The sequence below is a fragment of the Yoonia sp. genome (assembly GCF_030731595.1).
GTDB lineage: Bacteria > Pseudomonadota > Alphaproteobacteria > Rhodobacterales > Rhodobacteraceae > Yoonia.
Genome location: NZ_JANQTS010000128.1, coordinates 57,672 through 113,845, shown reverse-complemented (window position 1 = coordinate 113,845; position 56,174 = coordinate 57,672). Strand labels below are relative to the sequence as shown.

General features: G+C 56.5%; 55 protein-coding genes (2 of these 55 cut by a window edge). 20 read left to right on the top strand and 35 right to left on the bottom strand.

What is annotated here, in order from left to right; genetic code table 11:
• Positions 1 to 461, bottom strand: the 5' portion of a protein-coding gene (locus NWQ23_RS15110; RefSeq protein WP_306167217.1) for a ComF family protein. It extends 262 nt beyond the left edge of the window; 461 of the gene's 723 nt are visible here — the first part of the coding sequence; it begins with the start codon at positions 459 to 461; its stop codon lies beyond the left edge, outside the window.
• Positions 462 to 483: 22 nt separating this feature from the next.
• On the opposite strand from NWQ23_RS15110, the gene NWQ23_RS15105 reads away from it, so the two are divergent.
• From NWQ23_RS15105 to NWQ23_RS15090, 4 genes are all read left to right on the top strand, one after another.
• Positions 484 to 1,308 carry a methyltransferase domain-containing protein gene (locus NWQ23_RS15105; RefSeq protein WP_306167216.1) on the top strand — a complete coding sequence of 275 codons (825 nt, stop codon included), beginning with the start codon at positions 484 to 486 and terminating at the stop codon, positions 1,306 to 1,308.
• A 52-nt stretch (positions 1,309 to 1,360) separates the two neighbouring features.
• Entirely contained in the window at positions 1,361 to 2,446 is a 1,086-nt protein-coding gene (gene hemH, locus NWQ23_RS15100; protein WP_306167215.1) for a ferrochelatase, read from the top strand.
• 71 nt (positions 2,447 to 2,517) lie between these two features.
• Positions 2,518 to 2,793, top strand: a complete 276-nt coding sequence (locus NWQ23_RS15095) for a DUF6522 family protein (protein WP_306167214.1) — start codon at positions 2,518 to 2,520, stop codon at positions 2,791 to 2,793.
• A gap of 215 nt (positions 2,794 to 3,008) precedes the next feature.
• Entirely contained in the window at positions 3,009 to 4,256 is a 1,248-nt protein-coding gene (locus NWQ23_RS15090) for a serine/threonine-protein kinase (protein WP_306167213.1), read from the top strand.
• A gap of 88 nt (positions 4,257 to 4,344) precedes the next feature.
• Here the strand turns inward: NWQ23_RS15090 and NWQ23_RS15085 are convergent, their stop codons facing one another.
• The gene (locus tag NWQ23_RS15085; protein WP_306167212.1) at positions 4,345 to 4,926 is read right to left on the bottom strand and encodes a L,D-transpeptidase; all 582 of its coding nucleotides are present in this window, start codon (positions 4,924 to 4,926) and stop codon (positions 4,345 to 4,347) included.
• 169 nt (positions 4,927 to 5,095) lie between these two features.
• On the opposite strand from NWQ23_RS15085, the gene NWQ23_RS15080 reads away from it, so the two are divergent.
• Positions 5,096 to 5,647 (top strand): CAP domain-containing protein, encoded by a 552-nt coding sequence (locus NWQ23_RS15080; protein WP_306167240.1) that lies wholly within the window; start codon positions 5,096 to 5,098, stop codon positions 5,645 to 5,647.
• Here the strand turns inward: NWQ23_RS15080 and NWQ23_RS15075 are convergent.
• From NWQ23_RS15075 to NWQ23_RS15040, 8 genes are all read right to left on the bottom strand, one after another.
• Positions 5,644 to 6,108, bottom strand: a complete 465-nt coding sequence (locus NWQ23_RS15075) for a murein L,D-transpeptidase family protein (protein WP_306167239.1) — start codon at positions 6,106 to 6,108, stop codon at positions 5,644 to 5,646. The genes NWQ23_RS15080 and NWQ23_RS15075 overlap by 4 nt on opposite strands.
• A 108-nt stretch (positions 6,109 to 6,216) precedes the next feature.
• Entirely contained in the window at positions 6,217 to 7,419 is a 1,203-nt protein-coding gene (locus NWQ23_RS15070; protein ID WP_306167211.1) for a class I SAM-dependent RNA methyltransferase, read from the bottom strand.
• Entirely contained in the window at positions 7,420 to 9,252 is a 1,833-nt protein-coding gene (locus NWQ23_RS15065) for an ABC transporter ATP-binding protein (protein WP_306167210.1), read from the bottom strand.
• The gene (locus tag NWQ23_RS15060) at positions 9,249 to 11,096 is read right to left on the bottom strand and encodes an ABC transporter ATP-binding protein (protein ID WP_306167209.1); all 1,848 of its coding nucleotides are present in this window, start codon (positions 11,094 to 11,096) and stop codon (positions 9,249 to 9,251) included. The genes NWQ23_RS15065 and NWQ23_RS15060 overlap by 4 nt, the downstream gene beginning before the upstream one ends.
• 44 nt (positions 11,097 to 11,140) lie before the next feature.
• Positions 11,141 to 11,722: a LysE family translocator gene (locus NWQ23_RS15055; protein ID WP_306167208.1), complete on the bottom strand. Its 582-nt coding sequence runs from the start codon at positions 11,720 to 11,722 to the stop codon at positions 11,141 to 11,143.
• Positions 11,715 to 12,851 (bottom strand): CCA tRNA nucleotidyltransferase, encoded by a 1,137-nt coding sequence (locus NWQ23_RS15050; protein ID WP_306167207.1) that lies wholly within the window; start codon positions 12,849 to 12,851, stop codon positions 11,715 to 11,717. The genes NWQ23_RS15055 and NWQ23_RS15050 overlap by 8 nt, the downstream gene beginning before the upstream one ends.
• On the bottom strand, positions 12,848 to 13,438 hold the full coding sequence (locus NWQ23_RS15045; protein ID WP_306167206.1) for a CoA pyrophosphatase: 591 nt from the start codon (positions 13,436 to 13,438) through the stop codon (positions 12,848 to 12,850). The genes NWQ23_RS15050 and NWQ23_RS15045 overlap by 4 nt, the downstream gene beginning before the upstream one ends.
• Entirely contained in the window at positions 13,425 to 14,417 is a 993-nt protein-coding gene (locus NWQ23_RS15040; RefSeq protein WP_306167205.1) for an Hsp33 family molecular chaperone HslO, read from the bottom strand. Before NWQ23_RS15040 ends, NWQ23_RS15045 begins: the two co-directional genes overlap by 14 nt.
• A 77-nt stretch (positions 14,418 to 14,494) precedes the next feature.
• Between NWQ23_RS15040 and NWQ23_RS15035 the strand changes: the two genes are divergently transcribed.
• Positions 14,495 to 14,932, top strand: a complete 438-nt coding sequence (locus NWQ23_RS15035) for an NUDIX hydrolase (RefSeq protein WP_306167204.1) — start codon at positions 14,495 to 14,497, stop codon at positions 14,930 to 14,932.
• Between the two features lie 88 nt (positions 14,933 to 15,020).
• Entirely contained in the window at positions 15,021 to 16,235 is a 1,215-nt protein-coding gene (locus tag NWQ23_RS15030) for an argininosuccinate synthase (RefSeq protein ID WP_306167203.1), read from the top strand.
• Here NWQ23_RS15030 and NWQ23_RS15025 read toward each other — a convergent pair.
• Positions 16,232 to 16,930, bottom strand: coding sequence for an HAD family hydrolase (locus NWQ23_RS15025; RefSeq protein ID WP_306167202.1), 699 nt, complete (start codon positions 16,928 to 16,930; stop codon positions 16,232 to 16,234). The two genes, NWQ23_RS15030 and NWQ23_RS15025, sit on opposite strands and share 4 nt — an antisense overlap.
• Complete coding sequence (locus NWQ23_RS15020; RefSeq protein WP_306167201.1) at positions 16,927 to 17,826, bottom strand: D-amino acid aminotransferase; 900 nt, start codon at positions 17,824 to 17,826, stop codon at positions 16,927 to 16,929. Before NWQ23_RS15020 ends, NWQ23_RS15025 begins: the two co-directional genes overlap by 4 nt.
• Before the next feature lie 135 nt (positions 17,827 to 17,961).
• On the opposite strand from NWQ23_RS15020, the gene msrA reads away from it, so the two are divergent.
• On the top strand, positions 17,962 to 18,594 hold the full coding sequence (msrA, locus tag NWQ23_RS15015) for a peptide-methionine (S)-S-oxide reductase MsrA (protein WP_306167200.1): 633 nt from the start codon (positions 17,962 to 17,964) through the stop codon (positions 18,592 to 18,594).
• On the opposite strand, the gene NWQ23_RS15010 is transcribed toward msrA, so the two are convergent.
• Both NWQ23_RS15010 and NWQ23_RS15005 read right to left on the bottom strand, forming a co-directional pair.
• Positions 18,585 to 19,451, bottom strand: coding sequence for a ribokinase (locus NWQ23_RS15010; protein WP_306167199.1), 867 nt, complete (start codon positions 19,449 to 19,451; stop codon positions 18,585 to 18,587). The two genes, msrA and NWQ23_RS15010, sit on opposite strands and share 10 nt — an antisense overlap.
• Entirely contained in the window at positions 19,451 to 21,706 is a 2,256-nt protein-coding gene (locus tag NWQ23_RS15005; protein ID WP_306167198.1) for an NADP-dependent malic enzyme, read from the bottom strand. The genes NWQ23_RS15010 and NWQ23_RS15005 overlap by 1 nt, the downstream gene beginning before the upstream one ends.
• Before the next feature lie 122 nt (positions 21,707 to 21,828).
• Between NWQ23_RS15005 and mutS the strand changes: the two genes are divergently transcribed.
• Positions 21,829 to 24,444 (top strand): DNA mismatch repair protein MutS, encoded by a 2,616-nt coding sequence (gene mutS / locus NWQ23_RS15000; protein ID WP_306167197.1) that lies wholly within the window; start codon positions 21,829 to 21,831, stop codon positions 24,442 to 24,444.
• Positions 24,445 to 24,468: 24 nt separating this feature from the next.
• Here the strand turns inward: mutS and NWQ23_RS14995 are convergent, their stop codons facing one another.
• Both NWQ23_RS14995 and hrcA read right to left on the bottom strand, forming a co-directional pair.
• The gene (locus tag NWQ23_RS14995) at positions 24,469 to 25,026 is read right to left on the bottom strand and encodes a nucleotide exchange factor GrpE (protein WP_306167196.1); all 558 of its coding nucleotides are present in this window, start codon (positions 25,024 to 25,026) and stop codon (positions 24,469 to 24,471) included.
• An 11-nt stretch (positions 25,027 to 25,037) separates the two neighbouring features.
• Positions 25,038 to 26,102 carry a heat-inducible transcriptional repressor HrcA gene (gene hrcA / locus NWQ23_RS14990; protein WP_306167195.1) on the bottom strand — a complete coding sequence of 355 codons (1,065 nt, stop codon included), beginning with the start codon at positions 26,100 to 26,102 and terminating at the stop codon, positions 25,038 to 25,040.
• 115 nt (positions 26,103 to 26,217) lie between these two features.
• Between hrcA and rph the strand changes: the two genes are divergently transcribed.
• The 3 genes from rph to hemW are packed head-to-tail and all read left to right on the top strand — an operon-like array spanning position 26,218 to position 28,689.
• Complete coding sequence (gene rph, locus NWQ23_RS14985; protein WP_306167194.1) at positions 26,218 to 26,925, top strand: ribonuclease PH; 708 nt, start codon at positions 26,218 to 26,220, stop codon at positions 26,923 to 26,925.
• On the top strand, positions 26,925 to 27,533 hold the full coding sequence (gene rdgB / locus NWQ23_RS14980) for an RdgB/HAM1 family non-canonical purine NTP pyrophosphatase (protein ID WP_306167193.1): 609 nt from the start codon (positions 26,925 to 26,927) through the stop codon (positions 27,531 to 27,533). Before rph ends, rdgB begins: the two co-directional genes overlap by 1 nt.
• Position 27,534: 1 nt before the next feature.
• Positions 27,535 to 28,689: a radical SAM family heme chaperone HemW gene (gene hemW / locus NWQ23_RS14975; protein ID WP_306167192.1), complete on the top strand. Its 1,155-nt coding sequence runs from the start codon at positions 27,535 to 27,537 to the stop codon at positions 28,687 to 28,689.
• Here hemW and NWQ23_RS14970 read toward each other — a convergent pair.
• The 7 genes from NWQ23_RS14970 to hemJ all read right to left on the bottom strand — a co-directional run bounded on the left by NWQ23_RS14970 (position 28,686) and on the right by hemJ (position 36,036).
• On the bottom strand, positions 28,686 to 29,573 hold the full coding sequence (locus NWQ23_RS14970) for a ParB/RepB/Spo0J family partition protein (protein ID WP_306167191.1): 888 nt from the start codon (positions 29,571 to 29,573) through the stop codon (positions 28,686 to 28,688). The genes hemW and NWQ23_RS14970 overlap by 4 nt on opposite strands.
• A 1-nt stretch (position 29,574) precedes the next feature.
• A complete protein-coding gene (locus tag NWQ23_RS14965) occupies positions 29,575 to 30,387 on the bottom strand; it encodes a ParA family protein (protein WP_306167190.1) in 813 nt (270 codons plus the stop codon).
• A complete protein-coding gene (gene rsmG / locus NWQ23_RS14960) occupies positions 30,380 to 30,997 on the bottom strand; it encodes a 16S rRNA (guanine(527)-N(7))-methyltransferase RsmG (RefSeq protein WP_306167189.1) in 618 nt (205 codons plus the stop codon). Before rsmG ends, NWQ23_RS14965 begins: the two co-directional genes overlap by 8 nt.
• Before the next feature lie 3 nt (positions 30,998 to 31,000).
• The gene (gene mnmG, locus NWQ23_RS14955) at positions 31,001 to 32,872 is read right to left on the bottom strand and encodes a tRNA uridine-5-carboxymethylaminomethyl(34) synthesis enzyme MnmG (protein ID WP_306167188.1); all 1,872 of its coding nucleotides are present in this window, start codon (positions 32,870 to 32,872) and stop codon (positions 31,001 to 31,003) included.
• 12 nt (positions 32,873 to 32,884) lie between these two features.
• Positions 32,885 to 34,165: a tRNA uridine-5-carboxymethylaminomethyl(34) synthesis GTPase MnmE gene (gene mnmE, locus NWQ23_RS14950; protein ID WP_306167187.1), complete on the bottom strand. Its 1,281-nt coding sequence runs from the start codon at positions 34,163 to 34,165 to the stop codon at positions 32,885 to 32,887.
• A 29-nt stretch (positions 34,166 to 34,194) separates the two neighbouring features.
• Entirely contained in the window at positions 34,195 to 35,466 is a 1,272-nt protein-coding gene (gene rho, locus NWQ23_RS14945; protein WP_306167186.1) for a transcription termination factor Rho, read from the bottom strand.
• A 120-nt stretch (positions 35,467 to 35,586) separates the two neighbouring features.
• Complete coding sequence (gene hemJ, locus NWQ23_RS14940) at positions 35,587 to 36,036, bottom strand: protoporphyrinogen oxidase HemJ (RefSeq protein WP_306167185.1); 450 nt, start codon at positions 36,034 to 36,036, stop codon at positions 35,587 to 35,589.
• Positions 36,037 to 36,440: 404 nt separating this feature from the next.
• Here hemJ and NWQ23_RS14935 point away from each other — a divergent pair, with 404 nt between their 5' ends.
• Genes NWQ23_RS14935 through dnaQ form a run of 4 tightly spaced genes read left to right on the top strand, consistent with a single transcriptional unit; the run spans position 36,441 to position 39,175 of the window.
• The gene (locus tag NWQ23_RS14935; protein ID WP_306167184.1) at positions 36,441 to 37,040 is read left to right on the top strand and encodes a nucleoside triphosphate pyrophosphatase; all 600 of its coding nucleotides are present in this window, start codon (positions 36,441 to 36,443) and stop codon (positions 37,038 to 37,040) included.
• On the top strand, positions 37,037 to 37,864 hold the full coding sequence (locus tag NWQ23_RS14930; RefSeq protein WP_306167183.1) for a shikimate dehydrogenase: 828 nt from the start codon (positions 37,037 to 37,039) through the stop codon (positions 37,862 to 37,864). The genes NWQ23_RS14935 and NWQ23_RS14930 overlap by 4 nt, the downstream gene beginning before the upstream one ends.
• Positions 37,861 to 38,451, top strand: coding sequence for a dephospho-CoA kinase (gene coaE / locus NWQ23_RS14925; RefSeq protein WP_306167182.1), 591 nt, complete (start codon positions 37,861 to 37,863; stop codon positions 38,449 to 38,451). Before NWQ23_RS14930 ends, coaE begins: the two co-directional genes overlap by 4 nt.
• Positions 38,444 to 39,175, top strand: a complete 732-nt coding sequence (gene dnaQ / locus NWQ23_RS14920; RefSeq protein WP_306167181.1) for a DNA polymerase III subunit epsilon — start codon at positions 38,444 to 38,446, stop codon at positions 39,173 to 39,175. The genes coaE and dnaQ overlap by 8 nt, the downstream gene beginning before the upstream one ends.
• On the opposite strand, the gene secB is transcribed toward dnaQ, so the two are convergent.
• Positions 39,172 to 39,675 carry a protein-export chaperone SecB gene (gene secB / locus NWQ23_RS14915; RefSeq protein ID WP_306167180.1) on the bottom strand — a complete coding sequence of 168 codons (504 nt, stop codon included), beginning with the start codon at positions 39,673 to 39,675 and terminating at the stop codon, positions 39,172 to 39,174. The two genes, dnaQ and secB, sit on opposite strands and share 4 nt — an antisense overlap.
• 58 nt (positions 39,676 to 39,733) lie before the next feature.
• Positions 39,734 to 40,216, bottom strand: coding sequence for an FxsA family protein (locus NWQ23_RS14910; protein WP_306167179.1), 483 nt, complete (start codon positions 40,214 to 40,216; stop codon positions 39,734 to 39,736).
• Between the two features lie 112 nt (positions 40,217 to 40,328).
• Here NWQ23_RS14910 and NWQ23_RS14905 point away from each other — a divergent pair, with 112 nt between their 5' ends.
• The 3 genes from NWQ23_RS14905 to NWQ23_RS14895 are packed head-to-tail and all read left to right on the top strand — an operon-like array spanning position 40,329 to position 42,583.
• Complete coding sequence (locus NWQ23_RS14905; RefSeq protein WP_306167178.1) at positions 40,329 to 40,991, top strand: Tim44/TimA family putative adaptor protein; 663 nt, start codon at positions 40,329 to 40,331, stop codon at positions 40,989 to 40,991.
• A 51-nt stretch (positions 40,992 to 41,042) separates the two neighbouring features.
• Positions 41,043 to 41,993, top strand: a complete 951-nt coding sequence (locus NWQ23_RS14900; RefSeq protein ID WP_306167177.1) for a murein transglycosylase A — start codon at positions 41,043 to 41,045, stop codon at positions 41,991 to 41,993.
• A complete protein-coding gene (locus tag NWQ23_RS14895) occupies positions 41,993 to 42,583 on the top strand; it encodes a Smr/MutS family protein (RefSeq protein WP_306167176.1) in 591 nt (196 codons plus the stop codon). Before NWQ23_RS14900 ends, NWQ23_RS14895 begins: the two co-directional genes overlap by 1 nt.
• Here NWQ23_RS14895 and NWQ23_RS14890 read toward each other — a convergent pair.
• The 4 genes from NWQ23_RS14890 to hslV all read right to left on the bottom strand — a co-directional run bounded on the left by NWQ23_RS14890 (position 42,566) and on the right by hslV (position 46,832).
• Positions 42,566 to 43,801: an MFS transporter gene (locus tag NWQ23_RS14890; RefSeq protein WP_306167175.1), complete on the bottom strand. Its 1,236-nt coding sequence runs from the start codon at positions 43,799 to 43,801 to the stop codon at positions 42,566 to 42,568. The genes NWQ23_RS14895 and NWQ23_RS14890 overlap by 18 nt on opposite strands.
• A gap of 72 nt (positions 43,802 to 43,873) precedes the next feature.
• A complete protein-coding gene (gene hslU, locus NWQ23_RS14885; RefSeq protein WP_306167174.1) occupies positions 43,874 to 45,181 on the bottom strand; it encodes an ATP-dependent protease ATPase subunit HslU in 1,308 nt (435 codons plus the stop codon).
• 19 nt (positions 45,182 to 45,200) lie between these two features.
• Positions 45,201 to 46,268: a hypothetical protein gene (locus tag NWQ23_RS14880; RefSeq protein ID WP_306167173.1), complete on the bottom strand. Its 1,068-nt coding sequence runs from the start codon at positions 46,266 to 46,268 to the stop codon at positions 45,201 to 45,203.
• Positions 46,269 to 46,271: 3 nt separating this feature from the next.
• Positions 46,272 to 46,832 (bottom strand): ATP-dependent protease subunit HslV, encoded by a 561-nt coding sequence (hslV, locus tag NWQ23_RS14875; RefSeq protein ID WP_306167172.1) that lies wholly within the window; start codon positions 46,830 to 46,832, stop codon positions 46,272 to 46,274.
• A 101-nt stretch (positions 46,833 to 46,933) separates the two neighbouring features.
• Between hslV and NWQ23_RS14870 the strand changes: the two genes are divergently transcribed.
• The gene (locus NWQ23_RS14870; protein WP_306167171.1) at positions 46,934 to 47,851 is read left to right on the top strand and encodes a hypothetical protein; all 918 of its coding nucleotides are present in this window, start codon (positions 46,934 to 46,936) and stop codon (positions 47,849 to 47,851) included.
• Between the two features lie 48 nt (positions 47,852 to 47,899).
• Here the strand turns inward: NWQ23_RS14870 and trxA are convergent, their stop codons facing one another.
• The 6 genes in view from trxA to tsaE are tightly spaced (at most 60 nt apart) and all read right to left on the bottom strand, a layout consistent with a single transcriptional unit that may run on beyond the window.
• Positions 47,900 to 48,220 carry a thioredoxin gene (gene trxA / locus NWQ23_RS14865; RefSeq protein WP_306167170.1) on the bottom strand — a complete coding sequence of 107 codons (321 nt, stop codon included), beginning with the start codon at positions 48,218 to 48,220 and terminating at the stop codon, positions 47,900 to 47,902.
• 60 nt (positions 48,221 to 48,280) lie between these two features.
• Positions 48,281 to 51,622: a double-strand break repair helicase AddA gene (addA, locus tag NWQ23_RS14860; RefSeq protein ID WP_306167169.1), complete on the bottom strand. Its 3,342-nt coding sequence runs from the start codon at positions 51,620 to 51,622 to the stop codon at positions 48,281 to 48,283.
• Complete coding sequence (gene addB / locus NWQ23_RS14855) at positions 51,619 to 54,546, bottom strand: double-strand break repair protein AddB (protein ID WP_306167168.1); 2,928 nt, start codon at positions 54,544 to 54,546, stop codon at positions 51,619 to 51,621. Before addB ends, addA begins: the two co-directional genes overlap by 4 nt.
• Entirely contained in the window at positions 54,539 to 55,210 is a 672-nt protein-coding gene (locus NWQ23_RS14850) for a nucleotidyltransferase family protein (protein ID WP_306167167.1), read from the bottom strand. The genes addB and NWQ23_RS14850 overlap by 8 nt, the downstream gene beginning before the upstream one ends.
• Complete coding sequence (locus NWQ23_RS14845; RefSeq protein WP_306167166.1) at positions 55,207 to 56,172, bottom strand: aminoglycoside phosphotransferase family protein; 966 nt, start codon at positions 56,170 to 56,172, stop codon at positions 55,207 to 55,209. The genes NWQ23_RS14850 and NWQ23_RS14845 overlap by 4 nt, the downstream gene beginning before the upstream one ends.
• Positions 56,165 to 56,174, bottom strand: partial view of a tRNA (adenosine(37)-N6)-threonylcarbamoyltransferase complex ATPase subunit type 1 TsaE gene (gene tsaE, locus NWQ23_RS14840; RefSeq protein WP_306167165.1) — the 3' portion only. Its footprint extends 455 nt past the window's final position; only the last 10 of its 465 coding nucleotides appear in the window; its start codon lies beyond the right edge, outside the window; the stop codon is at positions 56,165 to 56,167. The genes NWQ23_RS14845 and tsaE overlap by 8 nt, the downstream gene beginning before the upstream one ends.

Genomic DNA, 56,174 nt, shown 5'->3' with positions numbered 1-56,174 from the left:
GGGCGATCCATGACGTTGGCCAGCGCCAAAGCGAGCAGCGCCGATTGATTATAGCGCCGCCTTGCCAAACGGACCCAATGCAGCGGGACCGGAACCAAGACAGTGTCTAACAAAGGCCATTTTGCAATTCTTTGAGCCATCCAGCGGGCCGCAGGTAGGGCCAGATCGGTCCTGTCACCATGCTTGAGGCCAAGTATCAGCTTGCGGCCAACCCCGCTGTAAACAAGCACGGACCGTCCCTTATCCCAAGGACGCGCAATGGTCATGCAATCATCGCATTGCAGATTCTCCTCGTCACCTTCACCGGGCAAAGGGGTGCCACAGGTGTCACAAATCAGTCCGCCGATAAACCGTGCTTCGCGCCAACAAGCGCTGCACAGGCCAAAGTCGTCATCGGTCAAAGCGTCGCAGGCCACACACTGCGCGGGATAAATAGCCCGAATGATACTTTGCAACCGCATGAATGCACCCTAAATGTCCGCAATGACCTTGCCACAAATCACCGACCGCACAGCGCTTTTGCGCAATCGCGCCCGCGCAAAGCCCGAAGCGCTTTTCTTGCAGGACGTCGCTGCCGATGAAGTCCATGAAAGACTGACCGAGGTTAACAGAACCTTTACGTCTGTTGCGATCGTGACAGGTTTTCCGGATTTTTGGGCCGCACATTACCCTGACGCGACGATTGTGTCTGATCAGGAGACCCTCGCTCTTGCCCCCGACACTTATGACCTTGTCGTGCATGCGATGTGTCTGCATTGGGCGAATGACCCTGTCGGGCAGCTTGTTCAGGCGCGGCATGCGCTGAAGCCGGATGGGCTTTTGCTGTGCACGTTTCTGGGCGGACAAACCTTGCATGAACTGCGCACGTCACTGGCCGAAGCAGAAGCGATTGTGACCGGCGGCCTTTCGCCCCGTGTCGCGCCGATGGGGGAAATACGGGATCTAGGCGGGCTTTTGCAAAGGGCGGGCTTTGCGATGCCAGTGGCCGACAGTACCCCCCTGACAGCGAGCTATGCCAATGCCTTTCACCTCATGCATGATCTGCGCAAAATGGGCGAAAACAATGCGTTGGCGCACCGGATCAAACATATCACGCGGCGGAATGTCCTGACCGAAGCGGCAACAATTTATGCAGCAAACTTTCGGAATTCCGACAATCGCGTGGATGCTACTTTTGAGATCATAACGCTCACTGGCTGGGCGCCGGACAACACACAACCGCAACCTCTGCGCCCAGGAAGCGCAAAAGCGAGGCTTGCAGACGCGCTTGGGGCAAAAGAAGTGCCTTTAGATAGGTCCAATGATTGACGCCGAACGTATCCCATTTAACTACATCAGAAATCACGCTACCTAAGGGCTCATGAAAATGTTCGATGCACATAGCCAGACGACAGAACGCCCCGCGACATGCCCGATGCATGCCGCCCCGGATCACCCGCCAGTTAAACCGGCGCGGGTCGGGATTCTGGTGGCGAATCTTGGGACGCCAGACGGCACCGATTATTGGTCAATGCGCCGGTATCTCAACGAGTTTCTATCCGACAAGCGTGTCGTCGATTACTCCGCCTGGATCTGGCAGCCACTCTTGCAGCTCATCATTCTGACAAAGCGGCCATTCTCCTCGGGTGCGGCTTACAAGTCGATCTGGAACGAGGAAGACAACGAAAGCCCTCTGCTGACGATCACGAAAAAGCAGACCGCGGCGATCAAGGCGCAGATGATCGAGCGCTATGGCGACGACGTGCGCGTTGATTTCTGCATGCGCTACGGCAACCCGTCCACGAAATCCAAGGTACGAGAAATGGTCGAGGCAGGCTGTACCAAGATTCTGTTTTTCCCGCTTTACCCACACTATGCAGGGGCGACGTCTGCTACCGCGAACGACCAGTTCTTTCGTGCCTTGATGCAGGAAAAATGGCAGCCCGTCGCCCGTGTCGTCGAACCCTACTTCGAAGAACCCGCCTATATCGAAGCTTTGGCCCAATCCATCGAAAGGGCTTATGCTGCGGCAGAAACCAAGCCGGAAAAGCTGGTTTGCAGCTATCATGGTGTGCCAGAGCGTTACTTGCGCGAAGGCGACCCGTACCACTGCCAATGCCAGAAGACGACACGCTTGCTGAAAGAGCGGCTTGGCTGGGATGATACGCAGATTGTCACGACATTTCAGTCGCGTTTTGGTCCTGAAGAATGGCTAAAGCCTTATACAGTCGAAGAAGTTGCGCGGCTGGCGAAAGAAGATGGCGTAAAGAACATTGCCGTCTGCGCGCCTGCCTTCTCGGCCGATTGCATCGAAACGCTTGAAGAGATCAACGAAGAGATCAAAGAAAGCTTTGAACACGCTGGCGGCGAACACTTTACCTACATCCCCTGCCTGAATGATGATGCTGCACATATCGAAGCACTGTCCGGTGTGATTGAGAAGAATCTTAAGGGATGGCTGTCGTAACTCTCTAAAGATAATGACAACTTTCGCGGTACTGGTTATTGTCCTGACAACCTCTGCTGGTTTTTGAGATTATGAAACTTACATTGAACTCCGAGGGTGCGATTATTGACGCCCATGACCTTGGTCGATTTTTTGGGATTAAACCTTCTGAGGTACCAGAAAAGATGCGATCTGGTGACATCACAAGTCGGTCAGAGCAGGGAGTCGATGATGATGCTGGACGTTTGAGATTGACGTTTTGGTACCGCGACCAGCGGGTTCGGATCATCTGTGACGAAAGTGGCAACGTCTTAAAGTCAACGCGCATAAGGGCGGAGCGGACAAAGAGAACACAATTTATAGAGTAATGCACTAAGAGCGTGCGCGTTGCGTTTTCAACATTGAACTAGACCTGAAAACATTCGAGGCAACGTTCCTCAAAACTGTCTTGAGATTGCGACAAACGCCATAACTTTTCTTCAACCTTGCCTCAAAGCAAACATATTTTGCAGCGATTATCGGGAAGTTATTTGTAGTGAAGTTATGGGTTGTGCTGCGATTTTCTTGCGGCGATTGGTGAAATATGACTAAAGCGAACCGCTCTCATGTTGACGAACAGCGCAGTGACGCGCTTCCTGACGGCACGGCCCTTTTGGGCACGCAGTTCACGATCGATCGACCGCTGAGTAATGGCGGATTCGGAATCACCTATCTGGCAAAGGACAATTTGCTGGACAGAAATGTCGTGATCAAAGAGTGCTACCCTGAAGTTTTTTGTGCAAGAGACGGAATCAACGTCGTTGTTCGCTCTGCGCAGCACAAGGAAAAATATCGAACAATCGTAGAGATGTTCATGCGCGAGGCGCGCAGCATCGCCATGATGCGTCATCCAAATATCGTTGGCGTGCATCGGATCTTCGAATACAATCAAACGGCCTATATGGTTCTGGATTTGATCCAGGGTCGTGATCTCCTCAACATCATCAAGGACGATCGTGAATCGCTGTCGGCAGACCAAGTCAAAGAAATACTGATAAAATTGCTCGACGCTGTTGATCTCGTGCACCGCAATGATCTTTTGCACCGCGATATTTCGCCTGACAATATCTTGCTTGATAAGTGGGGTAACCCGGTCCTGATCGACTTTGGTGCAGCCCGCGAGGAGGCCAGCCGCGAAACGCGGGCGCTTTCAACTGTGCTGATCGTCAAAGACGGGTACTCACCCCAGGAATTCTACTTTGCCGGCGGCAAACAGGGCCCGAGCAGCGATCTCTATGCGTTGGGCGCTACCTTCTATCATTTGATTAGCGGTAAAGCGCCACCCAACAGCCAAACACGGATGGCTGAGGTCGCAGGTAATAATCCCGACCCTTGCGAGCCATTGGCTGGCCGTTTTTCCGAATATGACCGCGACTTCCTTGAGGCGATCGACAAGGCGATGAAGGTTCTGCCAAAGGACCGGATTCAAACAGCGGCCGAATGGCTTGAAATCATCAACAAAGAGGGCGCGCGGGTCAAACCGATTCGCATGCGTTCGAACGATGATCTCGGCAAGACGCTGACACGACTGGTGTCCGAGACAAATGAATACGTCTTTAATTCGCAGCCGCGCGATCCGAAAAACGCACAGAAGACGCCCGACCAGACCAAACCAACACCTTTAAGGCCACCAGGTTGGGTCGAAGAATTCAACCGCGAGACATCAGAAGCGCTAGAAGATCAGCTTGCGAAGCGGTTGGCAGCCGCAGAGGCTGCGATCGAGGCGCAGGAAAAAGCTGAAGTACCGGAAACCCAATGGAGATGGCCGTTCCGGATTTTTCAGCGATCCTGACGGAAAGTTCGCTGCAACAAAGTTCAGAAAGCAAAAAGGGCGCACTGTTGAGTGCGCCCTTTATCTATCAAGCCAAGTCTAGAACCGATCAAATCAAGAGAACCTGAGTCCCAACCTTGGTCAGATCAAATAGCTCTGCGATCTGTTCATTATACAGACCGATACAACCGTTCGATGACCGCCGGCCTATCTTGCGCGTGTCATGTGTGCCGTGAATTCGGTAATATTGCCAAGTCAGATGAAGCGCATGCGTGCCCAATGGATTATCTGGACCGGGTCCAATAAAGTCCGGCCATTCGGGATTCCGAAGCTTCATGGCAGGTGTTGGCGCCCAACTTGGGCCTTCAACCTTACGTGTGATCGAGGTGCGACCAGTGCGGGTCAAGTCCTCTGTCAAAGGAACACTTGTCGGGAAAAGCTTGTAAGTCGTCTGGTCCTCGGACCAGAAATGCAAGGCGCGTGATTGAAGATCAACAAGAATGGCGCCATTGCTCAGATTGTTAAAGTAAGGCTGCCAATCCAATGAGCGGAAGCTTGCGATATTCCGCTGCACCCCAGAGGAAATATCACTTTCGATTTCCGTGGTATTGGATGTTTGTGCGACAACGCCCGTCCCAATCATCGCTGCCGAAGCGGTCAAGAACCCGCGCCGCGATAGTTTCGATGTCATTGCAGTCTCCTTCGGGGAACCGATGTTTTCTTCCCTGTCACTTAATATGTCTGGCGTCGCGCCGCAATTCAAAGAAATGTCATTCGCATGTCTTGCACATCGATGTGGGTTTGAAGTGTCACGTCAATGCGGCTAAGGAATGAAGACACAAAATGGGACGGCTATGAGTATGTTTCGACGCGAAGTGATGATTGGACTGGCGACAGTTGGTTTGGCCGCATGTGACCCCAGCTTGAACCGGCCACTGGGACCCGATGGTTTACCATTGCCATCGGCCTACGTAATCCGACCAGGTGACGCAGCTGCGATCCAGTTTCGTATGCTGGATAGTGTCAATGCATTGCGTCAGACTGCTGGCGTACCACCAGTAGAGCTTGACGCGCGGTTGAATGCCGCTGCGGCAACCCATTCGCGTGATATGGCTGTTCAAAATCGCCCGTGGCTTTTCGGCTCTGATGGATCCAGCCCCGTTGCGCGTGCGCAGCGTGCCGGTTTCCCCGGGCGGCTCTTGGGTGAGAACATCTCTGAGTCTTTCGAGTCGGAATTGCAGACACTTGCTGCATGGATGGCTGCCGAGGGTACACGCGCGGTGATTCTCGACCCTAATGCGCGCTTTATGGGCTTCGCCTGGTTTCAGGAAGAATCGGCAAAGCTTTGGTGGACATTGAACATGGGAAGTGACCCAACAATCAGCCAACCAATCGTGAACCTTGCATTCTAGGCATAGATGTAGATGAGCGTGCCGGTTTCAACCATAGCGTAAATCTCGTCCATCTCTTCGTTCTTCACTGCGATGCAGCCCCATGTCCAATCTGGCTTGCCGATCCATTTTTCTGGCGTGCCGTGGATAAAGATATCGCCGCCCGGATCGACACCGCGTGCGCGTGCAGCTGCGACATCTGAGGCATCGGGATATGAAATGCCCAGCGAGAGATGAAAGCGGCTGTTAGGGTTGCGCCGGTCAATGCGATAGCCGCCTTCTGGTGTGCGCCCGTCGCCTTCCTGTTGTTTATGCCCAATCGGATCAAAGCCCAGTTCAAATTTGTAGGACCGCAACAGGGACGTGTTATGCAACAACTGCATTTCCCGGCGATCCTTCAAAACCTGAATGCGTGTGACACTTGGCCCGACGTAACGTGGTTCTGCCGTGCACCCCACCAGTCCAACTGCAGCGCCTACCATCATTGATCGTCTTGAAATCATGTTTCTGCCCATCGTTACGGTCTGCGCCGTTTCGGTGTTCTTACTACAAAAAAAGCGTTCACAATAGGTAAGTTACGTCGATCTTTTTCATTTACGCGTGAATGATGCAACAACCTCGGTATGGGGCGACCAGCGGAACTGGTCGACGACCTGCACCCAAGGCAATTCAAAGCCTGCATCGACCAGCATTTTGGCATCACGCGCAAAGGTCACTGGATTGCATGACACCATGGCAATCGTGTTGATACCCGAGGCCGCCAGCGTCGCGATCTGCGCTTCTGCCCCTGCGCGGGGCGGGTCGATCACGGCAGCATCAAAGGAACGCAGTTCATCAGCCTCTAGGGGACGGCGAAACAGATCGCGCGCTTCAGTCGTCACGCGCCGCAATTGATGGCCCTCGCGCCACCCACGATCCAATGCTTGCAGCATCGCCGCTTCACTCTCGACAGCATGTACTTCGGCCCGTTTGGAAAGCGGCAAGGTAAAAGTTCCACAGCCGGAAAACAGATCAACGATCCGGCCAGCCTTGGCCGTGATCTCTTGCACTGAAGCGAGGAGTGCCAGTTCACCATGCTTTGTGGCCTGCAAGAACGCTCCGGGTGGCGGCACAACGTCCGTTCCACCGAAATCCTGAGCGGGCGGGTTGATTGTCACCACTGGCTCGTCGTTCCAGACAAGACGGGACAGCCCGAACTGGTTGGCGAGTGCCGCCAGTTCGACGCGCAATTGCGGGGTCAGGTCTTTGTCGGTCTCAACAAGGACATCTGTGCCCAGCGCGGTCTCTGTCACCGTCAGATCAATCTCGCCCTTGCGCGAACAGGCCAGCACCGTCAGCGCCTCAAGCGCGGGAAAGCTGGCGATCAGAGCTGAGGTGAGCAGTTGGCAATCCGGCACCGGCACCAACATGTTCGAGGCTTTGGCATGAAAACCGACCATTGCACCCTTCTTGGTGCGCTGGCCGGAAAGTTTTGCCCTGCGGCGCGATTGCGCGGGCGAGGTCTGCACCGGACGAAACACAGGCGAAAGGCCCCGCGCTTGCAAGGCCTTCACGACAATATCGCGCTTCCACTCTGCCACGAAATCATCCTTTGCGTGCTGCATCGCGCAGCCACCGCAAGTCTTGAAATGCCGACAGGGTGCAGCAACGCGATCAGTTGACGGGGTCACGATCCGGACAGTTCCGTCTTGTGCAACTTCCACCTCTTCACCCGGAAGAACGCGCGGCAAGAGCGAGCGCCCGTCAGAGGCACGCCCCATGCCCAGATGGGTCAGGCTTTCGATCGTCAGCATTTATTCCGCCGCATCTTTCACGTTGATAAACCCGCCGGATTGGCGGTTCCAGTAGCGCGCATAAAGCCCACCTTTGGAGAGCAGATCCGCGTGGGTTCCTTGTTCGACAATGCGTCCTGCGTCAAGCACAACAATCCGGTCCATTTGCGCCAATGTGGAAAGGCGGTGTGCGATCGCAATCACGGTCTTGCCATCCATAATAGACTCTAATGCGTGCTGAATCGATGCTTCGACCTCGGAATCAAGCGCGCTTGTCGCTTCGTCCAGGACCAGAATTGGCGCGTCTTTCAGGATGGCGCGGGCAATCGCAATGCGCTGGCGCTGGCCCCCTGACAGCTTCACGCCCCGTTCGCCCAAATGTGCCTCATAGCCTGCGCGACCTTTATGATCTTTCAGCGTTACGATGAAATCATGCGCCTCTGCCTGCCGCGCGGCATCTTCGATCTCTGCTTGGGTCGCGTCCGGCTTGCCGTATCTGATATTGTCACGGGCAGAGCGGTTAAACATCGCGGTCTCTTGGGTCACCATCGCGATCTGACGACGCAAGCTTTCCTGGGTCACATCGCGGATATCGACACCGTCAATCTTCACCGTGCCCGCTTCGGTATCGTAAAGCCGCAGCAGCAAAGCGACCAAGGTCGATTTGCCGGCGCCTGATGCCCCGACCAGCCCCAGCTTTTCGCCCGGCTTGACCATCAGGCTGACACCATTCAAGCCACCGGGACCGCCACCATAACTGAATGCGACATCGGACAGGGCAATCTCACCTTGTTGAGCTGTCAATTCCTTGGCATTCGGTGCATCGGTCAATGTATGCGCAGGGCTAAGCGTATTCATCGCATCCTCGACCTCGCCCACATTGGCATACATGCCCATCAGCGTGAAACTGACCCAACCGGTCATTTGTGACAGGCGCAGCGAAATCGCACCAGCCGCCGCGATATTGCCGGCTGTCGCCGCACCCGTGGTCCAGAAATAAAGGGTGATACCCACCAGAATGATCGGCAGCAGCCCGCCCAGCGCCATCAGCCAGAACCGGAACCAGGCAGACAACCAGCCATAGCTGACCGCGTTGCCCCAATAATTCTCCATCGCGTCGATGGCTGCGCGATCTTCATGGGCGTCATGGGCAAAGAGTTTCACCGTCTTGATATTCGTGATCGTATCGACCACTTGCCCCGTCACCATCGCGCGGGTCGCTGCCCGCGCCTTTGAGCGTGCGCGAATGCGCGGCATGAAAAAGCGTATCAACCAAATGTAAGCGCTAGCCCAAAGCGCCAAGAGCGCGGCCGACCGCACGTCTATTGTCAGCAACAAGATGACGGACCCGACCAGCGAGGCCAGCGCAAAGGCCACCGTATTGATCATATCGACGATCAGATCCGTCGCGGCGCGCGCCGCCTGCATTTGCTTTTGGGCAATGCGGCCCGCGAAATCGTCGTCAAAGAAAGTCACCGACTGACCAAGTGAATGCCGGTGCAATCGCGACAAGATGAGATTGCTGAGTGACGGCCCGACAACGACAGCTTGCATCAAACCGGACAACCCCAAGACAATCGGGCGCAAAATCACAAAAAACGCCGTAACGCCAAGCAACAAAAGCACGTTATCGGTAAAGTAGGTATCAGCATTCGACGTCAATGCAGCGTCAATCACCCACCCCAACATCAGTGCTGTCGCGACCTCTAGCGTACCAGCCAATGCAGACACTAATCCAGCCAAAAGCGTGACTTTTGTGCTGCCACGTAGACACCATCCAAGGAACGCCAAAAGCGTCTGTGGCGGTGGTCCAACGGCGGGTTCAAAAGGGTCGATCCAGCGTTCCGGTGTCATGTACTGCCTTCAGTGGTTTGCCCCAGAAAGCCCCCTGATTGGCGCGCCCAGAACCGTGCATATTGTCCATTTGCCGCCAGCAGCGCGTCATGTGTCCCGTCTTCGATGATCCGGCCATGATCCATCACGATGATCCGGTCCATCTGTGCAATCGTCGACAAGCGGTGCGCAATGGCGATGACAGTTTTACCTTCCATCATGCCATAAAGGGTCTGCAGAATTGCGGCTTCGACTTCACTATCTAGCGCGCTGGTGGCTTCGTCCAACAGCAAGATCGGCGCATCTTTCAAAATGACCCGTGCAAGTGCAATCCGCTGGCGCTGACCACCCGATAGCTTCACCCCACGCTCGCCGACGCGCGCGTCGTAGCCGCTGTTGCCCTCGTTATCCTTGAGCCCAACGATGAAATCATGTGCCTCTGCGCGCCGGGCTGCGGCAATCATCGCCTCTTCGCCCGCAAGCGGATTGCCATAAAGGATGTTTTCGCGCACCGACCGATGCAGCAGGCTGCTGTCTTGCTGGACCATGCCGATGGCGACGCGCAGGCTGTCTTGGGTCGCGCGGCTGATATCCTGACCGTCAATCGCAATGGTACCGCGCTCGGCGTCATAGAACCGCAGTAGCAATTTGACCAAAGTTGATTTTCCAGCACCTGACTGTCCAACAAGCCCGACCTTTTCACCCGGCGCAATCGTCAGGTTGATTTGATCCAAGCCCCCGGTCTGCTGGCCGTAGTGATGCGAAAGCCCTGTGATCTGGACGCCACCTGCCTTGACCTGCAAAGGCTTTGCAGCAGGCTGGTCCAAGAGCGCAATCGGCTGTGCGATGGTTTGCATGCCTTCCGCCACAACGCCAAGTTCGCGAAAGAAGTTCGTGATCGCCCACATAATCCAGCCGGACATGGCATTCAGTCGCAACGCAAGCGACGTCGCAACTGCGACAACCCCGACAGAGGCGAGGCCTTGCATCCAAAGCCAGATCGACCAACCCACAACACCCACGATCAACAGGCCATTAAGCAGCATCAGTCCTGCATCCATCAGCGTGTAAAGCCGCATCTCGACCTGAAAGGTGCGGCGCGCCTCTTCAATTGCCTCTTTGGCATAGTCGATCTCGCGATCATGGTGCGCGAACATCTTGACCGAGTGAATGTTGGTATAGCTGTCCACCACACGGCCCGTCACGGCACTGCGGGCATTGGATGCCGCCTCTGAAGCCACAGAAATGCGTGTCACGACCCAACGCATCAGCAGGATGTAGGGGACGATCCACAGCAAAAGCGGCAACAACAATTCTGCATCGGCCTGCGCCAGAAGGAAGGCAGCGCCAAGAACATAGGCAATCGAAAAGGTAATTGCGTCGAAAAGCTGGAACACAACTTCGCCCGCGGCGGGGGGTGTTTGCATGATCCTGTTGGCGATGCGCCCGGCAAAATCATCCTCGAACCAGCCGACAGACTGGCGCAGGACATGACGATGCGCCCGCCAGCGGACCAAAGTGCCAAAATTGGGCAGGATCGTGTTGTTCAGCAACATAACCTGACCGACGTGCAAGGCAGGCCGCAAAGTCAGGATAAAGACGGCGACCAGGATGAATTCCAGCCCGCTTTGCGCCCAAACCTCCATGGGCGTGCCGTCAGACAGAATATCAACCAAGCGGCCCAGATAGGAAATCAGCCAGATTTCGACGCTTGCAATGCAAATCGAAGCAATCCCTGTGATCCAGAATACCTTTTTAAACGGCTCTGCGTAGGCACGCAGAAACGGGTAAAGCCGCTTGGGCGGCGTGTCGCTCTCTTCGTAGGTCACGTAAGGATCGACAAGACCTTCGAAGAATCGAAACATGGGTCTGCCTCTGGGATTTCGTGCAACTTATAGCAAAGCTTTACTCAGAGGAAAACCAGCACGGAAAACCCCGCCAAGGCGAGCGCCATGATGCGCATGAACACCCGCCAAGCGGCCGGATTTGTCAGCAGATAGGACAGCAGACTACCCGCTGTCGCCCAAAACAGACAAACCCCGAGGTTGAGCGTCGAGAATGTTGCACCAAGAGTCATCGCCTGCTCGATCGGCGCAAGAAGCGCAACATAGGCCGTAGCACTCAGGGCCACCGCCCAGAGCTTTGGATTGATCCACTGGAACAGAATTGCCTGAACCAAGGTGAACGGCTTGTCGGTTGTTTTCGCCTTCGCGGGGTCAGCGCGCCAGAGGTTGACCGCCATCCAGAGGATCCAAAATGCTGCAATCGTCTTGAGTACAATCGCCAAGGCTGGTTGCGCGGTAATCAGCGCGCCGATTCCTATTCCCGTCACTGCAGCGACGATCCCCACGCCAAGCACAACGCCAAGCACATGCGGGATGGTGCGCTGAAATCCAAAGCGCGCGCCGGATGCCGTCAGCATGATGACATTCGGCCCCGGCGAGAAAAGACCGACAAACACAAAGCCGAACAAGGGTAGATATTCAATCAAGCAAGTCCGCTTTCGTCAGCGTGAAACCAGAGGCGATCCAGCGCGCCTCGGCCTCATTGAGCGCTTGCCCAAGCGCGGGGCCAGTGAGGGCAGGCATCAGATCGGCGGCCTTGAGCGGAAAGACGTTCGTGGCGGCATTTTGGACTTTTTGTAGTGTGTTAGTGTCTATTTCTTGCCCAAGCGCTGCCGCTTCGACCAACAACCGATCCTCTCCGGCGCTCTGACCAAAACGATAGCTTACCTCGATTGGCGACAACGCCCCGTTGATGTGATCCAGATATCTGACTTGATCCTTTGACAAGCGCAAATCCTCTTTTGGGGTGCCGCCCATCACGGCCAAACGGCGCAGGGGGTTTACCGCAAACCCATGCGCCTGCTCATGGTGGACAAGCACGGCCAAGATGCCTGCGTCAGCCCCCGGCAATATTTGCCCCAGCGCACCGGTTGCCGCCATGGACGCGACAGCGGGCGCGGGATCGGGGGCAGCCAGCAGTTTCAGCATCTCTGCGGTCACCCGTTCGATAGATAGTGACTGCAACCCATCAAGATGCGCCGCGCATGCGGCCAGCCCGTCGGCATCCGGTCCCTCGTTCGGGTCGCCGTACCAGGCATAGAACCGGAAAAACCGCAGGATGCGCAGGTAATCCTCTTTGATGCGCTGATCTGCATCTTCGATAAAGCGGACCCGACGCGCCCGCAGATCGGCAAGACCATCCAAAGGGTCCATGATCTGCCCGTCTGGGGCCGCATAGAGTGCGTTCATTGTGAAATCACGCCGCCGCGCATCGTCGGCCATGTTATCGGCAAAGACGACAGTCGCGCGGCGACCGTCAGTGGCGACGTCGCGGCGGAAGGTCGTGATCTCAAACGGGGTATCATTGGCGATGACAGTTACGGTCCCGTGCTCAATCCCAGTGGGGACAACCTTAAGGGCAGAAGCCTGCGCCAGTGCAATGACCGTTTCAGGATGTGCGTTTGTCGAAAGATCAAGATCGGCGACCGGTTCACCCAGCAGCGCATTGCGCACACAACCCCCGACAAACCATGCCTGATGGCCCGCATCGGTCAACATCCGGCAGACCGATTGCGCTGCCGCGTCTTTGATCCAGGGGGCGGTGATCTGTGTCATGACATCCGTTCGGCGAAAGCACGCAAGATACGCGCAGTGGCTCCCCAAATGTAATAGGGGCCATAAGGGACTGTAAAATAAAGACGACGGCGGCCTTGCCAGCGGCGACCTTCGACGCGGTACATCTCTGGCATCATGAGATGGGAAAACGGGACTTCGAAAATCTCGCTGACCTCGCCTGCTTCGGGGGTTGGTACGTAATCACCTCTGATGATCGCAACCACCGGCGTGACCTGATAGCCGGTCACCGTTTGATGCGGCGGCAGTGTCCCAAGCACGTCAACTAGCGCTGGCGGCAACCCGATTTCTTCATGTGCTTCACGCAAAGCGGCATCAATCAGGGTCGGATCGGTCGGGTCCTGTTTGCCCCCAGGAAAGGCAATCTGTCCAGGGTGATGTTTCAGCCGGGCAGAGCGTTTTGTGAGAATAATAGTCTCTGTTTCAGCCCGTATACCTATAAGCACCGCAGCAGGTGTCAGCGTTGTGGAAGGAACTGTGACATCTTTGTTCAAGTCGAAATCAGAAGACGCGCCGCCCGAACGGGCAAGCGCGTCTTGCAGTCTTTGGCGCAGGTCAGGCGCTGACATCCTTGGCCTCGAACCCGAGCGTCTCGGGGGCAAAAACGTAATGTGCACCGCAGAACTGACAATCTGCGGTGACTGTACCCTCTTCAGTCGTCATCGTGCCGATGTCCTTGGCTGAATAGATCGAGAGGCTTTGGCGTACTTTGTCCTCTGAACAGCTGCATCCGAATTTGATGGGTTGGGCATCATAGACGCGCGGCTGCTCTTCATGGAAAAGCCGCACCAGAAGGTCTGTTGGCGCAATAGAGGGGCCGATCAACTCGATCTCGTCCACCGTATCCAGCAACACATTGGCGCGTGTCCAGTTTTCGCCCTCGTCCTCATCAAGGATATCCACTGCAGCCAGCAAACCATCCTCGCCTGATCCCCCTTCGCCGCTCGCGAAAGGCGAGGCTTTGGGCATATGCTGCAACATCACGCCGCCAGCGCGCCAATGGGTGGGTTGGCCGGGCAGTTGCGACTGGCCGTAGGTCAGCTGAAACCGCGTTGGAAGCTGCTCTGATTGGGCAAAATAAGTCTCTGCGCAGGCAGACAGCGAACCACCCGCAATCGGCGTGATCCCCTGATAGGGCGCTGTGCCCTCACCCTGATCAATCAGAATGGCAAAATAGCCGTTTCCGATCTGGCTAAAGGGGTCTGCGGACTGATCCAGCGTGTCGGCATCATATGACGCATAAGCACGAATGCGCGCTGGCTGCCCATCGTCGGTTGGCCCATAGTAATCCGTGGCAATCAACCGTGCCGGACCGGAACCGCGTACCTGCAACGACAGTTTCCACCGCAGTTTCATGGTTTGGCCGATCAAGGCAGTCAGCAATGCCATCTCTGCCACCAAACCTTCGATCATGGGCGGATAATCATGCTGCTTCAAAACCTGTTCCAACACGCCATCAAGACGCGCCACCCGTCCACGGATGTCGGAGGCGTCAAGTTGAAACGGCAGGACGGTATCGTCCCAAGCGATTTGGGTGCCGAGGCTCATGGTCTTTCCTTACATGTCAGGATTTGGCATACCGCGCCTATATAGTCCAAGCAAGGTGGCGTCCAAGGGGGCAAGCTATGATCAGACGGTATGGCGATGTGCCGCAAAGCGGGCAGCGGTACAAAACGCGGCCGGGCGTCTATGCGATCTTGCCCCGCGATGGCAAGCTTTTGCTGACCTATCAAGGCGCACCACATTTCGAGGTGCAACTACCCGGCGGCGGGATAGATGCAGGCGAACATCCTTTGAACGCGCTGCACCGCGAAGTGTTCGAGGAAACCGGCTGGCGCATCGCCGCGCCGCGTAAACTTGGCACGTTCCGCCGTTTCGCCTATATGCCGGAATATGACATGTGGGCGGAAAAACTGTGCCATATCTATCTGGCGCGGCCGGTGCGACCCCATGGTCCCCCGACAGAGCCGGGGCATATGGCGCTTTGGTTGACGCCGGAAGACGCAGCAATGGAGTTGTACAACGACGGTGACGCGGATTTTGTCGCGAGACTGATTGGATAGCGCCAAACCACAAGTGTGATCCTTGCCCCCTTTCGCAAAACCCGCTATCGCGCCATTCCAGACACATTGACGCAAAGGCGCCCCCCACATGACCGCTCCGAAGAAAGTTGTTCTGGCCTATTCTGGTGGCCTTGATACCTCGATCATCCTGAAATGGCTGCAAACCGAATACGGCTGCGAGGTCGTGACCTTTACCGCTGATCTGGGTCAGGGCGAAGAGCTGGAACCAGCCCGCGCCAAGGCCGAGATGATGGGCGCTTCCGCAATCTATATCGAAGACCTGCGCGAAGAATTCGTGCGTGATTTCGTGTTTCCGATGTTCCGCGCCAATGCGCTTTACGAAGGGCTTTACCTGCTGGGCACTTCCATCGCCCGCCCGCTGATTTCCAAGCGTCTGGTTGAAATCGCCGCCGCCGAAGGTGCGGATGCTGTGGCCCATGGCGCGACCGGCAAAGGCAACGATCAGGTACGTTTCGAACTGGCTGCCTATGCGCTGAACCCTGAAATCAAGGTGATCGCCCCTTGGCGTGAATGGGATCTGACCAGCCGCACCAAGCTGTTGGAATTTGCCGAGCAGAACCAGATCCCCGTTGCCAAAGACAAGCGTGGCGAGGCCCCGTTCAGTGTGGATGCGAACCTGCTGCATACGTCATCCGAAGGCAAAGTGCTGGAAGACCCGGGTGTGGAAGCGCCTGATTATGTCTATCAGCGCACCGTTGCGCCCGAAGATGCGCCCGATACACCCGAAATGGTCGAAATCACGTTCGAGCGCGGCGATGCAGTTGCGATCAATGGCGAAGCGATGTCGCCGGCCACGATCCTGACCAAGCTGAACGAACTCGGCGGCAAGCACGGCGTGGGCCGTCTTGATCTGGTTGAAAACCGCTTTGTCGGCATGAAGTCACGCGGGATCTATGAAACGCCTGGCGGGACTGTCCTGCTCGAGGCGCACCGTGGCATTGAGCAGATCACGCTGGACAGTGGCGCGGGTCACCTTAAGGACAGCATCATGCCGCGCTATGCTGAACTGATCTATAACGGGTTCTGGTTCTCGCCTGAACGCGAAATGCTGCAAGCGCTGATCGACAAAAGCCAAGAGCATGTGTCGGGCACCGTGCGCGTGAAGCTTTATAAGGGCTCTGCATCGACTGTTGCCCGCTGGTCGGACAAATCGCTTTATTCCGAGGCGCATGTGACGTTCGAGGATGACGCAGGTGCCTACGACCAGAAGGACGCGCAAGGTTTCATCCAGTTGAACGCGCTGCGGTTGAAGCTGTTGGCGTCGCGGAACCGTCGCGGCTAAAGCTTTATTTTCGCAAGCTTTTCGTAATGCGGCATCGCAAGGTGCCGCATTTTTTCTTGGGTGGCGTCCAGTTCCGGCAACCTCCCCTCTGCCCCAGCGAAACCGGTGCTTTGGTGGACGGCGTTGTACCAGTGACTGGCCCAGATGCCATCTTCTGCGCGGGGGCCAGCGGGCCAATGCAGCATTGCAGGATCAAAGGCTAAGCCTATGGCATCACAGAGTTTTCGCAGCATCCCTTCGGGGTCGGCGCGGATGTCGGCGCTGTCGATGACGATGCCGCCCAGCTTTTCATAAAGTGCGGTTTGTTGCGGAAAACCGATATCTTCCAAGCTCATATGATCCATCTTTGCCCCATAGCTTGCGATCACCCGGGCCGGATGGCGGATCAGGTGGATGTTCACACAGTCGCGCGCCCAGTCCAGCGGGAAGCCGTCAATCATGTGATGGGGCATGTGTTTCATGTAAAAATGGGGCTTTTGGGCTGGAATAGAGTCTAAACAGCGTCGCGCCACACTCGCGGGGTCGGTTTCATGTGCGGCTATAATCGCGTCCCGCATCGGGTGGTCTGCACCTGTCACGGCAAGGTAGGGCGCATAAAAAGGCTCGTCCCAGATCGCGAAGTCCGCACGGTTCCCAAAGGCGTACATCATCGCCGTCGACAGGTTGCGCGGGCCGGACCACATCGCGATTCTCATGATGCGGCGACCAGATCTTTGTAAAGCGCGCGCAGGCGTGCGGTGACGGGCCCAAGTTCGCCCGTACCGATCTGGCGGCCATCAATCGTGCTGACGGGAGTTTGTGCGCCGAATGTGCCAGTCAAAAACGCCTCGTCTGCGGAATAGGTGTCGACCAAACTGAAGTTGCGTTCGAAAACCGGAATATCGTTGGCGCGGCATAGGTCGATCACCTTTTGGCGGGTGATGCCGTTCATGCAGTAGTCGCCCGTGCTGGTCCAAACCGCGCCCTTCTTGACGATGAAGAAGTTGCAGGCGTTGGTCGTATTCACGAAACCATGCACATCAAGCATCAGCGCTTCGTCTGCACCAGCCTTTTGGGCCGCGATGCAAGCCAGAATACAGTTCAGTTTGGAATGACTGTTCAGTTTGGGGTCTTGCGTCATCGGCAGACCGCGCTGGTGCGGGACTGTGGCCAGCGTAATCGGGCGCGGGATTTTTGGCTGCGAATGTTCCATGATAATCACGAAGGTCGGGCCGGACTGCGACAGGCTGGGGTGTTGGAATGGGCGCACCTTGACGCCCCGGGTGACCATCAGGCGCGCATGGGCATTCGTGGTCATATCATTGGCCTTTTGTGTCTCTAACAAGGCCGAAATGACGCCGTTTCGGTCTTTGCCAATGTCGAGGTCTATTGCCTTCGCAGCTTCAAAAAGACGGTCGAGATGGTCATCCAGAAAGGCCCATTTACCGTCGTAAAGCCGCAGCCCCTCCCAGACGCCATCGCCCAGCATAAAGCCGCTATCATAGACGCTGACCATCGCTTCGCGCTTGGGCACGATCCGGCCATCCACGTAAATCAGGATGTCTTCGTTGCGCGCGTCGTCTTCAGCCTGATGGGTTGTGACTTTATCCATATCCGTTCTCCTTCTCGGGGACGCTAGGACAGCGCAGGTTTTGTTCCAAGTGGTAAAGAGCGCGTGAGATATGCCTTCAGCCATAGATTTCGGGCGTGGCACGTCGCACATCTATCTCAAAAGGAGACCCACCCCATGTTTAAAGCTCTCGTTCTTTCGCTGGCACTGCTGCCAGTCGCGCAATCTGCTGCTGCGCGGGATATCCAGACCGCGATTGTCGCGGGCGGCTGTTTCTGGTGCGTCGAAAGCGACTTTGAAAGCGTCCAAGGGGTCAGAGAGGTCGTTTCCGGCTACACCGGAGGCACAACCGCGAACCCGACCTATGAAACAATTAAGGGATCTGGCCACTATGAAGCCGTCGAGATTACCTATGACGCTGATATCGTGAGCTATGAACAGTTGATGTTTGCCTTCTTCCGTTCGGTTGATCCCACAGATGCTGGCGGCCAGTTCTGCGACCGCGGCGAGAGTTATCGCACCGCGGTTTTTGTGACCTCGCCAGAGGAGCGCAGCATCGCCGAAGCCGCAAAAGCGCAGGCCCAGCGCGATCTGGGTCAGCGGATCGTCACCCCAATTCTGGATGTCGCCACCTTTTATGAGGCCGAGGCCTATCACCAGGATTACTACAAAGGCCAGAACCGCGTGATTACCCGTGGCGGGATCAAGCGGCAAGCCGACGCATACAAGTTCTATCGTGAAGGCTGCGGTCGCGATGCCCGCGTCGCTGAACTATGGGGCGACGCCGCACCTTTTGTGAATCATCCCTGAAACGCTTGGACTTCTGACAGGTCGGGGATCACGTCAGCCGTGCCGTGGCGCATGACCATCAGCGCGCCTGCTTTGGTGGCCTGCGCAATCGCCTGACCCATGGGCAAGCCACGATCCAGACCCGCAAGCACATATCCGGTAAAGGTATCGCCCGCGCCTGTTGTGTCGACGGGATCAACCTTGATCGCGGGGAAATGTTCCATGCCGTCTGGCCCGTACCAATCCGCGCCGTCGGCCCCGCGCGTCACGATCACGTCCTTGACGGGCAGGTCACCTGGGGCTTGTCCGGTCGCATCCTGCAACTGCTGCGCCTCGACCGCATTCAGGATCAGGAAATTCAAATACGGCAGAACGGCCTTGACCCGATCCGCATCAAAAGGGGCAGCGGCATAGGCCACTTGCAGTCCCAGTTTCTTGCCCATCTGGGCCGCTGTCCGTTGCAGGTTCGTTTCGTTCTGGATCACCAGCCAGTCGCCGGTCTGGGCCTCGGCCATTGCGGCCTGCAAAGTCACCTGCGGGATTTCGGCGTTGGCACCCGGATGCAGGATGATCGCGTTCTCGCCGTAAGGGTCGACCATGATGATGGCTTGGGCTGTTTCAGTCTCTAACACGGCGATATTGCGCGTATCGACACCGTATTCGAGCAATCGTTCGACCGCCCAGCGCCCGTCTTCACCGACAGCGCCGATATGATGTACGCGCGCGGCAGCGCGTGCGGCAGCGACGGACATGTTGGTGCCTTTTCCGCCCAGAAACATCTTGCGACCTGCCGACGAAAGCGTTTCCCCAGGTGCGGGAATATGCGGCACTGCATAGACGAAATCTGCGTTGATCGACCCGAGATTCCAGATGGCCATCATTCGACCTTGCAGGCGGCGATGACGGCCATGTTGAGAATGTCGTTTACGGTCGAGACTGTCGAGCAAATCTGAATCGGCTTGCCAATGCCGGACAGGATCGGGCCGATCACGGTGGCCCCCGCCATTTCCTGCATCAGTTTCACAGAGATCGAAGCAGAGTGCCTTGCAGGCACGACCAGCACGTTCGCCGGACCGGTCAGCCGCGAGAACGGATAATTTTCCTGCGCTTTGCGGTTCAGGGCGACATCGACAGTCATTTCGCCTTCATACTCGAAATCGACCTTGCGCTGGTCCAGAACCGTAGGCGCACGGTGCATCTTTTCGGCACGTTCCGATACTGGATAACCAAAGGTCGAGAAGGACAGAAAGGCGACACGTGGCTCCAGCCCCAGTTCGCGGGCCACAGCAGCGCCACGCTCTGCGATATCGGCAAGGTCGTTCTCATCGGGCCATTCATGGACGAGCGTATCAGTAATCAGGACAATGCGGCCTTTGTGCAAAACTGCCGTGACACCCACAGCACCGTCATGGGGCTGGGCGTCAAAAACGTGGTTGATCAATTCGAGTACATGGGCGGATTTGCGTGTCGCGCCGGTGACCATACCGTCGGCATGCCCATGGGCAAGCATGAGGGTCGCAAAGACATGCCTGTCGCGCGCGGCCAGACGGTGCACGTCTGCCGAGTCAAAGCCTTTGCGCTGCAAGCGCTGATACAGAAACGCCTTGTAGGTTTCGAGGTGCGGGGTGTTCGCCGCATTCACAATCGTCAGTTCGTCTACCGCTTCGGCCAGACCTTCGGCCGTCAGTTTGTCTTTCACGTCGTCTTCCCGTCCGACGACAAGTGCTTTGCCAAGGCCAGAGCGTTGATAAAGCACCGCCGCACGCAGCACGCGAGGGTCGTCACCTTCGGCAAAGACAACGGTGGACTGGTTGGCCCGCGCCCGCGCATTCAACCCGCGCAGGATCGAGGCGGTTGGATCCATGCGGGATTTCAAGGACACCTCGTAGGCGTCCATATCGACAATGGGCCGCCGCGCGACGCCTGTTTTCATACCTGCCCGCGCAACCGCAGTTGGAATCCGGTGGATCAGACGCGGATCAAAGGGGGTCGGGATGATGTAGTCGCGACCAAAGGTCATTTTCTTGCCATAAGCCATGGCGACCTCGTCCGGCACATCTTCGCGGGCAAGGGCAGCAAGGGCTTCGGCGCAGGCGATCTTCATCTCGTCGTTGATGGCGCGGGCGTGGATATCCAGCGCGCCCCGGAAAAGATAGGGAAAGCCAAGGACGTTATTGACCTGATTGGGGTAATCGCTGCGTCCAGTCGCGACGATGGCATCGGGGCGGACGGCATGGGCCTCTTCAGGGGTGATTTCCGGATCGGGGTTCGCCATCGCAAAGATCACCGGATTTTCGGCCATGCTGAGCACCATGTCTTGAGTCACGGCCCCTTTGGCGCTGACACCCAGAAACACGTCGCAGTCTTTCATCGCATCTTGCAGCGTGCGGGCTGATGTATTCGCCGCATGTGCGGATTTCCATTGGTTCATGCCCTCGGTCCGGCCTTGGTAGATCACACCTTTGGTATCGGCCATGATGCAATTGTCATGCTTGGCGCCCATCGCCTTGAGAAGCTCAAGACAGGCGATCCCGGCGGCACCTGCCCCATTCAGCACGATCTTGACGTCTTCGATCTTTTTGCCCGACAGGTGCAGCGCATTGAGCAAGCCGGCCGCACAGATCACCGCAGTGCCGTGCTGGTCATCGTGAAAGACGGGGATATCCATCTGCTCTTTCAGCGTCTGTTCGATGATAAAGCATTCAGGTGCTTTAATATCTTCAAGATTGATACCGCCGAATGTGGGACCCATCAGGCGGACGGCCTTGATGAATTCTTCGGGATCCTCGGTATCCAATTCAATGTCGATGGAATTGACGTCGGCAAAGCGTTTGAAAAGAACTGCTTTGCCTTCCATCACCGGTTTGCTGCCCAGCGCGCCCAGATTGCCAAGGCCAAGCACCGCGGTTCCGTTCGAAATCACGGCGACCAGATTGCCTTTGTTGGTATAATCATAGGCAGTTGCGGGGTCAGCTGCGATTTCTTCGCATGGGATCGCCACACCGGGAGAATAGGCCAGCGACAGATCGCGCTGGGTGTTCATCGGGACCGTCGCCTGAATTTCCCATTTGCCAGGGCTAGGCTGCATGTGGAATGTCAGCGCGTCCTCGCGGGTTAGTTTGTTCTTCGGCATGGTTCCCCCCAAAATTCGTCCACAACTCATAGCGGTATAGGGCCGCCCGCCGCAACGGATTCATTTCGGGGTTTCGCGGGTTTCTGGGGCTGGTAGAGTGCGCAGGATGATCCGGGGGATTTATGAGCGACAGCACAACAACGCCGATGATGGCGCAGTATCTGGAAATCAAGGCAGCCCACCCTGATGCTTTGCTCTTTTACCGGATGGGCGATTTCTACGAGATGTTCTTTGATGACGCCGTGGCCGCGGCCGAGGCTCTGGACATCGCTCTGACCAAACGCGGCAAACATGATGGCGACGATATCCCGATGTGTGGCGTGCCGCATCACGCAGCCGAAGGGTATTTCTTGACGCTGATCCGCAAGGGTTTCCGCGTTGCCGTCTGCGAACAGATGGAAAGCCCCGCCGAAGCGAAGAAACGCGGCTACAAGGCGGTGGTCAAGCGCGAGGTTGTACGCCTTGTGACGCCGGGCACATTGACCGAGGATTCCCTGCTGGATGCCCGCCGCCATAACTATCTGGCCGCCTATGCGGTCGTGCGGGATGCGGGTGCCTTGGCTTGGGTCGATATCTCGACCGGCGCGTTTCATGTGATGCCTTGCACGGGGGCGGCATTGGGGCCGGAACTGGCGCGTTTGACGCCGCGCGAAGTGATCGTTGTGGATGGATCAGAGGTAAGTTGGGCTGGAATAGTGTCTGAATCTGGAGCTGTCCTGACAACATTGGGTGCTGCAGCATTTGATAGTACGGCGGGTGAAAAGCGGCTTTGCACGCTTTACAAAGTCGGATCGCTTGACGCCTTTGGCAGCTTTTCGCGGGCCGAGATTGCGGCGATGTCTGCGGTCGCGGAATATCTGGATATCACCCAAAAGGGCAACCTGCCCCTGCTGCGTCCGCCCGTGCAGGAAGGGCAATCCGCTGCGATGCAGATTGATGCGGCGACACGGCGGTCGCTAGAGCTGACCCATGCGATGAGTGGTGGCAAACAAGGGTCCTTGCTCCATTGCATTGACCGGACTGTCACCGCTGGTGGCGCGCGGTTGTTGGAACGCCGGCTGTCTTCGCCATCTTGCACACTGGCTGTGATTTCTGCACGGCAGGACGCTGTTGCGTTTTTGGCCGAAAGGCCGCGTCTGGTTGAAGATATGCGCAGCAGTTTGCGCGGCGTGCATGATCTGGACCGCGCTTTGTCGCGGTTGGCGCTGGATCGGGGCGGGCCGCGCGATATGGCCGCTATTCGCAATACGATCGGGCAGGCTGCGACTATCGCGGTGCCTGATGATCTGCCAGTCATCCTGGCTGAAGCCGCCAAAGATTTGTCGGGGCATGATGACCTACTGGCCTTGCTTGACGAGGCGCTGGTGGCTGAACCGCCTTTGCTCGCGCGGGATGGCGGGTTTATTGCACCGGGCTATGACGCCGAATTGGACGAAGTGCGCAAGCTGCGCGACGAAGGCAGGTCGGTCATTGCCGCGATGCAAGCCGGATTCGTTGAACTGTCCGGCGTGGCATCGTTGAAGATCAAGCATAACAACGTTCTGGGTTATTTCATTGAGACCACCGCGACACACGCGGAAAAGATGCTGGCCCCGCCGCTGAACGAAACCTTTATTCACCGGCAGACGACCGCAAATCAGGTGCGTTTTACAACTGTTGAACTGTCTGAGATCGAAAGCCGGATTTTGAATGCGGGCGGGCGGGCCCTGGAGATTGAAAAGCGGCTCTATGTGTCTCTAGCACAGGCAATTATAGAAAAAGCAGGAGCATTGGGTGCCTTGGCACGGGCTTTGGCAGAGTTTGATCTAGCGGCGTCATTGGCGCATCTCGCCAACGCCGAAAACTGGGTCCGGCCCCGTGTGGATGACAGCCGTGCGTTCGAGATCACAGGCGGGCGGCATCCGGTGGTCGAGGCGGCGTTGCAAAAGCAAGGTGCAGCCTTCGTTGCCAATGATTGCGGGTTGACCGATGCACCGATCTGGTTGCTGACCGGTCCGAACATGGCGGGTAAATCGACTTTCCTGCGGCAGAATGCTTTGCTGGCGATATTGGCGCAGATGGGCAGTTTTGTACCGGCGAGAGCAGCTCATATCGGGATTGTCAGCCAAATCTTCAGCCGCGTCGGCGCATCGGATGATCTGGCACGGGGGCGGTCGACATTTATGGTCGAAATGGTCGAGACTGCGGCGATCCTGAACCAAGCGGATGATCGGGCGCTGGTCATTCTGGATGAAATCGGGCGCGGCACAGCAACTTATGACGGATTGTCGATCGCATGGGCGACATTGGAGCATTTGCACGATGTGAACCGGTGTCGCGCGCTTTTTGCCACGCATTATCACGAGATGTCGGCGCTTTCGGCCAAACTGGAAGGGGTCGAGAACGCCACCGTCACGGTCAAGGAATGGGACGGCGACGTGATCTTCTTGCACGAGGTCAAGCGCGGCACCGCCGATCGCAGCTATGGCGTCCAGGTCGCGCGATTAGCCGGATTGCCGCAGGTCGTCGTGGAACGGGCGAAGGTCGTGCTGGAGGCGCTGGAGAGAGGCGAACGCGAGGGCGGCGGATCACGGAAGGCGATCATAGACGATCTGCCGCTCTTTGCAGCGACACCCACGCCGCAAGCTGCAAAGATCAAGGACTCGCAGGTCGAGGCGCGGCTGAAAGATATTTTGCCCGATGAGTTGACGCCGAAAGAGGCTCTGGCGCTGATTTATGAACTTCGGGACCTGTTGTAAGGTGGATCATGATCCACCATACCCTCAAGACGCCGGCATGGACGACACGCCAACCTGTGCGGGGCGTAGTAGACGGTCGTGCAACATAAAGCCCTCGGCGGCAACCTGAATGATGTCACCGGCCTTGGTGCCGGGCAAAGGTGCTTCGAACATGGCTTGATGCAGCTGCGGATCGAACCTGTCGCCAACCTCGGGCACAATCGGATCAATGCCGTGTTTCTTGAACACGCTGATCAACTCGCGCATCGTCAGTTCCACGCCTTCCAGCAAGGCTTTGTTCTGTTCCTTCTCGGCCTCATCGGCGGACAACAAAGCGCGACGCAGGTTGTCGTAGACCGGCAGCATGTCGCGGGCGAGCTTTGACCCGCCATAGTTTTCTGCCTCGCGCCGGTCGCGATCCGCGCGTTTGCGGGTGTTTTCGGCATCGGCAAGAGCGCGCATGAATTTATCACGGAACTCGTCGCGTTCCGCACGCAGCGCTTCGATCTCGTCAAAGCTGCTTGCTGCCGCATCAAAATCAGGCTCGTCACCTTCGGCTGCGAGTTCATCGAGGCTTTGGAGATGTTCGTCTTTGTCGGACATTGTCGTTCCCTTTAAGAGCGGTCAGCAATCATCTTGCCTACCAGCTTGGCAGTGTAATTCACAATGGGCACAATGCGTCCGTAATTGAGCCGGGTCGGCCCGATCACACCCACTGCGCCGATAATCTTGCGGTCGGCGTTCATATAAGGGGAAACGACGAGAGAGGAACCCGAAAGTGAGAACAATTTGTTCTCGGAGCCAATAAAAATGCGCACCCCCTCGCCCTCTTCGGCAAGATCAAGGAACTGGGCGATGTCCCGCTTGCGTTCAAGATCGTCAAACAGTGACCGGATGCGTGCCAGATCAGCCTCATTCTCGTTGTCACCCAAAAGATTGCCGCGTCCGCGCACGATGAGCCGTTCTGTGGCCTGCCCTTCGTTATCCCAAAGTGCGAACCCGTTTTCGACCAGATCGGCGGCAAGCGCGTCGATCTCTTGGCGGCGGGCAGCAATTTCGCGGGCGATCACCGCGCCAAGCTGAGACAGCGTATGCCCTTCCGCGATGGCATTGAGGAAATTCGCCGCCTCGCGCATGGAGGACGGCGTTTGCCCCGCTGGGGGCGTGAAAATCCGGTTTTCGACATGACCGTCCGCAAAAACCAAGACCACAAGCGCGCGTTCTCGTGACAAAGACACAAATTCGATGTGCTTGATCGCAGCCTCGTGTTTCGGCGTCAGCACAAGGCTTGCGCTATGGGTCACGCCCGAAAGCGCCTGACCGACCTGATCAAGAACCGATGTCACATCTCTGTCGTTGCTGGTCAGCGTGCGGTCGATCTTTTCGCGGTCTTCGCCATCCAGATCGCCCACTTCAAGCAACCCATCGACAAACATCCGCAAGCCCATCTGTGTCGGAATGCGGCCAGCGCTGGTATGTGGGCTGCCTAAAAGGCCAAGGTATTCAAGGTCTTGCATCACATTTCGGATCGTTGCGGCGCTGACCTGTTCGGAAAAGTCCCGCGTCAGGGTACGCGATCCGACAGGGACGCCGCTTTCCAGATAGCCTTCGACGACGCGGCGAAAGACTTCGCGCGAACGGGCGTTCATTTCGTCGATATTGGGTGGCTGTTGGGTCATCGAGTCCTCTGTTCAGGGCGAGGCAATTAAAACCAAGTTCATCGCAACGTCAATCGGGGTTGGATTTCATATGTGGGCAGCGTATCCCGTCGGTGCAACCGATAGGAGTGACTCAATGCGTCCATCTGGCCGTCAAATAAACGAAATGCGCCCCATCTCGATCGAGACAGGTGTGACGATGCATGCCGAAGGGTCTTGCCTGATCAAATGCGGCAACACCCATGTTTTATGCACCGCAACGATTGATGAGCGGGTGCCCCCGTTTTTGAAGAATTCGGGCCTTGGATGGGTCACTGCGGAATATGGCATGCTGCCAAGGGCGACGAATACACGGATGCAACGTGAAGCCAAGAAAGGCCAGTCAGGTCGTACACAGGAAATCCAGCGCCTGATCGGCAGATCTTTGCGCGCTGGTGTTGATCGCGTCGCCTTGGGCGAACGTCAGATTGTCGTGGATTGCGATGTGATACAGGCCGATGGCGGCACGCGCTGTGCGTCGATCACTGGCGGCTGGGTCGCGTTGAAGCTCGCCGTTCAGAAACTGATGAAAACTGGGGATGTGATCAGCGACCCCTTGATCGATCCTGTTGCTGCGATTTCATGCGGGATTTATGCGGGGCAAGAGGTGCTTGATCTGGATTATCCCGAAGACAGCGAAGCGGGTGTAGACGGCAATTTTGTCATGACCGCAGGCAAGCTGATCGAGGTGCAGATGTCAGCTGAAGGGTCGACATTTACCCGCGCTCAGATGGACCGATTGCTTGAACTGGCCGAAAAAGGAGTGGCCGAACTGACCGCTGCGCAATTGGCGGCTGTTAACTGATGCGGCGGTTTGACGGCAAGGAATTGGTCATTGCGACCCACAACCAAGGGAAGCTGGAAGAGATCGCCGATCTTCTGGCACCTTTTGGTGTGTCTTTGACGTCAAACGCCGATCACGGGCTGCCAGAGCCCGAAGAAACCGAAACAAGTTTTGTCGGAAATGCCCGGATCAAGGCACATGCAGCGGCAAAGGCAACCGGCCTGCCTGCGCTTGCGGATGACAGCGGGATCGAGATTGATGCGCTGGACGGGGCGCCGGGTGTCTATACTGCGGACTGGGCAGAGACCCCAAATGGCCGCGATTTCAGAATGGCGATGGAGCGGAGTTGGGCCGCGTTAGAGACTGTTTCGGCCCCTTTTCCACGCAGGGCACGGTTTTGCTGTACTCTGGTTCTGGCTTGGCCGGATGGTCATGATGAAGTGTTCCCCGGTGTGATGGCGGGTCAGATCGTCTGGCCGATGCGTGGCGACCAAGGGCATGGGTATGACCCTATTTTCCAGCCTGATGGCTATGATATTACCTTTGGCGAAATGGACCGCTGGGAAAAGAACAAGATCAGCCATCGCGCTGATGCTTTTGCCAAGCTGATTGCGGGTTGTTTTTCCTAGGATGGAAGACTGGGAACACGGCGGTTTCGGGCTTTATATCCATTGGCCGTTTTGCCAGTCGAAATGCCCCTATTGCGATTTCAACAGCCATGTTGTGGCGCTTATCGACCAGAACGCCTGGGCCAAAGCCTATTTGAGCGAAATTGATCGGATCGGTGCAGAGACGCAGGGGCGCATATTGCGGTCGATATTTTTTGGTGGTGGCACTCCCAGTTTGATGGATCCCGCGGTTGTGGATGCCGTTCTGACCAAGATCCGCGCCACTTGGCCGATGGCCAACGATATCGAGATCACGCTGGAAGCCAATCCGACCTCGGTCGAGGCGGGTCGTTTTGCGGGGTATCGGGATGCGGGGGTAAACCGCGTGTCGATGGGGATTCAGGCGCTGAATGACCCCGATTTGAAAGCTTTAGGGCGTTTGCATAGTGCGACAGAGGCGTTGGCAGCGTTTGATATCGCACGCGGGGTCTTTGATCGGGTCAGTTTTGATCTGATTTATGCGCGGCAAGGGCAGTCTTTGGATGATTGGCGTGCGGAGTTGACGACTGCATTGGGGCTCGCTGTGGATCACTTGTCGCTTTACCAGCTGACGATCGAGGACGGGACCGCGTTTGGTGACCGTTACGCGGCAGGAAAGCTGCGGGGTTTGCCCGATGATGACACGGCGGCCGATATGTATGCTTTGACGCAGGATGTGTGTGGTGAGGCAGGCTTTGCAGGATATGAGGTTTCCAATCATGCACGTGCCGGCTTTGAAAGCACCCACAACAAGATTTATTGGCAGTATGGCGATTATGCGGGAATCGGACCGGGGGCCCACGGGCGGTTGACTTTGGATGGCGTACGTTATGCCACAGAAGCTCCGCTCGCACCGGCGGGTTGGCTGGCGCAGGTCAACCGCACAGGCAATGGTGACTTGAGCCGGGCAGCATTGAACACTGATGAACAGGTAGCGGAATTCCTGCTTATGGGAATGCGATTGCGTGAGGGTGTTTCGCTGGATCGGTTTAGTGCTTTGCGAAGCGACGTATTTCTAAATAAAATCAATATGTTGTATGGTTTAGGGATGGTTGAAACGGATCAAGGACTTTTGCGTTTAACGCCAAAGGGCCGCCCTCTTTTGAATGCCGTCCTGCGCGAATTGCTGGACAGCTAACCGCCCGATAGCGCGCGCAAGAGGTCGTCCAGCTGATCCAGTGATTTATATCCGATCACCATCTTGCCACCCTCTGATCCAGTCGGATGATCAATGGTCACTTTCATGCCCAAGGTCGCGGAAAGCTCATTCTCGATCTGAACGGTGTCTGCATCTTTCGGAACGGGCGCGCCCGGCACGGACCGCTTTTTGATGGCGGGTCCCTTCTTGGCGAGCTGCTCTGTCTCCCGGACTGAAAGCTTGCGCTGGATGATCTCGCGCGCCAGTTGTACGGCCATTTCGTGCCCAACAAGCGCACGGGCATGACCGGCAGAAATTTGGCCGCTGACAAGATAGGCCTGCACTTCGTCCGGCAGGGTGAGAAGTCGCATCAGGTTGGCGATGTGGCTGCGGCTTTTCCCGAGCGCAGTAGCAAGCTTATCTTGTGTGTGACCGAAGCGATCCATCAACTGCTTGTAGCCTGCGGCCTCATCAACCGGATTTAGATCGGCGCGTTGTATGTTCTCGATGATCGCGATCTCGAGAACTTCAATATCGTCGTAGTCGCGCAAGAGGATCGGTATCTCGTGCAATTTTGCGATTTGTGCTGCACGCCAGCGCCGCTCACCGGCTACGATTTCAAAGGCGCCTTCGGTTCTGGGCGAGTGCCTCACGATCAGGGGCTGGATTACTCCCTTTTCGGCAATAGAGGCGGCAAGATCTTGCAGCGCATCTTCGGCAAATGTGCGGCGTGGCTGATCGGGGTTGGGCTGCACCTGTTCGATGGGGACAACCAGATCGGGTCGTTTTGGTGCACCTTTTGGGGCCTCATCGGCAGCGACATCCGACATAAGCGCAGAAAGGCCGCGCCCCAGACCACGTGCGTTCTTTGTGGTGCGTGCCATGCTATGCAGCCCTCTTTTTCTTTGTTCTTTCAATCAATTCTGCCGCAAGGGCACGATATGCCATACTTCCCTTGGAGCTACTATCATAGGCCAAGACTGGCAGGGCATAGGATGGAGCTTCGCTGAGACGGACATTGCGCGGTATCACGGTCTTGAAAACCATATCGCCCATATTTTCCCGCGCATCATCTTCGACCTGCAGAGAAAGATTGTTCCGCTGGTCGTACATGGTAAGCGCGATACCCTCAATCCGGAGATCAGGGTTTGCTGTTTGCCGGACATCGCGGACCGTAAGGATAAGCTGGGATAGACCTTCGAGAGCAAAAAACTCGCTTTGGAGCGGAACGATGATCGAGTGCGCCGCAACCATTGCGTTGACCGTCAAGATATTGAGAGATGGTGGGCAATCAATCAAAATGTAGTCATATCCAAGAGTATCGACGGAGTCACTTCGAAGCACGTCGCGCAGAAGGAAGCTTCGCTTTGCGTTGTCAACAAGCTCTAGATCTGCAGAGCTAAGGTCTGTTGTTGCGGGAATAATGTCGAGATGCGCTACGCTTGTATTCTGGATAGCGTCCGCGACTGTGACATCCCCTGCGATCAGGTCATATGTCGTGGCTTTGCGTTGACTGTTGTCAATGCCTAGTCCCGTGGAGGCGTTTCCTTGCGGGTCAAGATCTATCAATAGAACCCGCTTTTTGCGCTCGGCAAGAGCAGCGCCCAGATTGATTGTTGTGGTCGTCTTGCCCACTCCACCCTTTTGGTTCGCAATTGCGATGATGAGGGGCTCTGCTTTCTTGAGGTCTTTAACCACGGAGGGTGATCCTTTGAATCGCGAGTATGCGTGCGTTAAGATCAGTGAAACTGGCATGATCTTCAAGCTCAAACGACGCGTGCATTTGTGCTTCGGCGACTTCCTGACTGGCCTGCTTTCCCTTGTGCAGCAATGCGATGCCATTGGAGTCAAGATGACGGGCAACAAGCGGAATCAAGCTAGATAATGCGGTAAGCGCACGGGCTGACACGATATCTGCACCTTGTGGATCCACCGCTTCAATTCTTTCAGCCATCACTTCAGCCTGAACATTCAGTTCCCGGATTGCCGTTCTGAGGAACATTGCTTTCCTTTGATCACTTTCAATCAGGATAAATCTTGCGTTTGGCTGCTGTGTCTTGCCCAACACCGCCATAACGATCCCCGGGAAGCCTCCGCCACTGCCGAGATCCACCCATTTTTCAAACTGCTTTGGTGCATATTGATAAATCTGGACCGAATCGATGATGTGGCGATCCCAAATATCGCCTGTCGTTCCCTTTGCAATCAGATTGATCTTTGGTGTCCATTTAGCGACCAGAGCACCAAATGCCTCTAGATCTTGGATTGTTTCACGTGAAACATCCACACCAGCAATCAGATGGCTCATGCTCTATGTTCCAGTCGCACGCTGCTTGTGCTTTTTTGTAGCCCCGATAAGCAGCATAAGCGCGGCGGGCGTCATCCCCTCGATCCGGCCAGCATGGGCGACGGTGGCAGGCCTTGCCTGGACAAGCTTTGCAACCAGTTCATTCGACAACCCTTTGATCCGGGTATAGTCAGTATCATCCGGGATGATATGCTGCTCGTCGCGCTCCATGGCTGCGATATCTCGCTCTTGCCTTGCGATATAATGTGCGTAGAGCGCATCCCTCTTTACCTGATCTTGTATATCAGTCGCAATTTCACCTACATCTTGTGAAAACTCTTTAAGATGCGCAAAAGAAAAATCTGTCAGCGCCAATGCGTCCAGGGCTGACCTTCTGGGTCCATCTGCGTTCAGCTTGACGCCCGCGCCCGCGATCTGGCGCGCTGAGAGTGTTATCTGTACCAGCTTTTCCTTGGCAACATTGATCTGATGCATTTTATCCGAAAAATGTGCCCAGCGCCGCTCTCCGACACAGCCAATGGTGCGGCCGCGCGCTGTTAACCGTTGATCTGCGTTGTCTGCACGCAAGGACAGCCGGAATTCCGCCCGCGACGTGAACATGCGGTAGGGCTCTGACACACCGCGCGTGATCAGATCGTCAATCATGACACCGATGTACGATTCCCGGCGGCTAAACAGGACAGTTGGCTGCTCTTTGGCGGCCGCAGCTGCGTTAAGCCCAGCAACCAACCCCTGCGCTGCCGCCTCTTCATATCCTGTTGTCCCGTTGATCTGCCCGGCAAGGTAGAGCCCGGGAACATCCCGCAGTTCAAGCGTGGCGCGGAGCGCACGCGGATCGACATAATCATATTCAATCGCATAGCCCGGTTGCAGAATCTTTGCGTTTTCAAGGCCATATATCGAGTGAACATAGCTTTCCTGAACATCCTCGGGCAAGGACGTCGATATTCCGTTCGGATAAACTGTATGATCGCTCAAGCCCTCTGGTTCGAGGAATATCTGATGCGACGTCTTCTCGGCAAACCGGACAATCTTGTCTTCGATGGACGGGCAGTATCTTGGTCCAATCCCGTCGATATGGCCCCCATACATCGCAGAGCGACCCAGGTTTTCGCGGATAATGTCGTGGGTTCTCTCGTTTGTATGGGTGATTCCACAGTCGATCTGCTGCGCAAAAACACCGTTGGACAAGAAAGAGAAAAGAACCGGGTCGTCGTCACTTGGCTGCGCCTCTAGCTTTTCCCAGGCGATGGTGCGTCCATCCAGCCTTGGCGGCGTTCCTGTCTTCAGTCGCCCAAGAGGGAGCGCAAAGCTATCAAGCCTTTCTGCCATTTTGACAGACGGATCATCCCCCATACGGCCGCCCGGGCGCGATACATCGCCGATATGGATAACACCGCGCAGGAAGGTTCCTGTCGTCAAGATCACGCCTTGTGCACCGATCTCGGTGCCATCCCGCATCACCACACCTGAAACGCGGCCAGATTGCATGATCAAGTCCGTCGCTTCGCCTTCGATGATCGCCAGGTTCTGGAGCTTCGATAGCTCTGCTTGCATTTCGCGGCGATATATTTGCCGGTCGGATTGCGCCCTTGGCCCTTGCACAGCGGGGCCTTTCTTGCGGTTCAGCAGCCGGAATTGAATACCTGCCTTGTCCGCAACCCGCCCCATCACGCCATCAAGTGCATCAATCTCGCGTACCAAATGGCCTTTCCCAAGCCCCCCAATCGCGGGATTGCACGACATCACGCCGATCGATTCTTTGGTCAGGGTTACCAGCGCTGTCCGCACCCCCATACGCGCAGCCGCATGCGCGGCCTCTGCCCCCGCATGGCCACCACCGATTACGATCACGTCGTAGTCACGATGTTTCACGTGAAACACTCCTTACTTTCCGATGCAGAAGCTCAAGAAAATCTCGTCCAAAACATGTTCTACATCAACACGGCCAACGATGCTATCCACTGCCCGGATCGCAGACCGTAAATCTTCGGCGACCAGATCGGTCATGGCATCCCCTGTCCGCATCGCAGTGCCTGCTGCATCCATATACCCTATGGCCCTCATCATCGCGACCCGATGCCGTTCGCGCATCGCAATCCCGATCCGCCCCACCTTATCCTGCAGGCGCAAAGATATCGCAGCGATCAACTCCTCAATCCCGAGCCCAGTCATCCCAGACACAGCCAGCCCGTCAGCCGCCCGTAAATCTGCCTTTGCCCTCACAAGCAGGTCATCCGGCCCAAGGTCGGCATGAGGTTCATTGCCATCCAACGAAAGATGTATCCGCAAATCCGCAGCAGCCGCGCGTTCTCGTGCACGCGCTACGCCAAGGCCCTCGACAAGATCATCCGTCTCCCGCAGACCCGCCGTATCCAACAAGGTCACAGGCAGCCCATCCAGGTCCATCCGCACTTCGATGACATCGCGCGTGGTGCCGGCGATCTCCGACGTAATCGCCACATCACGCCCTGCAAGTCTGTTCATCAGCGTGGATTTACCGACATTCGGCGCGCCAATAATCGCAACCTCAAACCCATCCCTGACGCGCTCTGCAATCCTGACCCCATCAGCCTCTCGCAACATCTCGGCCGAAACCCCGTCAAGCAAAGCCAATACCTCTGGGCTGACATCCACAGGCACCTCTTCGTCCGCAAAATCAATCGTCGCTTCCAGTAATGCCGCGGCCCTGATCAGCCGCGTTCTCCAGCTATCAGCGAGCACGCCGAGCGCGCCAGAGAAGACCCGCACCGCCTGCTTTCTCTGGCTCTCTGTCTCGGCGTCGATCAGATCAGCAAGGCCCTCCACCTCGGCCAGGTTCAGCCGCCCATTCTCCAGCGCGCGTCTTGTAAACTCTCCGGCCTCAGCCTGCCGCAAATCCGGCATATCCCCGAGGCATCGCAGGACAGCGCTGACAACGGCTGGACTGCCATGAAGGTGCAGTTCAACAACCTCTTCACCGGTAAAGCTCTTGCCCTCTGCAAACCGCAGCACAAGTGCCTCATCCAAGAGTTCACCCAGCCGGTCATATAGCCGCCGCACCCCCCGCAACGGCGGGACATCACCACATAGCAAGCTCGTGGCAGACACCGCCTCTGCCCCGGATATCCGGATAACCGCAACACCCGCGCGGCCTTGCGCTGTCGCAAGGGCGAAAATTGTATCCATCATCTAACCCATTGCTTTATAACAATAAGTTACGTGTTCATCGAATCAAAGAAGTCCGCATTTGTCTTGGTCTGCTTCAGTTTTCCGATCAGGAACTCGATCGCATCAGTTGTGCCCATCGGGTTTAGAATACGCCGCAGCACATACGTCTTGGCAAGGTCGCCCTTATCCACCAAAAGCTCTTCCTTGCGGGTACCGGACTTGAGGATATCCATAGCCGGGAAGACGCGCTTGTCGGCAACTTTCCGGTCCAGAACAATCTCGCTGTTACCGGTTCCTTTGAATTCTTCAAAGATCACCTCATCCATCCGCGATCCCGTATCAATCAGGGCCGTCGCAATAATGGTCAGTGAACCACCCTCTTCGATATTGCGGGCCGCACCAAAGAAACGCTTTGGCCGCTGCAATGCATTCGCGTCCACACCGCCGGTCAGCACCTTGCCCGATGACGGCACAGTCGTGTTGAACGCGCGACCCAGACGCGTGATCGAGTCAAGCAAGATCACGACATCGCGTTTATGCTCTACCAGGCGCTTTGCCTTTTCGATCACCATCTCAGACACAGCCACGTGGCGTGACGCAGGTTCATCGAATGTTGAAGACACGACCTCACCCTTCACCGACCGCTGCATGTCCGTGACTTCTTCGGGGCGTTCATCAATCAGCAGAACGATCAGATAGCACTCTGGGTGGTTCTTCTCGATCGAGTTGGCAATATTTTGCAGAAGCACAGTCTTGCCTGTCCGTGGCGGTGCCACGATCAACGACCGCTGCCCTTTCCCGATCGGCGCGACCAGATCGATAATCCGTGCAGAGCGATCCTTGATCGTGGGATCCTCGATTTCCAGATTAAACCGTTCATCAGGATAAAGCGGTGTCAGGTTATCAAAGGCGACCTTGTGCCGCGCTTTCTCTGGATCTTCGAAGTTTATTTTCTCGACCGACATCAGGGCAAAGTACCGCTCTGTATCGTTTGGCTCTTTCATCACGCCTTCGACTGTATCCCCTGTCCGCAAAGAATGCAGCCGGATCATGTCGGGCGAGACATAGATATCATCAGGTCCCGGCAAATAGTTCGCTTCCGGCGACCGCAGAAACCCAAACCCGTCCTGTAGAACTTCCAGCACACCATCACCGCCGATGACCCACTCTTCATCCGCGCGTTCCTTGAGAATGGCAAACATCATGTCGCCCTTCCGCATGGTCGAGGCGTTCTCGATTTCTAGCTCTTCGGCAAGCGACAAAAGATCCTTCGGGCTCTGTGCCTTCAGATCAGCAAGGTTCAGACGGTGCTGTGACATCAATAAATCCTATGCCAGCGCTTCAGCAGGCAATTCTTCGATTGGGAATGGAAAACGACAATCCCGGACGGGTTGCTGAATCTCACATAAGCAAGCGTGCTTACAGAGTCAATCATAGCCCTAGAAAGGGCGCACAATCACTGCAACAACGATCAACAGCATCAACACCGTTGGCACTTCGTTGAACAACCGATAGGTCCGCCCACTACGCGTATTGAGACCCGCCGCAAACTCTTTGCGCCGCGCACTCATCCAACCATGCGCGCCTGTCATCAAGATCACTGAAACGATCTTGACCCAAGACCAACCGGCAGACCAGTCAAAGGCACCAAGACCGATCATGATCAAACCGGCCACCCATGCCACGATCATCGAAGGGTTCATGATCAGTCGCAGCAATTTGTCTTCCATCACCTGAAAGGTCAAATCCAACTCTGATCCGATAACGGCCCGTTCCGCGTGATAGACAAACAGGCGTGGCAAATAGAACAAACCCGCCATCCAGGCAATCACTGCCATGACATGAACAGCCTTGATCCAAGGGTACACGCTAACTAAAAAATCTATCATGTTTTCTGGCTCTCTTTGCTTCACTCTTCCTTAATTAATATAAGAAGAAAGAAAAGATGATGATGTGGTTAGTCAGGCTATTTTCTGTGGGTTCTTTTTTCATCCTCAGACTTATCCCGATAAGACTAGAAACCAAAAAAGCCTTTCCGAGTTCGGGAGCCATAGTTTTAAGTTTTAAAAACAACTACTTATGCTAAGAAAGTCGAGAAATATTTTCGCTGTTCTATGCTTGACAGGCCATCTTGAACGATTCCTCCACAATCTGGACTTATCCTTGCCCACGGTGGAAAATAGATGGTGTCACCCAGCGAGAGGACAAGGTTTTACACAAATCAGATCCTTACGCTAGATATGCCCATATCTGTCCGATAGATGGCACATGGTTTCTCCCAAAGGTTATCCACATGACTGAACCGATCATTTTGGCTTCCAACTCGGAAATCAGGGCACAACTTCTAAGAAATGCGGGTCTGGTCTTTTCTGTTGTTCCCGCGCGTATCGATGAAGACGCTTACCGCGCGGCCCTGCAAGCTGAAAATGCGTCCCCGCGTGACATCGCCGATGCTCTGGCAGAGATCAAAGCACAACGTATCGGGGCAAAACATCCGAATGCGCTGGTGATCGGATGTGACCAGGTTCTTGCCCTGCATCAGGACATCTTTTCGAAACCCGAATCTCCACAAGAGGCCGTGGACCAACTCAAAGCGCTCCGCGGCCAAAAACACCAACTTTTGTCCGCGGCGGTTATCTACGCAGATGGCAAACCGCTGTGGCGCCACGTTGGTATTGTCCGTCTGCAAATGCGCGATGCCTCTGACGGCTATTTGCAGGATTATGTCGACCGGAACTGGGATAGCATCCGCCATAGCGTTGGCGCCTACAAACTCGAGGAAGAAGGAGTGCGACTTTTTACACGCATTGAAGGAGATTATTTCAATGTATTGGGCCTCCCGCTCCTGGAACTCTTGTCATATCTCACCCTTCGCGGAACATTACCGTCATGACAAATATACCCCGCGCCTGTGTCATCGGTAATCCGATCAGCCACTCACTTTCCCCAAAATTGCACACCTATTGGCTGAACCGCTATGGGATAGAGGGAGAGTATACAGCGCTGCAGGTCACAGAGGATAAACTCGAAGAAACACTGCGCCGCTTGCCCAGCCAGGGCTTTATCGGAGCAAACGTAACGATCCCCCACAAAGTCAGCGTGATGCAGTTCGCTGACCAGATCACTGACCGAGCAACCCTGATCGGGGCCGCAAACACGCTCATCTTCAAGGAAGACGGGCGTATCTTCGCAGACAACACAGATGGCTATGGCTTCATGGCCAATCTGCGCCAAGGTGCCCCTGATTGGGACCCAAAGGCCGGACCCGCTGCAATCTTCGGCGCTGGTGGTGCTGCCCGCGCCATTATTGTGGCTCTGGCAGATGCGGGCGTCCCCCAGATTATCATTTCAAACCGCACCCGCCCCAAAGCCGAAGCGCTCCGCGCTGATTTCGGGGCTCGCGTATCAGTTGTTGATTGGGTGCAGGCAGACAAGATGCTGGAAGAGGCCAATACCGTCATCAACACCACATCGCTTGGGATGGCAGGGGCGCAAGAGTTCAAAGTGTCGCTCAATGGTTTGCAGCCCAAGACAGTTGTGACTGATATCGTCTATACCCCGCTGCGCACGCCTTTTCTGGATGCAGCCGAGAAAAAAGGCTGCATTACCGTCGATGGGCTTGGAATGTTATTGCATCAGGGTGTTCCGGGATTTGAGCGCTGGTTCGGCCAACGCCCAGAAGTCGACGAAGCGACCCGACGCGCTGTTCTGGGATGACCCATCTTCTTGGTCTTACCGGATCAATCGGCATGGGCAAATCGACAACCGCCCAGATGTTCCGTGATGAAGGCATCCCTGTTTGGGATGCGGACGCCGCTGTACATGCGCTTTACGCCCAAGGGGGTGCCGCTGTTGCACCCATCGCCGCCATTTTTCCGCAGGCCATTATCGACGGCGCTGTAAGTCGCGAGGCACTGCGCGGTTTGATCGCGAATGACCCGACAGTGATTGCGCAGCTAGAAGAGCTCGTTCATCCTCTTGTTGCTGCACATCGGCGCGCGTTCTTGGATCACCACAGCGAACCGCTTGTTGTCCTCGACATTCCACTGCTTTTTGAGACCGGAGCGGATAAATGGCTTTCCTCTGTTCTGGTTGTGACGGCACCTGCCAAAGTGCAAAAAGAGCGCGTGATCGCGCGTCCCGGCATGACAGAGGAACAGTTCAACCTCATTCTGTCCCGCCAAACACCGGATGCGGAAAAACGCAAACGCGCGGATCATGTGATTGAAACACTGACGCTGGACGACACACGGCAGGCCGTGCAAGAACTGATCACAAAACTGACAGGGCAAACCGATGCGTGAGATCGTACTTGATACCGAAACGACTGGATTCGAGCCAAGCGAAGGTGACCGGATCGTAGAGATCGGCGCGGTCGAACTGATCGGTCACGTCCCCACGGGGCGCACCTATCACCAGTATATAAACCCTCAACGATCCATGCCTGCCGAAGCCTTTGCTGTGCATGGCATCGGCCCGGATCTGCTGGAACCACCGCAGGACCCGAAACCCGGTCAGGAAACGCTGCGCGACAAGCCGGTATTCAAAGATATCGCACAGGGTTTTATCGACTTTATCGGTGATGCCAGGCTGGTCATCCATAACGCCGCATTTGATATGAAATTCCTGAATGCGGAACTGGGCTGGCTGAACCGCCCTTTGCTGCCTATGGATCAGGCGCTGGATACGCTCGCGATCGCGCGCCGGAAATTCCCCGGCTCTCCGGCTTCGCTGGATGCGTTGTGCCGTCGTTTCGCAATCGACAACAGCTCTCGCACGCTGCATGGCGCGCTGCTGGACAGCGAGATTTTGGCAGAAGTCTACTTGGAACTGATCGGTGGTCGGCAACCGGACTTTGCGCTGGCAACCGATACACGGGTGAGATCAGCCAATGGCAACACAGAAGAGTGGCGTCCGTCGGCGCGCCCCATACCGCTGCAATCAAAAATTTCTGAGGAAGAAGCCGCCGCCCATGCTGCTTTCATTGAAAAGCTGGGCGACGGCGCAATCTGGAAAAAGCGCGCTTAGTTCGCTTTTGCCTTGGCTTTTTCAGCTTCGGCGCGACGTGTCAGCTCGGACCGATAAAGCGCAAGAAAGTCGATTGTTTCAAGGTTCAGCGCGGGGAATCCGCCATCGCGGGTGACGTCGCTGACGATCCGGCGCAGGAACGGGAAGGTGATGCGCGGGCATTCGATCAACAAGTAAGGGTGCATTTGGTCGTCGGGCACGCCTTCCACATGGAAAACCCCGGCATATTCAATCTCGAGCACGAAAAGAGGCTCGCCCTTTTCTTTCGTCTTGCTGGTGATGTTGAGTTTCGTGATCACCTCGTACTGATTGTCTGTCGTGCGTTTGCGCGCATCCAGATTAACCTGCACCTGAATTTCAGGCTGCGCATCGCCAGTCACACCTTTCTGGGCAAGAATGTTTTCGAAAGACATATCGCGGATGTATTGGGCCAGAACGCGGCTTGTGATCTGCGGGGCGGCGGCTGGTGCGGCTGCGCCGTTTTCGGGTGTGTCGGACATAGGAAGAGGCTCCGGTTAAATTTGATTTGCGCGTTCCTATCAGCCTATTTGTCAAGGCTCAATGCCGGGTCCATTCCGACGGCCCTTCAGGGCGGTCTTTGTTCGGCGTCACATCCTCAAATTCAGCATCGATCACACGGTCGCGTGGCCCTTGGGGGCGCTGGGCAGGACCGTCGCCCATGGAAAAGCTTTGCACTTTGACTTTCGATTTGGCCCATAGGAAAGCGGCGCGCCGCACCCCCGGCACCAAAAGCGCCAGCCCAAGCGTATCGGTGAAAAAACCGGGTGTCAAAAGGAGCGCGCCCGCGAACAAGATCATGGCGCCATTGGCCAGTGGTTCTGTCGGATCATCCAGTTCTGAAAACGACCGTTGCAGATTGGCGATTTCGCGCAAACCTTGGTTACGCACCAGATATGACCCGGCCACGGCGGTTGTCAGGACGATCAAGAGTGTCCACCATATCCCGATAAAACCGCCAACCTGAATAAACAGGGCGATTTCGATCATCGGGACCGCAATAAACGCGATTAACAGCCACATTTCATCAGCCTTTCATAACATGTTCGGGGGGTAAGGTGGACTCGGACCAACCCCTGACCTACATAAGCAAGGAACGGGCGTGTTTCCATGCCTTCCCCTGAATGAGGTCCCAATGAACTCTCCGCTTATACAGCTTCTGGTGCTTGCAGGCATCGCTGTTTTCTTGATTTTGCGTTTGCGCGGCGTGCTTGGCACGCGCGAAGGCTTTGAAAAGCCGGCGGTCACCCGCCCCGACCCAGAGCGGCGCGTGAAAAAGCCGGACTTCGACGTCATCGAAGGTGGCCCCGATCTTGATATCACAGATCACGTTGAAGAAGGCTCTGCCTCTGCCAAAGCACTGGCCGCGATGAAGCGGGTAGACCCGTCTTTTAATGTCAGCGAATTCCTTGGCGGCGCCCGTGGTGCCTATGAGATGATCCTGATGGCCTTCGAGAATGGCGATCTCGACAGTATCGTGCCCTTCATTTCCGAAGATGTTTACGAGGCCTTCGCGTCGGTCGTTGATGAGCGGCAGCGTAAGGGTCTAACCATTGATGCGAAATTCATTGGCATCAGCGACATGGCTTTGACAGAAGCAACATTTGATGAATTCTCGAAAGAGGGCGATATCTCGGTACGCTTCAAGAGCGAGATGACATCGGTTGTTCGTGACAATGCTGGTGATGTCGTCGAAGGCAGCGATAAAGAGATCAAGCGCCAGAAAGATACGTGGACTTTCTCTCGCAAGATGGACGCTGGCGATCCAAACTGGCGGCTTGTAGCTACCGGCGAATGAAGAGAGGCTGGTTTGGCAGTCCCGGCCTTTCACTGACCGACAGGCAATGCGATGGCCAAACCGACCTACACATTACTTGATTTTGACGACCTTCAGGGGTGGCGCGATGATGATCATCGCGCCGCGCTAGAGGTGTTTCGCGCCACAAGCAGTGAATTGCGGGATGTCACGAAGAGTACTGTCGATCCGCGCCTTTTCTTTGAAACGCACTTTCGCCCCGTCCTGATCGCGGATGGCAATCCGATGCTGTTTACAGGATATTTCGAACCCGAACTGTCGGGATCGCGCGAACCAACTGCCACCTATCGCTACCCGCTTTATGTCGTCCCGGATGATCTTGTCCCCGGCCAACCTTTTCACACCCGCCGCGCGATTGAAGAAGATCAGCCGCTGGCAAACAAAGGCCTGGAGTTGGCTTGGCTGGCAGATCCGGTGGATGTTTTCTTTTTGCAAGTCCAGGGCTCTGGCCGGATCAAACTTCCTGATGGCAGCGTGATGCGTGTGGGATTTGGGGCAAAGAATGGCCATCCATACTCCTCGATTGGCAAGGCATTGGTCGCGCGCGGTATTTTCGAACCAAAGCAAGTCTCAGCCGATACAATCCGCAGATGGGTGCGCGACAACGGTGCTGAGGGGCGTGCGCTTTTACTGGAAAACGAAAGCTATGTGTTTTTTCGCGAAGTCAGTGAAGTGCCAGCAGAGATGGGCCCACTGGGCGCGATGAACCGTTCAATCACGGCAGGCCGCTCCATCGCGGTTGATCCGGAATTCACGCCGCTTGGCGCGCCTGTCTGGATCGAAAAGGCAGGCACCGCACCGATGCACCGCTTGATGGTCGCACAAGATACCGGGTCTGCAATCAAGGGCGCGCAGCGGGCTGATATCTTCTTTGGCACGGGCGATGCAGCAGGCCAGATTGCAGGCCAGATCAACGAGGGTGGCCGCATGGTCGTGTTGCTGCCCACTGCACAAGCGGACCGTTTGCTTGCGGGGCAAGGCTGATGCGCAGACCTCGCCATCTTTCGCCGGACGAGCGCGCGCTTTGGGATCGTGTTGCCGAACGTGCCACGCCATTGCATCCACAGCGAGATGAGCCATTACGTGAAACTGTGATGCCCGCAAAGCCGAAGAAACGGCCGATCGCCCCCGACCCGCTGCCAGATTTTCGTGTCGGCCAAAATGCCAGCATTGCACGCCAGCATGATGTGATGCGCCCGCTGGTCGACAGGCTGGCTGCGGCACAAGTGAATATGGACAGCAAGTCATTCGGCAAAATGAAGCGGGGCAAGATCAAGCCCGAGGCGCGGATTGACTTGCACGGCATGACGATGGCTGAAGCCCATCCAGAACTGATTTCCTTCATTCTGGGATCGCAATCACTCGGACGGCGTTTGGTTCTGGTGATTACCGGAAAGGGCAAAGACCGTGATGACGGTGGCCCGATCCCGACGCGACATGGCGTCTTGCGTCATCAGGTCCCGCAATGGCTGGCTTTGCCACCTTTGCGTCAGGCTATTTTGCAGATCACGCCTGCGCATTTGAAACATGGCGGGCATGGCGCCTATTACGTTTATCTACGCCGCATTCGATAGAGCTTGGCGCGCGCGGCGCGTCGGGACGATCAGGATCAATGCCGCGAAAGCAAAGACAGCGGCATAACCTAACTGCTGCACTTCAAATCCCACGCCGATGTCGATCAACCACCCGCTTAGCCCCGGACCTATGGCAGAGCCCAGAACCATCAGTGCGGCGGCCGCGGATTTGATCGACCCTATGTGGCGCGTGCCATAAAATTCGGCCCAACAGGCGTTCAGCAACGTCGCTTGCCCGCCCCCGGCGATGCCCATCAGGATCACGGCGAAAGCCGTCCACGCCAAAGATGGCGCATACCAATGCAGGACGAAAGCAACCACTAGCGGGATCAGATAGATCGGCAAAAGTCGCGTGGCCCCGAACCGGTCAATTGCCCAGCCATAACCGATGGTCGAAAACGCAAGCGCGAATGTCCCGAGTGGAAATACTGAAACCAGTGCCAGATGTGACCAGCCTTTGATTTCCGCGAAGTGGACCTGATGAAACCAGAAGGCGGTGCCGAACCCCGAAAACGACATGACCGCAGGCACCATGGCCCAGAACAACGGATGGCGCAGCGCTTCGCTGCGGGTCCAGTGTTTGCTGAACATCCCGGCAGATTGCTCCATCGCCGCCATGGATTGCGGCGTGCGCTCGAGCCGCAAAAGCCGGTAGAGGACAAAGCAGGCCAGAACGCAGAACACCGCGAAACACACCCAAAGTGTGCGCCAGTCAATGAATGATTTCAGCCAGACCATAGTTAACGGCAATGTCGCCTCGCCCAGCATGAAACCGAATGAGGCAACAGCCAGCGCGCGGCCACGCGTGGCGACAAACCAGCGCGCCATCGCGACAGTCGACACATGGGTTGTCATGCCTTGGCCCGTAAATCGCAGGGCAAAAATCACGAAAGGCAGCAAGGCCGCGACCGCATTGAATGCCATGAACAAGCAGGCAGAGGCCAGCAAAAGGACAACGACAATCCCAAGTGTGCGTACCCGAAACCTGTCCGCCAAGCCACCCGCGAAAACCATCACGACCGCCGAGGCCCCCGTGCCGATCATATAGATCAGCCCCCAATCACCATTGGACAGCCCGTAAGCCTCGCGGATTTCCCCGCCAAAGATCGAGATAAAGAAGGTCTGCCCGAAGCTGGAAAGGAAAGACAGCAAAGCACCCGTTGCCAAGAATGGCAGGTTCTCGCGAATAAAGCGCAGGTATCCAGTGGGCGTGCTCATCCGCCCTAGATGATCTCGGATCGTGGCGGGTGGAAGCGCTATTTTACAAGCGCCTCCATTTTCCCGTTCGGATCAAAGCACGTAGCGGCTGATATCCATCGACCGCGACAATTCACCCAGATGCTTTTCGACAAAGGCTGCATCAACTGCGATCTCGTCACCGGCGCGATCTGGTGCGTTGAATGACAGGTCCTCGAACACCCGCTCCATCACGGTGTAAAGCCTGCGCGCCCCGATATTTTCGACCGCTTCATTCACCTCTGCCGCGATCTTTGCGAGCGCCTTGATCCCTTCCGGTGTGAAGGTCACGGTGACTTCTTCGGTCTTCATCAGCGCCGAATATTGCAAGGTGAGTGCATTGTCCGTCTCGGTCAGGATGCGCACAAAATCATCTTCGGTCAGCGCGCGCAATTCCACGCGGATCGGCAAGCGGCCTTGCAGTTCAGGCAAAAGGTCCGATGGTTTGGCCACATGGAAGGCGCCGGAGGCAATGAACAGGATATGGTCGGTCTTGATGGGCCCGTGTTTGGTGGAAACGGTCGTGCCTTCGATCAATGGCAGCAAATCGCGCTGCACCCCTTCGCGGGACACATCGGCGCCACGGGCATCGGCGCGGGCGCAAACCTTGTCGATCTCATCAAGGAAAACGATCCCGTTCTGTTCAACAGCTTCCAGGGCCGCCTTGGTCACCGTTTCATCGTCCAACAGCTTGTCAGCTTCGTCAGCGATCAGTGCGTCGTAGCTATCCGCCACAGTCATCTGCTTTTTGACAGTCCGTCCACCCATCGCTTTGCCAAACAGATCGCCAAGGTTCATCATGCCGCCCATCCCGCCGGGTTGACCGGGGATTTCGAAACCGCCCATCGGATTGGATGTATCTGCAAGCTCCAGCTCGATAATCGTATTGTCCAGATCGCCTGATTTCAGCTTTTTGCGGAACATTTCGCGGGTGCCATCGCGGGCATCTTTGCCGGCAACGGCTGTAATGACCCTTTCTTCTGCGGCTTCGCGGGCCTTTGTCTTGACGTCTTCGCGCATGTGTTCGCGGGTATCAAGGATGGCCGTATCAACCAGATCGCGGATGATTTGTTCCACGTCGCGGCCGACATAGCCCACTTCGGTAAACTTCGTCGCCTCGACCTTGATAAAGGGCGCGCGGGCCAGTTTTGCCAGACGGCGCGAGATTTCGGTCTTGCCGACGCCGGTGGGGCCGATCATCAGGATGTTCTTGGGGTAAACCTCGTTGCGCAGGTCATCGCCCAATTGCTTGCGCCGCCACCGATTGCGTAGGGCGACCGCAACGGCGCGCTTGGCATCGTTCTGGCCAATGATGAACCGGTCCAGTTCCGATACGATTTCGCGGGGGGTCAGGTCTGTCATGATGGTCCTTTATGGGGCCTTAGAATTGTGATGGTGGAAGACGGTGCAGCGGTACAAAGCCGGGCATCAGGCGCAAGATCCGCGCACGGATGCGTTCCCAGAACGCGCCGAGCAGAAGCAGGACGATCCCCAGGATAAGAACGGTCAAGGCAGCCCCGTCACCGTCGAACACCGTCGCCGCCAAAGCCACAATATACCCGATGGCCGCAATCAGGAACGACCGGCGGTCGATGACAATTGCAACAACGGCAAACATGGCCAGAAGCCCAAGCAGGATCATGTTTGAACCACTGCTATCCTGATCCAGCAGCGAAAGAGCCACGGTATTGACCAAGGCAGGTGCCGCGACAACATGCAGCCAGAAACCATTGGCCGACCTGCGGGTCACGCGATGCGGATCGCTCATGTCAAACATCATTGCCACAGCGAAAACCAAAACGCCAAGTACCAGAGTAATCCATGCAAAAGGCCCGTCAGCAGACAGCAAGAAGAGGTCACTGATACTGTCGACCCGCCCGCCGCGGCTGGCCGTGTAGACGATGGCAATTGCAAAAAGCCCGACGGCGATCATCGCCATCGCAAAGGGAACCCGGAACCGCCACCAGTAAACCAGAAGGGAAAGTGTCGCGAGCAAAAGTGGAAAAGGCACGCTGCTGAAATCATTCTGCGCCACCATGAAAGGTTCCGAAAGAACAGCCGTAAACCCGAACCCGGCATTCATGGCGAACATGATCGACAGGGCAATCGCGGGCGCCACCATGCGGCGTTTGCGCACGAAATATTCCGACAAGAGCCACAAAAGACCGCCGCCAATCAGGGTGACGATCATCGCATAGTCTTGCAGGTTGACGACATCGTCACCCAAGGCCAAGGCAACGACACCCCACCAACCCATTGACAGGATCAGAAGCCCGATCACGATGAAAATCTCGTTGAAACCTTTGAACAGCTCGAATGGTTCATCGCCGGGATTGAGGTTTTCACGCGCCCCACGCCGACTATCGGCAAGACTGATGAGCCCCGCTGCCTGTTTTTCATTGATCAGACCACTTCCGACCGCAGCCCTGAGATCATTGCGCTCGATCATCGCTCAGGCCCTCTTGATGGTTTCGACAGTGAGGTTGCCATTTGTGTAAACGCAGATATCAGCGGCAATCGCCATTGCCTGACGCGCGATCTCTTCTGCATTCAGGTCGGTTGTCATCAGCGCACGGCCCGCTGCAAGGGCATAGTTGCCGCCCGATCCTATGGCAGCGATGTCATGTTCGGGTTCCAGCACGTCACCTGCGCCGGTGATGACGAAAAGCTCTGACCCGTCGCTGACAATCAGCATCGCTTCGAGTTTTTGCAGGTACTTGTCGGTCCGCCAGTCCTTGGCCAGTTCCACCGAAGCGCGGGCCAATTGCCCTGGCGTTGCTTCCAGCTTTTTCTCGAGCCGCTCGAGCAGGGTAAAGGCATCTGCCGTCGATCCTGCAAAACCGCAGATCACATCCTGACCACCAGGTGACAGGCGCCGCACTTTGCGAGCAGTTCCTTTAATGACCGTCTGCCCAAGACTGACCTGACCGTCACCCGCAATGACAACCTGCCCGCCTTTGCGAACACCGATGATGGTCGTGCCATGCCAGCCAGGGAATTCTTCTTTTGCCATCGTCTGCTCCTTGCGCGTTCCTGCATATATGGCGGGGCAAGTTGAGGCAAACAACCCCGAACGGGTTGTTCCCCATTTTGCGTCAGGCTAGCGTTCTTCCCATGAGCGCGCGCGACACAGTGACATTCTACCTTCATCCCAAGCTGCGCAAACAGGCAGAGCAGGGCAATCACAATTTCATCAAGAAAGTCAGTGATGTCTTGACGGATGCTGGTTTGCAGATCGCCTTTGACAACGATGATGATCTGGCAAGATTGAGGGCGCTAGCGCGCCCGGGACGCAGTCTTTTCCTGATGGATGAACCTGTGAACACGCGCGGGCTGACGTTTCGCAAAACCTATATCTATCCATTCTGGCACATTGAAAAACAGGGCCGGCGCTGGACTTGGCCAGTTGCGGAAGAGAGCTTTGATCCAGCTTTGGTCGACCCCAAGAAAGCGGCCAATTTTTACCGGTTCTGGCGGCTACGCCTTTTCGACGAGGCACCACAGCACGCCCGCGCGGATGGTTTTGTCTATGTCCCGCTTCAGGGGCAACTGTTACGCAAACGGTCCTTTCAGCTTTGCAGCCCGATCGACATGGTGAAAACCGTTCTTGAATGCGATGCCGGACGCCAAGTGGTGGCAACGCTGCACCCTTCGGAAACCTACAGCCCCGATGAGCAGCGCGCGCTGGAGGATTTGCAGGCGGAAAACGAGCGCCTCTTTGTCCGTGCGGGAGGGACCGAGCAGTTATTGCAGACCTGCGATTACATCGTTACCCAAAATTCCAGCGTTGGCTTTATGGGCTATTTCTTTGGAAAACCCCTTATTTTATTTGCCAAGACTGACTTTCACCACATCGCGCTCAAGGTGGCAGAGCTTGGCGTTGCGGCGGCCTTTGATCAGGTTTCGCAGCACAGGCCGGACTATGCAGCTTATTTGCAGTGGTTCTTGCAGCAGCGTGCCATCAACGCAGGACGGCCAGAAGCAAACAAGAAAATCTGCACCGTGTTGCGGGGGCATGGCTGGCCTGTCTGAACAAAAAAGGCGCCCCGAGGGACGCCTTTTTATGTCTTTGCCAGAACGTTAAATCGAATCTTCGATCCAGCCTTGAATGGCGGCTTTGGGTGCGGCGCCCGCTTTGTTGGACACCACTTCGCCATTCTTGAAAACGAAGAGTGCTGGAATCCCACGCACGCCCATTTGCGCCGGAGAATTCGGGTTTTCGTCTACGTTCACTTTGACGATCTTTACGCGGCCCGCCATCTCTGCGGAAAGCTCTTCCAGTGCGGGGCCGATTTGTTTGCAAGGGCCACACCATTCCGCCCAGAAGTCTACGACAACGGGGATATCGGACTGGCGCACTTCGGCGTCAAAGGTTGCGTCGGTCACTGCTACGGTTGCCATCAGGTCACTCCTTGGCGAAAAATCATTGGAGGCTGAAACTAGGAAGACCGGCCCGATTGGTCAAGGCATTGCAATCGTGTTCAGGGCTTCGTGAAGCAGATCATCAGATAAATAGGTCAATGTCCCGGTATGTGTCCAAAGAATCGCCGCTTCGATGACCATATCCGGATAGATCTGCCGAAGTGCCTGCTGGTAGACGGCAAGCTGGCGTTGCAGGCCCATCGGCGTTTGCGCTGGCGTTGCGGGGACAAGACGGTTTGATTTGTAGTCAATCGCAGTGATCTTGTCGGGGCCGATGACCAGCCGGTCAATAGCGCCGTGAATACGCCCGATGGGGGCAACATCGGCAGTGATCCCGACCTCGTTCAATCCGTCCTGAGCCCAGATCCAACCAAGCTCAGGTTGCTCTATCAAGCTGATGATCTCGTCCACCAGCACGTTGTCGCTCGATTGGATCAACTGTCGTCCGACGTTCTGGCGCTCTTGCTGCGGTATCAGCGGCAGATGTTCCAGCAAAAGGTGAATCTTCGATCCACGTTCCATTGCGTCTTCGATGTCGTCGCCTACTGGATCGCCGGGCAAAATCTTTGCGCCGGGCAGGTCAGAGGGCGGGATGGTCTTTGGTTTTTCGATGGCTGGAAGGTCACCGAATACGGGTGGGCTCACAAGGGGCGTTTCCTTGTGAACCGGTTCTTCAAGCGGCAGCCCGTTCCAGTCATGTTCAGATACCCGCCGGATCGGCAGATCACCAAGATATGCATCATAGTCGCCGCGCTGCTGCATTCCCTCCGCGACGATATTGTACCAACTCGCGTCGCCCTCACCCACGTCACCGGCGGCCCCAACGATGAGCCATTTTTCAGCGCGGGTCATGGCGACATAAAGCAAACGCAGCCGCTCTTGCGCTTGCTTTGCGATGACTGTCTCGCGCAATGCGGCAACCGCTGGCGGGGATGCCTTTGCCAAGGGTTTCCAGATCACGTGATCGCCGGCGGGCAGCAAGTCTTGCTTGACCTGAATGTCGCGCTTGGCTGTATCGGGCAGTATGACGATTGGGGCCTCCAGCCCTTTGGCTCCGTGGACGGTCATCACTCTGATCCGGTCGCCTTGGCTTTCCATCTGGCGTTTGACTTCCAGATCATCGGTTTGCATCCATGACAGGAACCCTGTCAGGCTGGGCACGCCAGTGCTTTCATAAGCCAGAGCTTGGGACAGAAGCGCATCAATACCATCTTCTGCCTCTGGCCCAAGCCGGGCGAGCAGTTTGCGGCGGCCATCGTGTCTGGTCAGGATACGTTCGATCAGGTCATAGGGGCGCAGGAAATCTGACTTGCCCCGCAGATCATAGAGAATTTCCAAAGTGTCGCTGTGGTCAGAGCCGCGCAAAGCCTCCCACAGAAAGGACTTCTCTAGGCGGTAATGCGCCAAAGTGAAAAGCTGTTGTTCGGTCCAGCCGAAAAGCGGTGACCGCAATGCGGCGGCCAGCGAAAGACTATCCTCGGGCAATGCAAGGAAACTGAGCAGGGCTGCAAGGTCCTTGACCGCAAGCTCTGCCCCGACCCGCAGCCTGTCTGCCCCGGCAATTTTAAGGTCAGCCGCTTTGCAGGCACGAATGATTTCTGCGAAAAGATCAGAGCGGCGCTGCACAAGGATCAGGAAATCGCCCTCGGTGATTTTCCTGCGGACGTATGCTCCAGAATGGCCGATTTCTTGTGGGATGGTCTCGTTATTGATCATATAGCTGATCTGTGAGGCAACGCGCTGGGCCATCAGAACGGTGTGATCGGTGGCGCTGGGCTCATCGACAGGCCTGAACCAGTCGCGGGTGTCTTCCACCTTTGATTTCTCGACTACAGGCCAAAGGTCCACACGGCCAGGCATATTCTCCTTGAAGGCGATATGGCTCAGTACGTCATCCATGCCTTCAGCCCGAGCGCCGGTAAAGGTGGCATCGACGACCGACAGGATTGCCTGCGAAGAGCGGAATGAATGGTCAAGCGAGGTGATTTCGAACGGTTTTTCAATTGCACGATGCGCATCGCGGAAATGTTTTTGCATCTTGTCAAAGGCGGCAGGATCAGCGCCCTGGAACGAATAAATCGACTGTTTTTTGTCGCCGACCACAAAAACCGTCCGCTCGCGATTTGTCCGCGCGCCTTCACCGGTTGCGAATTCCTGTGTCAGCTGTTCAATCACGGCCCATTGGGTGGGGCTTGTATCCTGTGCCTCGTCCACAAGGATGTGATCAATCCCGCCATCCAGCCGGAACAGCACCCACTGCGCCACGTTGCGATCTGTCAGCAGCGCCTTGGTCTTGCGGATCAGATCGTCAAAATCCAGTGCCCCCATTGCAAGCTTGCGATCCTCGTAAGCGGGGATGAAGACCTGCGCGAAATCATAAAGCGCTATGGTCCGCTCTACGGCGTCCATCGCCCAAAGATGCGCGCGTGCCTCTGCGACGCGGTCCATCCAGTCGTGGACCCGTTCTGCGATGGGTGCCATCGCGTCGACCGCTTTCTTGTGATTGCTTTGGGGGTAATTGACCGATTTGGAATCCGCAGTCCCCGCATAAAGAAAAAGGCCAAAAAGTGTGTCTAACGTTGTCCAATCAGCGTTTTTCAGGTCAAGCGCTGCAAGCTGGGCAGCGAATTTCTGATAGCTAGGGCTTTGGTCTTTGAAGACCTCTTTCAGATCGCTGACAATCGCCGCCTCATCCCCTTGAAACGCCAGTTTAAGCGCATCGTCACGCTGGGCGTCAGCAGATAAGCCTAGGGCATCTTTGATTGTCCCGGCGTTAAAGTCCTGATCGAAGGAATCGCGCTTGCCTGCAATCTCCGCCGTGAATTTTGCCAGATCATCACCTGTGAAATGCGCCAGCATGTTGTGCACGACATGCGCCTGTGACCCCAATACCATCGCATCAACCACCTCGGACCGCAGCATTTCGGCGGCGCGGTCCTCCATTTCGCGGAACTGCGGGCTGACCTGCGCCTCGAGCGGGAAGCGGCGCAGAACGCCGGCACAAAACGAGTGGATCGTCTGGATCTTGAGGCCCCCGGGCGTTTCGATCGCGCGGGCAAAGAGCGTGCGTGCCTGACCCAACTGCGCCGCGTCGATCTGACGGTTGACACCAAGCGTCACGAGTTCTGCGCGCAAGGCATCGTCCGGCATCATCGCCCATGCGCCAAGACGCTGGAACAGACGGTTCTGCATCTCGGCGGCGGCAGCTTTGGTATAGGTCAGGCACAGGATGTTCTGCGGCGAGACATCTTCGAGAAGAAGCCTGGCCACACGGTCAGTCAAAACCCGCGTTTTGCCGGACCCGGCGTTTGCGGACAACCACGTCGAAGTGTTCGGATCGGCGGCATCGACCTGCCGTTGCGTGGCGGCGTCGCGGATCATGTGAGCACCTGCGGAACAGGTTCTTCGTGGGTGTCCCATTCACCATAGCGCGACAAGTGGTCATAGTCGCTTTGGTCCGCCTTGAGAAAAAGCGCGAGGCGGGCGGTATACCCGCGATCTGGACTTTGCCAATGTGCAAAAAGCGTCTCTAACTCGGCCCAAACCTGATCTGGGGGCTGCTTGTCCAGTGGCGCATCGACGTTTTTCATCGCGGCGTTGACCCCGATGAAGCGCGCGCCAGCAACCTGCTTTGCACCGACTTTTTCAAAAGCCCCGCGTTCGACCATTGCGCTTTCCAACAAGAGCTGCTTGTCGAATTTTTCCTGCTGCTGGGCTGACGGGACTGCACCGGTCTTGTAGTCATAGATCATAGCGGTATCGGCCTCGGTCAGATCAATCCGGTCTGCCTTGCAGGTCAGTAATGTACCGGATGGCGCGACGAAGATTTCGCCATAGGCCTCAAGGATATTGCGCGCTGCTATCGCCTGTCTTTCGGCCTCATCGGTCAGGAATTGATCGGCGGACCGTTCCATGCGCGCCAGCCATTGCGCACGGACCGTCGGCCAAGGGCAGTCTTGCAGGAATTTCTGCGCAGCAATCTGCATCAATGTGTTGCGGTCGTTAGGACCGTAACCGCCCCTGATGAACGCCTCCAGAATGCTGTGGACAATGGTGCCGCGCAGTGGCGCATCAGCGCTGGGCACCAGTGGATCAAGGGCCTCAAGCCGCAGTGTTTTGCGCGCATAGATCGCGAAAGGATCACGGATCAGCGTTTTGATCTGCGTGACCGAGAGTTTGTCAGGCCGTGCTGCAATGGGGGGACAAGGCGACGGGCGCGGTTCTGGCGCGACCCGCTCTGACGGGGCAGAAAGGGTTGCGGCCATTGCAATCCAATGGTCACCCCGCGACTTCATCGCTTCCAAAGCGATTTCGCCTTTCTGGTCACGGAGTCCCTTAAGCAGATTTGTTAACCGGTTCACCCAGCGCGAAGGTACAGTTTGCGCATCGGCTGACCTTTTGGACCGCGTGATCCAGACATCGTGCCCTGCAACCGCCTGTTGATAGTCATGTGCCGAAAGCCCGATGCGGCGTTCGGGCAGCAACAATCCCGCCTTTGCACGCATCACGCGGTTCAGCCAAGGATCGGGCGGCGGTGCTTCAGGCCAGACGCCGTCGTTCATACCCCCAAGGATGGTTAAGTCAGCCCCTTGAACGCGAGCCTCGAGCGTGCCCCAGATCAGGATATTGGGGTGGCCTGCATCCCGATCACGCACAACACCTTCCGCAATGATGGCCCCAAAAAGGGCGGCATAATCGCGTGGCAACATCTGACCGCCCGCGTGGGCCACGGTATGCAGATTCTCACAAACCCTGCGCGCCTCGCGGCCTGCCGCTGCATCCCACAGACCACCGGATCCCGCCACTAAAGGGCCGGCACAAAGCTGTTCGGTCAAAGCAAGATGTTGGGTGACATAGCTTGTGAGGGCTTGCGTCTCGTTTTGGTCCAGATGTGTCACCAGTCCAGCAAGCCAATGCGCCCAAGTTTCGCGGCCCATGTCACCCTTGGCCCATGTCAGCAGATCATCCGCCGTTGGAAATGGCGGGCCATGGCGCCGCAGGTGCAGTTCAAGGTCGCGCGTGTGGCGCAAGTGATCCCCCCGATCCGCGCGTTCGGAATGACACAGCGGATGTTTCAGCAGCGTTAGCAGGGCTTCGCCTGTAAGCGGCTTGCCAAAAAGATCAGCGACATGGCGCAGGAACCGCCCCGGTGGGGACAGCGCAAGCGGCGTTCCGGCACTGTCATCCGGCTTGATGCCCCAACGATCCAGTGCCGCCGTCACTTGGCGGGTCAACATGCGGTCAGGTGATATAAGTGCGGCGGTCATCCCGTCTTGGGCCGCTTGGCGCAGGCGCAGCGCAATGGTTTCGGCCTCGGCACGTGGAGAGCTAGCCTCGACCAGGGTTAGGCCATCGGTTGCTTGCAGCAGATCACCCAGATCTGGACCTTCCGCCAGCCATTGATCTGTGACAGGCGCGGGCCGCAGCGACAGCGAGATCAGGGCGTTTCGCTTGGGACGGGGTGGCGTTTGCGTGGTCCAATGGCACACATCCTGATGGTCGAAACCGATCAGATCCATCAGCCGCCGAAAGCGGTATTGTGGATGATCTTCGGCGGTCATGTCATCATCCATCGCGGCCCAGACCTGCCCGGGCAGATCGAAATCATAGCCCGGCAAGATGATCGCCCCTTGCGGGAGTTTTGCGACCGCCTGCATGAAAAGGGCTGTCGCCCCCCGCGAACCGGTGGAGCCAGCGACGATAATGGGGTGTGTCGGCGGTCGTTCCGCCCAGCGCGCAATAAGCGCTTCGATCACAAGGCGTTGTCTGGCCTCTTTATCGGGGTGCTGGTTTTCTTGGCTGAAAAAGGGCGTGATGATCGACAGAAATTGCAGGGCACGATCCCAGTGGCCGGATTGGTCTGTGACATCAAGCTGCGCAATTGTTTCGGGGCTGACTCCTTCGCCCTGCATTTCATCCATCAGTTTTGCCAGACTGTCGGACAAGTCATAAAGTGCGGCCCTTGGCGCAAGATCAGGTTCTTGTTCCAGTAGCTTGGCCACAAATTGTGAAAGTTCCAGCCTGCGCTGCAAGGGGGAAACCGCAGGCGACAAGGCAACAGAAACAGGGTCACTTGCCAGATCGGTGATCAGCCTGATACGCGGCAAGAGCCGCGGCGGGCCGCTGTCAAAGACGGATCTGATCCGCCTTTGCATGCGTGTGGTGTTGACGTAAATTTCGACGCGTGCCCAGTCAGTCGGGGCCATTCCTGCGGAACGGTCGTTCAGCCCCGCAACCAGGCCTTGGGCGAAATCAACACCCGGAGCCATAGCAAAGATGCGCGGCTTTATCTGCGGGTCAAACATCAAGCATCGCCTCGGCCAGCGGAATACTTGATGGCTGCCCAACGTCGCACCACCGGCCTTCGTAGGTCGACCCGTATAGTCCGCGGCGCGCGGCAATGATGTTCCATGCCATGTTCATCGAAAACGCAGTTTCCGTAATCTCTGACAGAACATCAGTGCGGATGATCTGAAGCCCAGTATAGATCGCTTCTGGCGCGCGGTGCAGGCGGCCTTGTGCGTCGCGGCGAAAATCACCTTTTCCGAAATGTCCTGTTACGTTCTGCTTCTCGACGATCAACAAGAGCGCCTCCATCTCTGGCCGCCAGCTATCAAGCAGTCGACGGATCGGGTTTGGCCCGTTCCAGACCGCATCGGTGTTCATCGTCAGAACCGGATTGCCCTCCAGCAACGGAAGTGCAAGGCGCAGCCCGCCGCCCGTTTCCAGCAGCATGTCGGACTCGTCTGAAAAAAGCACGTCCTGATCTTTCAGATGTTGCCGGATCATATCGCCTTTGTAGTGCAGGTTGACGACTTTGGTGCCCACCTGCGCCACTTCGGCAATCTGCAGTGCGTGGTCGATCAAGGCTTTTCCACCCACTTTGATCAGTGGTTTTGGCCGCTGCGCGGTCAGTGTTCCCATGCGGGTCCCAAGGCCTGCGGCGAAAAAAAGGATAGGAAGGCTCATGTGGCGGCTTCCTCAACATGGGTCGGTGCCGGAATAGTGTCCCGGACCGCCTGCCTCAGGTCAGCCAAGGCGGGATTCTCGAGATCTTGTACTATATGGCTCCAGACTCGTGGCATGAAACGCAGATAGCGAGTTTTGCCTTGTTCCGTAGCAAGGCGGGCGAACACGCCCATGATGCGCAGGTTGCGTTGAACTCCAAGGCAGGCAACCGCGGCCGGAAAGTCCGTGTCGACATTCGTGCGCGTGGCATAATAGGCGATGCAGTCGTCAACGATAGATTGCGGTACGTCCCGCCTTGCATCGCGCAGGAGTGAAGCAAGATCATAGCCTGCCGGAGCGATAAATGCGTCCTGAAAATCCAGCAGGCCAACCCTGTCCGTGCCGCTCCGATCCGCCCGCCATATGAGGTTTTCGGCATGATAATCGCGCAAGGCCAGCGTTGTTGGTGCGGGCGCAAGGCGCGTCAGCGCCCGTTCCATTTCGGCGCAAAGGTCTTGTGTCGGTCCTTTGGCGTAATGTGTTCCGATGATGCCGATCATGTCTGCACCCACGGCAGGGGTCATCCAAGTCAAGTTTTCTGGCGGCTCTATTTCTTGAAGGCGTATGAGCACGTCCGTTGCAGCCCGGTAGAGCTTTGGTGCATCTGCGGGTTGATCGGCGAGCCAGCGCGCAAAATCGTCTTCGCCCAGATCGGACAGGACCATGAGGCCAGCCACCGGGTCATGTGCCAGTATGTCAGGCGCGCAGAGCGACTTTGCATGCAAAAGGGACGCAATTTGCGCAAAGGGCTTGGTATCTTCTCCGTTCTGTGGTGCTGCATCCATCAGAATTACGGTTTGTTCTTGATCAGTCAGGCGCAAGTACCGCCGCGCCGAGGCATCGCCGGCAAGGGCCGTGCGCGACCAGTTTCGCCACGGGCTATCGGCAAGAAACGCCTCGACCAGTTCTGCGCGTTCAGTCATGC

Coding starts and splice junctions, on each gene's coding strand:
- NWQ23_RS15060 (WP_306167209.1), bottom strand. CDS start 11,096: ATGTTTCGATTCTTCGAAGGTCTTGTCGATCCTTACGTGACCTACGAA.
- NWQ23_RS15070 (WP_306167211.1), bottom strand. CDS start 7,419: ATGCTGACGATCGAAAGCCTGACCCATCTGGGCATGGGGCGTGCCTCT.
- NWQ23_RS15010 (WP_306167199.1), bottom strand. CDS start 19,451: ATGGCCATCTGGAATCTCGGGTCGATCAACGCAGATTTCGTCTATGCA.
- NWQ23_RS14870 (WP_306167171.1), top strand. CDS start 46,934: ATGAGCGCGCGCGACACAGTGACATTCTACCTTCATCCCAAGCTGCGC.
- hslU (WP_306167174.1), bottom strand. CDS start 45,181: ATGACAGACCTGACCCCCCGCGAAATCGTATCGGAACTGGACCGGTTC.
- NWQ23_RS14995 (WP_306167196.1), bottom strand. CDS start 25,026: ATGTCCGACAAAGACGAACATCTCCAAAGCCTCGATGAACTCGCAGCC.
- hrcA (WP_306167195.1), bottom strand. CDS start 26,102: ATGACCCAACAGCCACCCAATATCGACGAAATGAACGCCCGTTCGCGC.
- NWQ23_RS14935 (WP_306167184.1), top strand. CDS start 36,441: ATGACTGAACCGATCATTTTGGCTTCCAACTCGGAAATCAGGGCACAA.
- NWQ23_RS15065 (WP_306167210.1), bottom strand. CDS start 9,252: ATGACACCGGAACGCTGGATCGACCCTTTTGAACCCGCCGTTGGACCA.
- NWQ23_RS14845 (WP_306167166.1), bottom strand. CDS start 56,172: ATGACTGAACGCGCAGAACTGGTCGAGGCGTTTCTTGCCGATAGCCCG.
- NWQ23_RS15020 (WP_306167201.1), bottom strand. CDS start 17,826: ATGGATAAAGTCACAACCCATCAGGCTGAAGACGACGCGCGCAACGAA.
- NWQ23_RS14900 (WP_306167177.1), top strand. CDS start 41,043: ATGGCCAAACCGACCTACACATTACTTGATTTTGACGACCTTCAGGGG.
- msrA (WP_306167200.1), top strand. CDS start 17,962: ATGTTTAAAGCTCTCGTTCTTTCGCTGGCACTGCTGCCAGTCGCGCAA.
- NWQ23_RS14910 (WP_306167179.1), bottom strand. CDS start 40,216: ATGTGGCTGTTAATCGCGTTTATTGCGGTCCCGATGATCGAAATCGCC.
- NWQ23_RS15005 (WP_306167198.1), bottom strand. CDS start 21,706: ATGCCGAAGAACAAACTAACCCGCGAGGACGCGCTGACATTCCACATG.
- NWQ23_RS14880 (WP_306167173.1), bottom strand. CDS start 46,268: ATGATCGAGCGCAATGATCTCAGGGCTGCGGTCGGAAGTGGTCTGATC.
- NWQ23_RS15025 (WP_306167202.1), bottom strand. CDS start 16,930: ATGAGAATCGCGATGTGGTCCGGCCCGCGCAACCTGTCGACGGCGATG.
- hemH (WP_306167215.1), top strand. CDS start 1,361: ATGAAAATGTTCGATGCACATAGCCAGACGACAGAACGCCCCGCGACA.
- rho (WP_306167186.1), bottom strand. CDS start 35,466: ATGTCACAGCACCGTCTGAACCTTGCTGATCTGAAGGCACAGAGCCCG.
- NWQ23_RS15030 (WP_306167203.1), top strand. CDS start 15,021: ATGACCGCTCCGAAGAAAGTTGTTCTGGCCTATTCTGGTGGCCTTGAT.
- NWQ23_RS15045 (WP_306167206.1), bottom strand. CDS start 13,438: ATGTCAGCGCCTGACCTGCGCCAAAGACTGCAAGACGCGCTTGCCCGT.
- coaE (WP_306167182.1), top strand. CDS start 37,861: ATGACCCATCTTCTTGGTCTTACCGGATCAATCGGCATGGGCAAATCG.
- mnmE (WP_306167187.1), bottom strand. CDS start 34,165: ATGGATACAATTTTCGCCCTTGCGACAGCGCAAGGCCGCGCGGGTGTT.
- NWQ23_RS15105 (WP_306167216.1), top strand. CDS start 484: ATGACCTTGCCACAAATCACCGACCGCACAGCGCTTTTGCGCAATCGC.
- NWQ23_RS15095 (WP_306167214.1), top strand. CDS start 2,518: ATGAAACTTACATTGAACTCCGAGGGTGCGATTATTGACGCCCATGAC.
- NWQ23_RS14970 (WP_306167191.1), bottom strand. CDS start 29,573: ATGGCACGCACCACAAAGAACGCACGTGGTCTGGGGCGCGGCCTTTCT.
- rph (WP_306167194.1), top strand. CDS start 26,218: ATGCGTCCATCTGGCCGTCAAATAAACGAAATGCGCCCCATCTCGATC.
- hemJ (WP_306167185.1), bottom strand. CDS start 36,036: ATGATAGATTTTTTAGTTAGCGTGTACCCTTGGATCAAGGCTGTTCAT.
- NWQ23_RS15040 (WP_306167205.1), bottom strand. CDS start 14,417: ATGAGCCTCGGCACCCAAATCGCTTGGGACGATACCGTCCTGCCGTTT.
- NWQ23_RS14930 (WP_306167183.1), top strand. CDS start 37,037: ATGACAAATATACCCCGCGCCTGTGTCATCGGTAATCCGATCAGCCAC.
- NWQ23_RS14890 (WP_306167175.1), bottom strand. CDS start 43,801: ATGAGCACGCCCACTGGATACCTGCGCTTTATTCGCGAGAACCTGCCA.
- NWQ23_RS15085 (WP_306167212.1), bottom strand. CDS start 4,926: ATGACATCGAAACTATCGCGGCGCGGGTTCTTGACCGCTTCGGCAGCG.
- trxA (WP_306167170.1), bottom strand. CDS start 48,220: ATGGCAACCGTAGCAGTGACCGACGCAACCTTTGACGCCGAAGTGCGC.
- addB (WP_306167168.1), bottom strand. CDS start 54,546: ATGTTTGACCCGCAGATAAAGCCGCGCATCTTTGCTATGGCTCCGGGT.
- mutS (WP_306167197.1), top strand. CDS start 21,829: ATGAGCGACAGCACAACAACGCCGATGATGGCGCAGTATCTGGAAATC.
- NWQ23_RS14905 (WP_306167178.1), top strand. CDS start 40,329: ATGAACTCTCCGCTTATACAGCTTCTGGTGCTTGCAGGCATCGCTGTT.
- addA (WP_306167169.1), bottom strand. CDS start 51,622: ATGATCCGCGACGCCGCCACGCAACGGCAGGTCGATGCCGCCGATCCG.
- hslV (WP_306167172.1), bottom strand. CDS start 46,832: ATGGCAAAAGAAGAATTCCCTGGCTGGCATGGCACGACCATCATCGGT.
- NWQ23_RS15035 (WP_306167204.1), top strand. CDS start 14,495: ATGATCAGACGGTATGGCGATGTGCCGCAAAGCGGGCAGCGGTACAAA.
- NWQ23_RS15080 (WP_306167240.1), top strand. CDS start 5,096: ATGTTTCGACGCGAAGTGATGATTGGACTGGCGACAGTTGGTTTGGCC.
- rdgB (WP_306167193.1), top strand. CDS start 26,925: ATGCGGCGGTTTGACGGCAAGGAATTGGTCATTGCGACCCACAACCAA.
- NWQ23_RS15050 (WP_306167207.1), bottom strand. CDS start 12,851: ATGACACAGATCACCGCCCCCTGGATCAAAGACGCGGCAGCGCAATCG.
- rsmG (WP_306167189.1), bottom strand. CDS start 30,997: ATGAGCCATCTGATTGCTGGTGTGGATGTTTCACGTGAAACAATCCAA.
- NWQ23_RS15090 (WP_306167213.1), top strand. CDS start 3,009: ATGACTAAAGCGAACCGCTCTCATGTTGACGAACAGCGCAGTGACGCG.
- dnaQ (WP_306167181.1), top strand. CDS start 38,444: ATGCGTGAGATCGTACTTGATACCGAAACGACTGGATTCGAGCCAAGC.
- secB (WP_306167180.1), bottom strand. CDS start 39,675: ATGTCCGACACACCCGAAAACGGCGCAGCCGCACCAGCCGCCGCCCCG.
- hemW (WP_306167192.1), top strand. CDS start 27,535: ATGGAAGACTGGGAACACGGCGGTTTCGGGCTTTATATCCATTGGCCG.
- NWQ23_RS15075 (WP_306167239.1), bottom strand. CDS start 6,108: ATGGTAGGCGCTGCAGTTGGACTGGTGGGGTGCACGGCAGAACCACGT.
- NWQ23_RS14895 (WP_306167176.1), top strand. CDS start 41,993: ATGCGCAGACCTCGCCATCTTTCGCCGGACGAGCGCGCGCTTTGGGAT.
- NWQ23_RS14850 (WP_306167167.1), bottom strand. CDS start 55,210: ATGAGCCTTCCTATCCTTTTTTTCGCCGCAGGCCTTGGGACCCGCATG.